A 57,671-nucleotide genomic window follows, 5' to 3' on the forward strand; every position below is an offset into this window, starting at 1 on the left:
TTGATCTTTAAAGGCTCTCAAGAGAGCTTCCCCGTTTAGGATTTTCAGGATTTGATTTAGTTGCTAATCAAGGATTCAAGAATGGCTGGCGATTCTTTTTTTCGCTATAAATGGCAAGCTATAAATCTTATAAATCCGTTCAATCCTGGCTTCTCGGATCATAATCAAAAGGCAGCATATTAGCCACACGCTGCTCGCCCCAGTAGCCTTCGTTTACTACGCTGGTGGGGTTGATAATAACGCCGTTATCATCAAAATAAGATGGTTTGCTAAAGGCGAGCGTGGTGCTGCGGTCGCTGTCTTTATTGTAGCTGATCATCAGCAGGTCTTTACAATTAAACTGATAAACGCCGGGCATGGTGGTATGCTTGTAATATTCGTTAAGAACGAGCGGCATTTTTACCAATTCATCCTTATAAAGCGGCAAATCTCTCTTGTTAATCCAGTAGCGCATGGAATCAGTAAGCGTTACATAAACATTGTTACGTCCGGGAGGAAAGAGCTGCTTCAGTCTAGCCTTGATCAGGCTGTCGGGCGGGCGCTCATCATTAGGGCGGCGAATAATGCGTCGCACAGTAAATTTTTCATCATCAACCTTATTACTGATGCAAGACCGCAGGAAATGCATGTTAGAGCCTGTATAGGCTTTTAGACGAGCTTTTTTCCACCGTTTCTCATCACTTTCGCTGCCGTGCATAGGCTCAAAGTGTAAGCTGCCTTCGTAATATAGCTGTTGGGTTTTATAGTTAAGGGTGAATTTACTGATCTGGTAGTGGAGGGTGTAGCCCAGCGCTTTATTGTCTATATCTAAAAAGTTATCGGTACTGGCGTTCAGAATATTCTTTTTCTTGTCAAAATCAAGGTCAAGTATTTCCGGGTTTTTTATTTTGCATTGCCTGGCGTTATCAGTGCTGCCCAGAAAATCTTTTATAAACATACCTAGGTGCCTATCGCGGTCCGGGTCATATTTAACGCTCACCTCTTTTAGCGCTGTTACTTTTGGCATGAGCTTAATATCACCGGTATTGATAGCCAGATCATTAAACTGAATAGCCTGACGATGGCTCTCAAAACCAACACAGGAAACCGTAATGTTGTACTGCCCGTTCCTAACGTTGTTGAGCACAAAGGTGCCGTCATCGCCAGTGCTGATACCTACGATGGTATTATCCAAAAAAACGGTTGCTCCGGCTACAGGTTTATCGTTTGCCATATTTAATACCCTGCCGCTGATGGCCTGCGATTGTGCCAGGGCTAATGCCGGTAAAAATAAGATGAAGAATGTGATTAGGTTGCGCATACATAAATATAGGCACGCGCGCTGTTTCTTTTCAATAAACAAAACTAAATCCTGCCTCAAAAGTTAGATTTAAAATAATGAGACTGGTTTTCAGTTTAAAGTAAAATAGACGTAACAGATCGGTTAAACTTTTGATCCGAAAAACACTCTATAAGCAAAAGCAAACATAACAACTATGAAAAAAACATTGACCATCCTGATCGCTTTCATCGCCATCATTACAACATCGTGTACCAAAAAATATGAGGTTACACCCAATCAAACCATCCTGACTACAGTGCCACCCAACGCATGGAAAACAACAGACGGCGGCAAGACTTATTCTGCCACTGTTAACATGCCAGAGATTGACGGCTATTTCAATCAGAACGGAGCTGTGCTGGTTTATGGTAACTTTGGTAATAACACCTGGGAGCAGTTTCCTGAGGTTTATCAGGGTGTGGCGTATAGCTTTTCGCACACCATAGGGTCATTAGAGATTGATATCCAAAACTCAAATGGTACCAGCACCATTACGGCGCCAACAGCCGCGTTTGGTTTGAAGGTGGTTTTGGTAGATTCTCAGTAACCGGCAAACACGTTAAAGCAAAGGGGCAGGTAAGATATTACCTGCCCCTTTGCTTTATAGAATTAATCCTCGCGGCGGGAGGTTTCTGGTTGATGGATGTGTTCGAGTACGCCATATTCATTAACGGCATATTCAGAAAGTTCAATATCCGTGTGTTTGATAACAACTACAGCTTTTTTCTTTGGTTTGATGGATGCGAACAGGGGGGCAATCAGTAAGGCAAGTAGCCCTGAAATTTCAATAAATACAAGTTTCATTACGGCAGAATTAAAATGAGTACCAGATTTGGTTTTAATTGAGCTTGCTGTGGTGCACGGCTATACAGGGCCGCATTTAGCAGATAGAAATGAAACGATTGCTGCAAATATAAAGCATTTTTATACACGCATAAAAAAAGAGCGGCAAAGTTTTTAACACTTTGCCGCTCTCTTATCTTTTGAGGTTGATGCCTGCTAAAATGGTATCAGGCGCGCATGTTAATGTATTGCAGTGGTTGGCCAAAATCGTCTTTACGGCACACGGCTATCACGGCCTGCAGATCATCAATCTTTTTGCCTTGTACACGCACCTGGTCGTCCATAATAGATGCCTGTACTTTCAGTCCGCTGTCTTTAATGGCTTTAACTATCTTTTTGGCAACTTCTTTATCAATACCTTCTTTCACTTTGATCTCTTTACGGATCATGTTGCCCGATGCATAGTGCTCTTTGCCAAAGTCAAGCGCGTTGGCATCCAGGCCTTGCTTAACCATACGGCTGATGATAGAATCGGTAATGGCTTTAAGGCGCATATCGTTTTCAGTCACGATGGTCAGCTCGTTGGTTTTTTTATCCAGGTCAACCGTGCTTTTTGAGTCGTTAAAATCAAAACGGTTCAGTATTTCTTTCTTGGCGTTGTTGATGGCATTGTCCAGCGTTTGGCCGTCAATTTTACTTACAATATCAAATGAGGGCATAATTTCAGGTTTTGTGTGTTTGCAAAGGTAGTTGATTAAGTTGGATTATGTGAATAGTTGATTAAGTGAGTAGTTACAGATTCAATTGATCAAAATAATGTCAACTACTCACTTCAATCAACACAATCAACCACTCACAAATGTTAAAGAAACCATTAACTTAATATTATCTTAACAAATAAATTGGCAGTTTTGTCCATGGGCATTGCGCCCGATACTTTTCGTCTATGCCTCATCAACGCTTACCTCTAATTAACAGGGAGATTAGTTGGCTCTATTTTAATGACCGTGTGCTGCAGGAAGCGGCCGACCCCACTGTGCCTTTAATTGACCGTGTGCGTTTCCTGGCCATCTTCTCATCAAACCTGGATGAGTTTTACCGTGTGCGTGTGGCTACGCTGAGCCGTTTAGCCAACTTGAACGAGAAGGCTAAAGAGGTACTGGGCTATAATCCTAAAAAGCTGCTGACGCAGATTAAATCGCTGGTGGTAAAGCAGGAGCAGAAGTTTAATAACCTGTATGAGAATATTATTGTTAAGCAACTGGCCGAAGAGAAGATATTTTTGCTGAATGACAAGCAGTTGAACGTTACCCGTGGTGTGTTTGTTAAAAACTACTTCCGCGAGAAACTGCTGGCCACGCTGGTGCCCATTATGCTTGACCCAGCCATGCCGCTGCCCGAACTGCGCGACCGTGCCATTTACTTTTTTGTTAAGCTGACCAAGAACAGAAAGAGCAAACTGGCGCTGATTGAAATTCCAGACAATCTTTCGCGTTTCCTGGTACTGCCTGAGACAAACAACCTGAAGTTCATCATCCTGTTGGATGACATTATACGTTATAACCTCGAAGATATCTTCTTCATTTTTGATCATGATGCCATTGAGGCCTACTCTGTACAGCTTACCCGCGATGCAGAGCTTGACCTGGATCAGCAGGTGAGCGAGAAGTTTATTGATACCCTGGCCAAGAGCTTGCAAAAGCGCAAAAAAGGTAAGCCCATGCGTTTGCAATATGACGCCGAGATGCCGGAGGATATGGTGCAATATATGGTAGGCAAAATGGGCTTGAATAAAGAAAGCCTGATTGCCAGCAGCCGTTACCAGAACTTTAAAGATTTTATCAAATTCCCCAACGTCGGTCGCCCGGAGTTGGAGTATACCCGTTATCCTGCTTTACCGGTAGACGATTTGTCGTTCGGCAAAAGCTTGATGAATACCATTGCCAAGAAGGACTGCCTGATCAGCACGCCATATCAGTCGTTTGATTATGTGATCCACTTTTTGCGCGAAGCAGCCATCGATCCAAAAGTAAAAGAGATCAGCATTTCAGTTTATCGCCTGGCCGAAAACTCAAGGGTAGTGCACGCGTTGATTAATGCTGCCCGTAACGGTAAAAAGGTGAATTGCCTGGTAGAGCTGCGTGCCCGTTTTGATGAGCAGAATAACATTTTCTGGAGTAACCGCATGGAAGAGGGTGGTGTACGGGTAATTTACGGTATTCCCGGTTACAAGGTACACTCAAAAATATGCCTGGTTACCCGGGTAGAGAAAGGTAAGCATGTGCATTATGCGGCCCTCTCAACCGGTAACTTTAACGAGAAAACGGCCCAGATTTATGCCGATCATACCCTGCTTACCCGTAGCCGCCGTTTAACCGGCGACTTGGTGAACGTGTTTAAATCACTGAACCGTGGGATGTTGCCACGCGGGTTGAAGCACCTGATTGTATCGCCTATTGATTCTCGCCCTGCCTTGTATAAATTGATCGATAACGAGATGAAGAATGCCAAGGAAGGTAAAGAAGCCTACATGGTGTTAAAAATGAATAGTTTGGCTGATGAAGAGATGATTGCTAAACTATACCAGGCCAGTAATGCAGGTGTAAAAATTGAATTGATTGTGCGCGGCATGTGTTGCCTGGTGCCCGGGGTGAAAGATTATAGCGAGAACATCACCGTTATTAGCATTGTAGATAAATACCTGGAGCATGCCCGTGTGCTGATTTTCTGTAACGACGGTGATGAGTTGATCTATCTTACCTCTGCCGATTACATGACCCGTAATATTGATAATAGGGTAGAAGTTGGTTTCCCGATCTATGATCCTGATCTGAAAAAAGAGATTCGCGAGATTATCGACATTCAGTTGATGGATAATACCAAGGCGCGCGAGATTAACGCCAGCAACAACAACAAATACCACAAAACCGATTCGGACACGCCGAACCGGTCGCAGATAGATATTTACAATTACCTCAAATACAAAAACAAATAAATTGAGATACGCAGCGATAGATATTGGCTCGAATGCTGTCAGGCTGTTGATAGCTGATATTAAAGAAACCAACGGAACCGTAACCTTTAAAAAGAATACGCTGGTGCGCGTACCTCTGCGCCTGGGTGATGATGCCTTTTTAAACCAGCATATATCAGAGCGCAAAGCTGCCGATCTGGTAAAAACCATGTCGGCCTTTAAAAACCTGATGGATGTTTATCGGGTGAATGATTATATGGCCTGCGCCACATCGGCCATGCGCGAGGCCCAAAATGGGCAGGATATTGTGCGCACCATTAAAACTGAGGCAGATATTAACCTGGAGATTGTTCGTGGCGAAACCGAGGCTAACATTATTTACTCCAGCCACGTAGAGCAAAATATTGATAAAAGCAAAAGCTATCTTTATGTAGACGTTGGCGGCGGCAGCACCGAGCTTTCGTTATTTTCTGAGGGCGAGCTGGTGGCGTCACAATCATTTAACATCGGTACCATACGTATTCTGGATAACCAGGATAAGGACGAGACCTGGGAGGAGATGAAAGAGTTTTTGCGCATCCACACACGCAGGTTTAAAACCCTTTCTGGCATTGGTACAGGCGGCAATATTAACAAATTGTATCGTTTGGCCGAGGAGAAAGAAGGCGCACCAATGTCATTCACCAAACTGAAAAGTTTATACAGCTACCTTAACTCATTTTCGTTAAAAGAACGCATTAACGTGCTGGGGCTCAATCAGGATCGTGCTGACGTAATTATCCCGGCATGCGAAATTTACCTGAGTGTTTTGAAGTGGGCAGGCATCAAAAGCATTTATGTGCCAAGCGTAGGTATGGTAGACGGAATTATCCAGACGCTGATAGAAAAGAACTTTTCAGCCGGTAATTAAAAATTTCGTAAAATTCTTGTTAAAAAACAAAACACTTTTATTACATTTGTAATGCCCTCTCATAGGGTATGTTTTTCATAGGTAGATGTAGGGTCGAGTACGAAAGTAATCGACCCTTTTTTGTGCTTTGGGGTTTCGCTTTCATCATCGTTATCTGCGCTATGTTTTGGTTAATAACGGCATAATTTAACATCTGGTACATATTCAGGCTTGAAATTTATTCTTTAGCTAAAGTTTTACTGTTTACTTTTAACTTTTTAATTCTCACTATGGGCAGAAAAATTGTTATAGCCATTACCGGCGCCAGCGGTTCTATTTACGCCAAGCTACTATTACAGCAACTGAGTCAAATGCAAAACCAGGTGGCAGAAGTAGCGGTGGTAATGAGTGACAATGCCCGTACCGTTTGGCAATATGAGCTGGGTGATGATACCTACAACCAGCTACCTTTTAAATTTTACGCCAAGAGCGACTTTATGGCGCCCTTTGCCTCTGGCTCGGCACGTTTTGATACCATGGTGGTGGTTCCTTGTTCTATGGGCACCATGGGCCGCATAGCCGCCGGCACCAGCGACGACTTGATTACCCGTGCCGCAGACGTGATTTTGAAAGAGCGCCGCAAACTGATTCTGGTAGCACGCGATACGCCTTTTAATCTCATCCACATCCGCAATATGGCCACGGTAACTGAGGCCGGCGGTATCATTTGTCCGGCCATTCCATCATTCTACAGTCTCCCTAAAACCATCGAAGAACTTGCCATGACGGTTGTGAACCGGGTAATTAGCCTGATGGGGTTGGAGAATGATAGTTATGAGTGGGGGGGTGAGGGATAGCTGATATAATTCCAGTGGGAAATTTTTCCAGTTTAGTTCGATGGATTTTATTTAAAAGTATTTGATTTTCAATTAGTTAAAAACTAATTGAAAATATTTCTTGTACTCCTTAGCATTTTGTCTACTTTTGTACTACTAAATCGGTAGACATTATATAGAATGAAACAAATTTTTACTTTCCCCATGTGCTGCTGTTGCTGAATAATGCCCCACAGATCAGTTAACAGATATAATCACAATTAATACCATACCCTTCTTATTCATGAAAATTTTTAAAAACAATCGTAGTATTGCTTTACTCTTTTTTGTCTTCGCACCACTGTTCAGCTTTGCGCAGTTGAACGGCTCATACATTTTGAGTGGTAAAATTGTGGACGATAAGCAAGAAGCTATTATAGGTGCTACCATTGCCATTAAAGGCACCACCCATGGTACCAGTACAGACACCGCCGGTAAGTTCCATTTAACTACCAGCGCTAAATTGCCTTACACGTTGGTGTTCTCGGCAGTAGGTTACCAAACACAAGAGTTTTTGATTAAAAACACTACAGATCCGCTTAATATCCGCCTTTCTCAGCAATCACTGTTGATCAATGAGGTAGTAGTTACCGCATCGCGCAGGGAAGAAAAGCTGATGAAATCGCCGGTAGCTATTGAGAAGCTGGATATCCGCTCATTGAAGCAATCGCCTGGTCCAAGCTTTTATGATGCTTTGGAGAATGTAAAAGGCGTGCAAATGACCACCACCAGCTTAACGCTTAAAGTGCCAAACACCCGTGGTTTTAACAGCCCGAACAACTTCCGTTTTATGCAGTTGACTGATGGGGTAGATATGCAGTCGGCCACATTAGGTGTGCCACTGGGTAATGCTATTGGTCCGACTGAATTGGACGTTGCCAGTATAGAGATTACTCCGGGAGCTGCGGCCGCCCTTTACGGCACCAACGCACTGAACGGCCTGGCCAACTTAACTACTAAAGATCCATTTAAATATCAGGGATTAAGCTTTTACCACCGCACAGGTGCCAACCACGTAGATGGTATTGGTGTGCGCCCGAGCATTATTACAGAGGATGCCTTCCGTTATGCCAAGGCGTTCAATGATAAATTTGCCTTCAAAGTAAACTTTAGCTACATGCAGGGACAGGATTGGCAGTCTAACACCATTGCCGACCAAAATCCGCAGAACCTGAAAACCGCTAACCCGGCTTATCCTGAACTGACAGGTGCAGCCAACGCAGCTTACGACGGCTGGAACAAATATGGCGATGACGCCCTGGCCGGCAGTAACACTGTAGTAATTAAAGGCATCACTGTTAACGGCGTTGCCCGCCCTAACCTGTTGGTGGCCCGTACTGGCTACAACGAGGTTGACCTGGTTGACCCTAAAGTAGCCAACCTTAAATTTGACGGTACTTTCTCTTACAAACTTAACCCTACAACTACACTTTCTTACGCATACCGCTACGGCCGTATGGATGGCGTTTTTCAACGCGGTAACAAAATATCGTTGAACGGCGCTACCGTGCAGAATCACAAACTGGAGTTGGTGGGCAAAACCTTCCAGGTACGTGCGTATGAGTCTATTGAAAACACCGGTAACTCTTACAACGTAAAGCCACTGGCAGATAACCTGGATTTGAACCACGCCAGCAACTCGGCCTGGGGTACGCTTTACAAAAACGCGCTGGATGCCTACGCTTCATCACACGGTGGTTTAACGTCGGCTAACCTGGCTGCAGCAACTATTGCTGCGCGTACTGCGGCTGATGCGGGTAGGGTAGAACCGGGTACTGCTGCGTTTAACGATTTGAAAAAGACGATCATCGGTATCAATAACTGGGATATCAAATCGGCCCAGATTCCTGATGCTCCGGTAACCGGTGGTGCAGCTTTGATCCAAAGAAGCCACATGTACAATGCCGAGGCGCAGTGGGACCTGACCAGCAAAGTGAAAATATTTGACCTGTTGGTAGGGGCCGATACGCGCATCTATCAGATCATCCCTGACGGTAATAACTTTGTAGACTTTAGCCGCCCGATTGCTGATCGTAATAAGGAGTTGCCTGACGGTACTTTTGGTAAAGATGTTTTGTACAAAAAATACGGCGGTTTTGCCCAGGTAACCAAAACTTTCTTTGACGAAAAACTGAAACTGTTCGGTTCTATCCGCGGCGATTATAACCCATATTTCGATCCGAAGTTTACCCCGCGTTTGGCAGCTGTATACTCGCCGACCGAGCAGCATAACTTCCGTTTCACCTTCCAGAACGGCTACCGTTTCCCGTCGTTGTTCGAAGCCTTGTCTTATGTTAACAACGGTCGCGTAAAACGTGTGGGTAGCTTGCCATTTATTAATGATGGTTTGGGTTATCTGAACAACAGCTACACCCAAACATCAGTAGCTAACTTTAATGCTGCTGTTAACGCAGCACCGGGTGCGGCCAGCGGTACAGATGCTACAGCACTGGCTAACCGTGGCTTACTGAAAGTAGCTAACCTGCCAGAAGCCCGTCCGGAGCAAATCACATCTTTCGAGGTGGGTTACAAAGGCATCCTGTTTGATAACAAAGTATTTGTTGATATTGATGCCTACACCAACCGTTACAACGGTTTCTTAGGCCAGGTGCAGGTATTTGTGCCAAACGGTACTACCGTGGGTACTGACGCCGCTGTATTATCAATGCTGGATGTTAACCGCGACCCTACAACAGGTTCGGCTAATAACGCTGCCAGCCAGGGCCAGAGCCGCTACCGTGTTTACACTAACGCGCAAAATATTTATAACAACTTTGGTTCATCTGCAGGTGTTAGCTATAACTTTTATAAGCGATATACCGTATCAGGTAACGTGAGCTTTAACAAGATGAAAGCACAAACCTCGTCAGATATTTTTGTGACTGGCTTTAACACACCAGAGTGGACCACCAATTTATCTTTCGGAAACCGTGAGTTTATTAAAAACGTAGGTTTCAACATTGTGTACAAATGGCAGGAGGCTTACCTGTGGGAGAGCCCGCTGGTAACCGGCAAAGTGCCTGCTATCAATACGATCGATGCGCAGGTAACACTTAAAGTGCCTGTGTACAACGCCACCTTTAAATTTGGCGGCTCAGATTTGCTGAACAAACGCTACATCCAGTACGCTGGCGGCCCAACTATCGGCGCCATCTACTACGCGTCTGTAACGCTTGACGGTCTGCTGAGTAAATAACAAAGCACCTTCACCAAACAAATAAGGGGATATAACTATTATTGATTCATCTTTATCCCAAAGGCACGGCGTTCAGCCGTGCCTTTTTTTGTTATAAAGAGGTATGACGGCGGCCAGAGGCCGGGGGATAGTCGTCACTCGCGAAGACGCGAGCGACTGCAATGATGTTATGATTTACGGTATAAATTCTATTAAATGATCTACCCTCTACGCAGTCGCTCGGCTCCAGCCGAGTGACGACTATCCCGCGGCCTCTGGCCGCCGTCATAGGATATAGTCAAAATCCCGTCAATCCTTAAAATTCGTTCAATCCTGGTTCTTATTTTACTATTTTGCAGATCAAACTTACGCCCATGCTGGAAAACCTTGATCTGCAAAACCTGATGGTGATTGATATTGAAACCGTGCCGCAATACAGCAGCTATGAGGAATTGCCAGAACAGATGCAGCATTTGTGGGCGCTAAAGACCCAGCATCAGCGTAAAGAAGAAACGCCAGATGCGTTTTATGAGCGTGCCGGTATCTGGGCCGAGTTTGGTAAGATCATCTGCATCTCTGCCGGGGTGTTTACCAAGGGGCAACCGGCAGGCTTCAGGGTAAAATCCTTCGCAGGGCATGATGAGCGCGAATTGTTGGTGCGCTTTGCACAGGTACTGCGTGATCAGCCGCAGAATTTGGTGCTGTGCGCGCATAATGGAAAGGAGTTTGACTTTCCGTACATCTGTCGCCGCATGCTGATTCATGGCATACAGATCCCGCCGCAGTTGCAACTGTCGGGCAAAAAGCCGTGGGAGGTTTACCATATTGATACCATGGAGATCTGGAAGTTTGGCGACTATAAAAACTACACATCACTTAGTTTGCTTGCCGCTATTTTTGATATCCCCACGCCTAAAGATGATATTGATGGCAGTCAGGTTGGCCACGTATATTGGAACCTGAACCAATTGGGCCGTATCTGTACCTATTGCCAGAAAGACGTGATTGCAACAGCACAGTTGCTTCGCCGTTTCCGGTGCCAGGATTTGATCCCTGAAGAAAACATTGTAATTGTAGAGCCCGCATGCTGAAGGTAGAAAATCTGAAAGTTTCCTTCCAATCGCAAGGCGGCATGTTCGATGCGGTGAAAGGCGTGTCGTTCCAATTGCAGCAAGGTGAAACCTTGGGCATAGTAGGAGAGTCAGGCTCTGGCAAGTCTGTAACCTCGCTGGCTTTGATGCGTTTGCTGGATGAAAAATCGGCGCACATCAGCGGCAGCGTAGTGCTGGAGGGGCTTGATCTACTGAACCTGCCCGAAAAAGAAATGCGAGACCTGCGCGGCAATCGTCTGGCTATGATCTTCCAGGAACCTATGACCTCGCTCAATCCAGTGTTTACTTGCGGAGCGCAGGTAGCCGAGGCTATTCGCTTGCATCTCCGTTTGGATAAACAGGCGGCCCGGAAAACCACTATCGATCTTTTTAACGAAGTGCAACTGCCGCGCCCCGAGGCTATTTTTGATAGCTATCCACACCAGCTTTCAGGCGGACAAAAACAGCGCGTGATGATTGCCATGGCGCTCAGCTGCAATCCGGAAATATTGATAGCCGACGAGCCCACCACGGCGCTCGACGTAACGGTTCAGAAAGCCATCATAGAACTGCTGCTTAAACTCAAAGCAGAGCGTAAGATGAGCCTGATTTTCATCTCGCATGATCTGGGCGTAATAAGCGAAATTGCCGATCGGGTTGCTGTGATGTATCATGGCGAAATAGTGGAGCAGGGAGATATTCGCACCATCTTTCATCATCCGCAACAACCATATACGCGTGGCTTACTGGCTTGTCGGCCATCGCCGGAGTTACAATTGAAGATGCTGCCCACGGTTGCTGATTTTTTAAAGGAGGACGAGCATGGCAAGCATGAGAGCATCCGTAATATCCGAGAGCGTTATCATTACCCGGCGACTGAGATCAGTGATCGCAGAAAAGAACTTTACGGTAAAGAGCCGCTATTACGCGTCCGGAATTTAAGTACCTGGTTCCCGGTAAGCACTGGCTTGTTTGGTAAAAGCCACGATGTGGTTAAAGCAGTAGATGATGTGAGCTTTGATGTTTATCCCGGTGAAACATTAGGCCTGGCTGGCGAATCTGGTTGTGGTAAAACTACCCTAGGTCGTAGTATTTTAAGGCTGATAGAGCCCACAAACGGCCAGGTTATATTCAACGGACAAGACTTGCGCCAGCTGGACAAGTCGTCAATGAGGGCGATGCGGCGTGATCTTCAATTAATTTTTCAGGATCCATATTCCTCGCTCAATCCGCGCCTCACTATCGGGCAATCGCTAATGGAGCCCCTACAGGTACATGGTTTGTATGATAGCGATGCAGGCCGCCGTAAAAAGGTAATGGAACTATTGGAGCGTGTGAAGTTGGATAAAGTGCACTTTAACCGGTACCCGCATGAGTTTTCGGGCGGGCAAAGGCAACGTATTGTGATAGCCCGGGCGCTGGCTTTGCAGCCTAAATTTATTATTTGTGATGAATCGGTTTCGGCGCTGGATGTATCGGTGCAGGCACAGGTATTAAACTTGCTGCGCGAGTTACAGCACGATTTTAATCTGACTTATATTTTTATCTCGCATGATCTGTCGGTCATCAAACATATCTCAGACCGGATGATGGTCATGAGTCGCGGCCGTATTGAAGAGTTGGGCGATCCTGAGGACGTGTATCATCACCCGCAATCGGCTTATACCCGCAAGCTAATTGATGCGATACCGAAGGCGCTGGTTTGATTTCGGACTTCGGATGTTCAATTTCGGATTTTGCCTGCCCCGGTGCACAAAATAAAAACGCCTCTTTTTGGGAGGCGTTACTGTTTCTTATTTATTTACCAGTTCTTCAGGTTTTACCCGTACCAGTTCTTCTTCGTGTTCTTCGGCTTCGCTTTGAACAGCGTAGTTTAGTTTTCTAAAACGCCACAGGGCAAAGGCCGGCTCCTGGAAACGGTCTATCAGTTTGAAGTATTTGGGAAAGTTATGAATCTCGTCCAGCAGTAAACCAGGCACAATACCGTTATTATCCAGTATTTCGCGAATGGTATACTCTTTGTCTTTTGTTACCCAGATCTCAAAATCCTTTTTAATCTCTTCAGCTTTGTCGGCATCGATAGAGGCATCAATACAAACTACTTTATCGCCAGGTTTCATAATCCAATAATTTCTACACAAAAATAGGTGTAATATCTGTTATTGAATAGTTAACGTTACATTAATGTGTTTTTTACTACAAAAAACTGACTATGCCGTTTGCCCCACAAAATCTTTCAAGCTGGTACCGAGAATATGATTCCAGCCAGCCTCGAAGTTGCTGCGCGCAAAATCAGGATGAGTAGGGAAGGTGTGTAAGCCAGTATGGGTTAACCTAACGGTGGTTTTATCGCCGTCGTCAAACAGTTCCCACGTTACCAGCGAGTTACCTTCGTAACCATCGTAGCGCCAGCTGTGTGATAGTTTTTTGAAAGGGATAACCTCTTTAACCACACATTTGTGCAGGTAGCTTTTCTCTGGCGGGCCGCCGCTAAACTCAAACTCAAAGCCGGGCTCGGCTTTAAACTCTTTCAGGTCAAAGTACCATTGTTTCATTTGGGCGTTGTTGGTTAGCGCTTCCCAAACGGCTTTTACAGGCGCGTTGTAAGTGCGTTCTACCACCAGCGGGCCGTTGTTTGCTGCTGTTGCCATAGTTTTTATATTGATGATTTGTTATCGGTCAGAAATTTATCCAGGGCATCCAGTTTGCTGTTCCAAAACGTGCGGTATTGCTCAACCCAATCGGCCACCTCACTTAACCGGTTACAATTGGCGCTGCAATATCGGTCGCGTCCCTGTTGCTTGATGGTAATGAGGCCGCATTGAGTAAGTATTTTAATATGCTTAGACACGGCAGGTCTGCTCATCTCAAAATGATCTGCAATGCTGTTCAGGTTTAGCTGCTGGTGCGTCAGCATACCAATAATTTGCCTGCGTGTTGGATCGGCAATTGCCTGGAAAACGTCCCTTCTCATAAAAAATATAAAACCATTCGGTTACAAATATAAATAAGAAACCAAATGGTTACATAAATGTTTTTAGATTTTAAACAAAAAAGCAGATACCCGCTCGCCGCGCATCTGCCTTGAAAAGTAATTGCCCCTGAAAATTTTATGGTTTGGTAATCTTGGTCCGACCGATCAGTTGCTTGGTTTTATCATCGGTTATCTCTACAATGTAAACTCCCGGCATCAGCGAACTGGTGTTTTGCTGGATGTTTTCACCATCCTGTACCGAGCGGATCAGTGTCTGCCCGTTCAGGTTCAGTACTTTGAGTGCCACATAGGCCGGAATATTATTGGCATTGATTTTTACGTTCATCTGCGTAGCAACCGGGTTTGGGTAAATGCTCAGGGCCTGTTGTTCTGCAGTTGTTGGGGCAGTAAAGTTAACGGTAAGATCTGTGCTGCTAATTTTGCCAAACGGATCATTCTGTATCAACCGGTAATGGTTGGCGCCCGCTGTAGGGGTTTTATCAATATAACTGTATTTGCCATTCCCGTCACTTTGTAAATTATAAACAGGCATGTAGGTAGATGTACCGTCGGCCTTTTGGATGGTAAAGCTGGTAAGATTTTGCTCGCGCTCTGTTTGCCAGTTGAGTTGTATGGTGCTGTTGGCCGGCTTGCCGGTAAAGCTAAGCAGGCGGTAATTGTAGTCGCCTTTGGGGTGAAATACCAACTCAAAGCGATCTGCTCCATAGCTGGCCGCACTATCTGGCCGGATATTGAACATATACTTGTTGTACAGACTAATCTGCAACGAGTCTTTTTTATAATGATCAATCAAAAACACGTCAAAACGCTTGTCGAGGCTGGAAAAGCCGGTGATGTTGAGCGTGTCCAGGCTTGCGGTTCCTGTCATACCCACATATAATTTTACCCGGCTTGTGGCATCAATACTGTGCAAATGGTTAATGGCCAGCATTTGCGTTTTTCCCGAGTCATAAGTGGCCAGGGTGGCAACGTTGCCCATTCCATCCAGTCGGGGGGCGTCTTTTCCGTTTTCATAATCATTGCTGGCATCACTTTCAAAGGTGATGATAGACTCGTCATAATTGACACTATCCTTAGCTAAACGTACGCGCAAATACTGTGGGCTGGCAGCGGCTTGTACTGGTAGCCCCATCAGTAAATATGATGATCCTAACGATGCCGGTTGGTTACCTGTTTTGGCCGACTCTGTGAATGTGAGCGAAGCCGTATTAGATGTGGTTTGTACAAAAAAGCCCTGCCCCGTGGCAATATACCGGGTAGCATTATTGGTGCCTATGCCGCCGGCCGTTCCGGTTTGATAAATACCATAGTTTTTGTTAGTATAGTTATAAACATAGATGCTGCTGCTTACGCCGGGCCCGTAAATAGCGGCCGAACTGGATGAGTTAGAGAAAGTATCCCAGTCAATAGCCGATGGGTAGGGGTTGCCTGCAAGGTTGTAAAAGCTTTTGGTGTATGAAAGCGTGGTACTGTTGTTCCACCACAATTTTGCGGTTACGGGTCCTTGGTTAAGCGTGCCCGAACCGGTTGTGGTTGCGCTATCCGGATCTGCATATACGCCGTTTACCCGGGTTTGCTTGTTGGTAAGGTTGCTAACGTTGTTGCCGGCATAATAAAGCATAAAGCCATTGGCGGGATAAAGCGTTACGGTAGTATCTGCAGTGCCTGCGTTGTTATATACGTTGATTGTGCTGCTGGTAATTTTTGTAACACCTTTAAAATTGCCCGAGTTGAATGACGCATTGCTTGATGACAGATTTTCTTTGTATAGATAAATAGTGGAATTAGCGCTGGTTACCGTAAAACCATTGGTAGAGCCACTGGGCCCGCCAGTAAAAACCCCCGGAGTGTTATTAAGGTAATTAAGCAACATTGCCCCGCTGGTATTTACTGCTGATGACAGCAAGCGGTAGTTGCGTGTATTTGCGGCAACGGTGCCATTTTTAAAAAAGCGTTGCACATTCACCGTGCCCGTGATAGCGGATGTGGATGGAATGGTTGCTACCGTTGCATCGCCCGTACCATCTGATACCAATATGAGTTTGCCGGTGCTGCCTACGGTTAGTGTAGTATTTGAGCCCATGGTAAGCGTGCCCTTGGCAGATACCGAAAAAATGCTGGTACCACCCATGCTGTTTGAGATGGTTTTGGTGCCACCACCAGAGAACCCCACGGTTTTAAATAACATGCCGGTGCCGCTATTGCTTGCCGAATCTGCCAGTGTTTGAGCGCTGCTGCCCTGAAAAGAAATAGACGGGCTGTTGGTTGTGGCATTTACCTTTCCGTTTTTAGATGTCCAGTTGCCGTTTATGGTGACGGCGCCTGAGTTAAACTGTTTGGTAACGGTACCCGAGAAAGTAATGTCCTGGTAAAGCGCTGGCGATGTATCCAGCCCGCTCGTTGCAGCAGTATAAACTATTTGTTGCGAGCCACTTGTTGCAGCATACTCAACTTTAATGCTACCAGTGTTGCTTCCTGTAACTTTATAAAGATCAATAGTGCCGTACGGCGTGGTTGGTATGCTAATAGGCGATGGGTCTGTTAGCTTTAGATTAATACCATTTGCTGTGCTACTGGCAGAATTATTTAACAAAGCAATGTTTGATGTAGCGTTTGAGCTAGGTGTTACCAAAGCCAGGCTGCCCGTTGTTAGGTTTGCAGATGTTGTGCTGGTATTATCGTTGGTAACATAAAATACACCACTATAAGCACCGTTTGAGTTGCCGTAAGAGTTAACCGTAGTGGCGCCCGTAACAGTTAGCTTTGATACATTGGTGTCAAATATGGTAGAACTGGTAACCGTCGGACTTGGAGTAGTGCTATTATCACCCACACTGAGCGATGCGCAGGTAACGGTTCCCTGGCCGGTAAGTGTTATAGTTGTTGACCCTGTGCCGGTTTTATAAGTCTGTTTTATAGCGCCGCCAACTGCCAATGTACCATCTACCGTTAGTATGGTTGATACGCTGTTGCTCAAATAAGTTACGTTATTGCTCTCAAAAGTGAGACTTTTACAAGCAGCGTTGTTACCGGATGAGATAGTGGCATTGGTTAATACCAGGCCGCCGGTAAGACCGCCCAGTGCTACAGGAGGAATAATTACGTCGTCATCTTTGGTGGGGAGGCCAAAAAGAGGACCTCCACTCCAATTAAGATAATTATTCCAACTGGTGCTCAGCAAACCGCCAAGTCCAGTCCACGTATAGGTATAGGCTTTTGCATTTGGCGTAGCTAAAAAGAAAAATATCAATAGGTAAATGAGCTTTTTCACGGCCCTCCTTTTCAAAATGTTTTGTTTAGGTTGATTGCATCCCATCCAGTTCGTCTTCCTTTTTCTCTTTTTAAGTCTACGAATAAGAATTGGCGATGTTTTTACTTTAAGTTAAATGAATGAAATGAACAAGAAAGTTGGAATGAACAAGCGGAGTGCCGTCGGATTTTCTTAGCGGATAAACGCTGCGTGAAATTTGTGTTGTAAATATGTTAAGGTTCAAGTTAACAACTTTAAGCTATAGTTATTATTAAACCTTATTTAATACGTCAGGTTATCTTTTAAATAGTAAAAAGAGCTGCAAATAATAAGTCTTGCAACAGTTAGGTTGATTTCAGGACGTTGGCGTTTGCGGCAGTGTTGTCAACCTGGAGTATGGTGTACAAATTTGATAAAATACCCGTATTACGTTACGGCCTTATCGTTGCGCTGATATTTATATTATTCTCAGGGGCGTTGTCATTGTATTTGCATTATCACCGTACCCAGAATCTTCAGCAAAATATTTCCAAGATTATTGCCGCTGGCGAGAATTCGTCATTAATAGACAGCTGTCTGTTCAATATGTACAGCGCCGATAATGATAGCAGGCTATACGCACTTACCGGCGATAAAACCTATCTGAAAAAGTTTTACCGGGAAATAGGCGCCGTGTCATCTATCCTTGAGCGATTAAAAATCAGACGCCTGGAAGATGCTGGCATCAGTGCAGACGATCTGAAAAACCTGGTACAAATAAAAGCCAGTAAAACAGATGATTACGTAGAGCTGCGTCAGCTGACCGATAGTCTTATTAATACCACTGCTAAGATTGACAGCACACTTGCCTATACCAAAACAAAAATCCCGGTACCGGTGGTGCAAACCGTTAAGCAAACCGTAAGCTATGATACCGTTAAGACTATACAGGCTGCCGCAAATCCAACTGTACAGCAGCCACGTAAAGGTTTTTTAGGGCGTGTGTTTTCTGTGTTTTCGAGCAAAAAGAATCCACAACAATCAGCTATCGCCGCTGATACACCTATAACTGCTGTGGTGATAAAGAAAGACACGGTTACCCAAACTACGGTTAAGGCCAAAGCTATTTTTACGCACATCCCTAAAGTGGCTCGTGGTTATTACCGCAGGCTTTACAACGCTAATAATCGTTTGAAGCGTAATGAGCGTGAAATTATCATCATTAATAATGATTTGGTAACCAAAATGATTGCGGGCTTAAAGCAATATAAAACCACCGAATTAGCCTATGCCCGCGATAGTAAAGTGGCGCTGGCCGGCAACGTTACCGACGTTTTTAAAGAATATAGCACGCTCTCGCGATTTACACTGGGCTCGCTGGTCGGTCTCATTGTCATTGTTTTTTATAACATCTGGAAGATTTTTGATAATGAGCGTCAACTGCTTAGTTATACCGAAAAAACAGAGCAGTACGCTACTTCCAAAAGTAAGTTTATGGCCAGTATGAGTCATGAAATTCGTACGCCGCTAAACTCGGTCATCGGTTTTTCTGAACAGTTGAGCATGAGCGAATTAAATCCTGCGCAGCAGGAGCAGGTAACCGCTATTCGCAGTTCATCGCGTATGTTGCTTGATGTGGTGAACGAAATTTTGGACTTTTCTAAATATGAAACCGGCAAAATGAATTTTGATAATCAGTCATTTATGCCGTATCAGGCTTTGGAAGAGGTATTTAACAGCATGGTGCCATCGGCAGCAAAAAAAGGCATCCTGCTGAAACGTAACCTGATGATTGATGATGATCTCTGTCTGGTTGGCGATATGCTGAGGTTTAAGCAGGTAGTTATGAACCTGATGGTTAATGCGTTAAAGTTTACTACCATAGGCGAGGTGTTTTTACAGGCAGTTGTTAAGGCCGACGGGCCTAACAGGGTGATGGTGATGATACGCGTAAAAGATACCGGTATTGGCATTGCCAAGCATGATCTGCCATTAATCTTCGAAGAATTCTCGCAGGTAACTGATGCCCAAAAGGTAACGCACCATAAAGGTACCGGTTTAGGACTGGCTATCTGTAAAAAGATCGTACAGTTGCAGGGCGGTAAGATTAAAGCGATTAGTGAAGTTGGTAGGGGCTCGGTATTTAGTTTTGAACTACCGTTCCACATCAGTATGGAGGGGCTGGTTAAGCCAGTTCAGCCGATGACGGATGCAGAGCTGGCAGAGCAGGTAAATGGCAGACACTTATTAGTGGTTGACGATAATCAGCTGAACATATTGCTGGCACGTACTATTCTCAAAAAATGGAATATCACTTGTGACGTGGCTTACAACGGACACGAGGCTTATGAGCTGTTTGTGAAAAATGATTACGATCTGATTGCTACTGATATACAGATGCCGGTAATGGATGGGCTGGAGTTTATGGCCCTCATCAGGGATTATCATAACATGATGAAAGCCGACACGCCTATCATTGCTTTAACAGCCAATGTACTAAAAGATGACCGCGATCTTTATCTGCGTACCGGCGCTAATGATATTGTATTGAAACCGTTTATAGAGCGCGATTTGATCGAGAAGATTGCCGGCATGCTTATGCAAAAGCAATCGCATGCCGGTTCAGAACTATTCAGATACGGGTGAAGATGAGGCTGCTTGGGTTCCTGCATCTGGTTGGGCGCCATCGTTATTTTTAGGATTGCGGCGCGGCCAGCGTTTCTTCTTGTTATTTTTCTTTTTGGCGGGTTGCTGCTCGCCATTTGCGTTTTGAGGCTGTCCTTCTGTTTGTGGTTGTGCTTCGCCTTCAGGTTTAGCCTGACCATCTTTTGGCCGGGCGTCGCCACCTTCTCTGCGCTGGCCAGATGGCTTACGTTTTTTATTATTGTTGTTGTTGCGGTTGTTTTTCCGGCGGTCGTCGTGTTCGCCGGTTTTTGGTTTTGGCGCTTCGCCCAGTTCCTCGGGTAGCGGATTTTCCTGGATGGTTTTGCCAATCAGCGTTTCAATGCGTTTCAGCTTGTGCGCATCTTTATGATTGATGAGGGTAATAGCGGTGCCTGTAGTAGCCGCGCGAGCGGTTCGACCGATACGGTGTACGTAATCTTCCGGGTCTGGCGGTGCATCGTAGTTAATTACCAGGTCAATACCTTCCACGTCAATACCACGCGATAGGGCATCGGTCCCCACAATAACCGGCAGCTTTTTGTTTTTAAACTGCAATAGCACTTCTTCGCGCTCGCTCTGTTTAAAATCAGAGTGGAAAGCGGCCACCTTGATATGGGCCGATTTTAGTTCTTTATACAGCATCTTCACCTTCTCTTTTGTAGAGCAGAAGATGATGGTGCTCAGGTAATTACCGTCTTCAAGGATTTTTAAGATCAGCGGGGTTTTTTGCCCGTCAAATACGCGGTACAATTGCTGACTGATGCCTTCTGCCGGTTTTGATATGGCGATGTTGATCTGCTGTGGCTCGTGCAAAATGGTAGCGGCCAGTTGCCTTATGCGCGGTGGCATTGTTGCAGAAAACAGCAGCGTCTGGCGCTTAGCTGGCAGGTGGCGGATGATACGGATAATATCATCATAAAAACCCATATCCAGCATACGGTCAGCCTCATCCAGTACCAGGTGACGCACTTTGTCCAGCTTCAATAAACCCGAAGTAAGGTGGGCTATCAAACGGCCGGGAGTGGCTATCAGTATGTTTACGCCGGCTTTAATGGCGCTGCGTTGCTGCTCATATACAATACCATCGCCACCACCAAAAACGGCAATGGAGCTAATACCCGTAAAATAAGCCAAACCTTCAACCTGTTGGTCTATTTGCTGGGCCAGCTCGCGGGTTGGGGCGAGTATCAGTGTATCGGTATGGTGCTTGTTTGTACCGGCAATACTATGCAGTACGGGCAGCAGATATGATGCCGTTTTGCCGGTGCCTGTTTGTGCGCAGGCTATCAGATCATGCCCCTGCATCACCACCGGGATCGCCTCGGCCTGGATGGGGGTGGGGGTAACATAACCCATAGCCTGTAGCCCTTCGGCCAAGCTTGAGTCAAAATTAAAATCCTCGAATGTCACGCTTGTTCTTTCTGAAACTTAAGTATAAAGGTGCAAGATAGTAATTTTTAAATGGTTATATAACTAAGCGGATAATCAGCTGGTATCTATTTTTTTAAAAAGTTAAAAGATAGATGGGTAAATATAAGCGCAAGGAATCTGCGGTAAGATTACTAAATTTGTTAAAATACTTATAATATAGACATGGGTAACAGTACAGATCTATATTTCAGGTCAAAAAAGAGTTCGTTAATAATATTGGCGGTAACTGCCCTTATCTGTTCCAGAATACTGTTTTTTCTTTTCAATGATGCCGAAGGACCAAACCTTTTGATAGTTGCAGGCCTTGCATTGGTTATATATATTTTTTCGTCTGTTGTGTATATATTCAGTCCGTTTAAAATGAACGGTTTGAAGAGACTTTCCGCTACAGTTTGTATCCAAATATTATCAGTTGTTGGTCTTTATTTTTGTATGAAGTAGTTTTTAGTGAATAATAAAGGTTGCCCGGCTCCCAGCCGTTGTTAATGCTCCACAATCTCCCTTTTCAGGTTAGTCAGTCAGTATTCTATCATCTAAAAAGCTTCCTCTTGTAACCTTTTAGCTGTGGCTGAAGCGTATCACTCAAAAAAAGTTAAAATTTTTTTCAGGTTGAAGAACTTGCCTCATCTTATCATAATCCTTGTGCGTGAAGCGTATTGGGCTGTATGTATGTTGCTTTTAATCAGTGTTTTACAATAATTTTGTTTTAACCAAGAAGTAATCTGTAAACCAACAGGCAATCAATAAGGCCGTTTTTTTATCAGCGTAATTAATGGCTTTAAGCCCACCCTGAACGGCATGTAGCATGATTGGCGAACCAGAGCAACACACACATAAACCAAATTGAACTTATGAAGAGAAACCCAAGAACAACCTGTGGCGCCCTGCTGGGCCTAACACTGTTTACAACCCTGTTTTTTGCTTACTGTACCAAAAAGCAAGCAACGGCATCTGCAGACACTACTATTACGAAAACGGCAGACCAGCCGACGGTAAAAGCTGATGCAGTGCCCTTTGTGCATCCCGGTATTTTAAACACTAAACAAACGCTGGATTACGTAGCCCAACAGGCTAACTCAAATGATGCCGACCGTTTGGCGGCCTATCAGTATGTGCTTAACTATTGTAATAACCACAGCCCCAGTAATGCCTATAAGGCTAGTGTGCAAGTGGCAGGCGGGGTTACCACGCCTGATGAAATTGCTTTTAAAGGGGACGCTTTGCTAAGCTACGCGCTGGCTCTGCGCTGGGCAAAAACCGGTACAGCATCTTATGCTACCACGGTGATGCAGATACTGGATGGTTGGGCTAGCCATTTTCAGAATTTTACGGTAACCGGCTCTCAGCCTAATCAGGCATCGTTAGAGGCTTCATGGGCGGCGCCAACGTTTTGCGCAGCGGCCGAGATTATTAAGTATTACGTACCGGTAGGTGGATCTGCCGCCGGCTGGACATCGGCAGAGAATACGCAGTTTGCCAACTTTCTGAACAACATGAAAGATAACTACATTAACAACGTACCTGCCTTTAACAACAACTGGAATGTGTCTGCCGGGTACGCCAAAATGGCCATCGGTATATTTGAAGACAGCCAGACGGTTTACCAGAACGGCGTCACTATGGTAACTAATGTGCTGCCATTGGTTATCGCTTCGGATGGATCAATGAATGGCGAGATCTGCGGCTCGCACAATGATTATGTGCATTATCAATATTCGCTTACCGGTTTAAGCTATGCAGCCAACATTGCCGGTATCCAGGGCGATCTGTCTATCTACTCGGCCAGTGGCAGCCGATTGCTTACCGGTTTTAACTATCAGTACAAGTTGATGCACGGCACGGTTACGCCACCATGTTCGCCAAGCGGCAATGTAAACAATCCTATCTGGCCGGGCATTTTGGTGGCTAACCGGCATTACGGTACCACCGAGACCAATTATATTGCCAGTCACTACGTGTGCGATACCAACGGTTTGCCTAACGGCGACGTGGGCTTTCTGTGCTGGACAAACTACACGCACAATAACGTGCCGACAACGTTTTAAATTTTAGACTGTCATCCCGACCGTAGGGAGGGATCTTTTTGGAGCGATCAATAGCGATGCATAGTCGAAAAGATCTCTTCCTACGGTCGGGATGACATCTTTATAAATGGGTCAGTTAGCAATATACTTCCCAATCACTGGCACTTTGCTCAGCAACCAAACCAATGGTAATGTAATGGCCAATGCCACCAGCGCGGTAAAAGGAATACTTAGCCAGGGATTGAACAATTGATAATCGATCCCCTTCAAGTTATCATAATCATAAGTGAGGCCGCCCCAGTCCTGCATAAAAAGCAGTACCAGTGCGTGGGCCAGATAAACGCCGTAGGAGTATTTGCCAACAAAGTCTCGAGCCATGGCCAGCTTGGCGGGCAGACGAACAGGCCAGTTCATCGCCCATAAAAACATCGTGGCAGAGAGGATCAGCACCGATGGGCTCAGTGGCTCATACAACAGGGTGCTGATGCCATTATAATGCTGATATAAAAGATTGGTTCCGATGGCAATGCCCGCTACCAAGGCGAAGAATAGCGCGCCGCACAGTAGCGGCGATATTTTTATCGTTACTACCCGGTGCAGGTAATAACCTAATACCAGGTAACCGATGTATCCGGTAAAATAGCGGATATCAATCTGCGGATTAAAGCGCTGTAAATAAGGTTGGGTAACCAGCATGGCCGACAACCACATCACCAGAAAATACTGGATCTCTTTCTTTGTTGCATGCCGGATGAACTTGTTTAATACTGGAATGATCAAGTAAAGCCCAATAAGCATATACACATACCAAAGGTGATATGATGCGCCGTATTTGAGTTGATGCAGTATCAGTTTGGTGTTGGTCCACCAGTTATGAGTATTAACGAGTTCTTCGTTATAAAAGCCGTAGGCTACATAAATAAGGCTCCAGAATAGGAAGGGGGTAATAACCCGTAATAATCGCCTGCGCAAAAAGTTGAACAGCTCATCGTCTCGTCCCAGTAATAATGCACCGGTAATCATCACAAAAGCAGGAACGGCAAAGCGGGTGAGGGCATTATAAAAATTGGCAGCCTGCCATTGCTCATGCGATATTTTGCCCCAATTGCCCAGCGGCACGGCAGCTGTGTGCAAAGTAATGACTGCCAGCAAGGCAATAAAACGCAGGCTATTAAACCAGTTTAACTGGTTAATACCGGTTTGCTTTACAGATGGTTCATTGGTTGTTTGCTGAGCTGTCATTAGTCATTGGGTGGGACTAAGTAAAAAAACAAATGTCATCTCGACCATCGGGAGAGATCTTTTCGGAGCGATCAATTGAGAGCCCCATCGAAAAGATCCCTCGCTATCGTTCGGGATGACATCTTTATTTAAATAGTTAACCCTTGTTTGGTTAACTAATATAGTACTTTCTAAAAATACTCACCATTCACAACTTGCAAGGAAACTTATTTTGAGCCGTTTACGCGTTTCAGGCTATCTTCTTGTGCTTTTGCTTTCTTTTTAAAGTAACCGCGGATCAGGAAGTTGCCTTGTGCTGCTTTCAGGTCTTCGTTCAGGTTGTAAACGCTTTGGTGCAGGTTATCAAGGGTACTTTGCATTTGTTTGGCTTTGGCCTGGTCATTCAGCAATACACCGATGATGCTGTTGGTGCCATTCATTTTCTGGCTGGTTTGGTTCAGATTCTCAATAAATTGTGATGCAGAAACGCTGGTTTTTTGCAGGTTAGCAACCGATGCCTGTAATTTGCTGTAAGTGCTGGTGTCGCTTAACAGCTTATCAGTAAGCGTACCTTTTCTGTTCAGCTTGTTACCAAACTGGCTCAACTGACCGGCCATCTGGCTGGCAGAACGCGTAGTGTTATCCAGGTTTTGTACAATAGATGCAAATTTGTTGGCCAATGTACTGTCGCCCATTAATTTGCCTACCAGGCCTTTGCCGTCGGCAATTTCTTTAGTAGCCTTTTTCAGGTCGTTGGTAATAGCCAGTATGTTGACGTTATTTTGTTGCAGCGTTTTCATAATGTCGTCTGTAGACATTGCTTTTACTGCTTGCAGTACATCACCATTTTTCACCACAGGTGCGTCTGGGCTACCGCCCTCAATCTGAATAATTTTATTACCAATCAATCCGTCGGCACCAAGCTTTAAACCAGCATTGTTGTGTACGTACGGCTGCGATTCTTTATCGATGGTCATTTTTACGTTCACCTGAGAGATGCCTACAAATTTAAGCTCATCTACAGTGCCCACTCTAACGCCCGAAAACCATACGCCATTGCCTTTTTTCAGGCCATTTACATCATCAAATGTGGCGCTAATCTGTATGCCGCCGCCAAACGTTTTTTGGCTGCTGCCCAGCGTAAATACCCCTAAAACAAATATAACGATGCCAAGCGAGATGAAAATCCCCACAATTAAAGCCCGTTTGCTATCTCCTGATTCCATTATTGTATTCTTCTATTGTATAAAGTTGTAGTCGTAAAAAGGTTTAACGCGGGCGTCATCGGTATCAAAAACTTCCTCAAAACTGCCCTGACGTTGAAACTGGCCCTCCAGCAGGATTACGATACGATCGCCGGTGCTTTTGGCACAAGTCAAATCGTGCGTGATGATGATAGACGAGGTTTTGAAACGCTCCTGTACTTCGTTGATCAATTCATTGATCTCGATACAGGTGATAGGATCCAAACCGGCAGTCGGCTCGTCATACAGCATAATCTGCGGTTGCAAGATCAGCGTGCGGGCAATACCAATACGTTTACGCTGACCGCCCGAAAGCTCGGCCGGCATCTGGTTGATGGCTTGCAATAAACCCACTGCATCCAGTTTTTCTTCTACCTCGCGGTTAATCTCTGCACGGGTAAGGTTAGGCTGATTGCGCACCAGTGGAAACTCCAGGTTTTTGCGTACGGTCATACTATCGTACAAGGCGCTGTTCTGGAAAGAGAAACCCACGTTAATGCGTATATAATCGAGTTCTTTGTCTTTCATGCCGATTACTTCCTTACCCAGCACTTTCACACTGCCCTGATCAGCAGTTAGCAACCCGCAAATAATTTTTATCAGTACTGATTTACCCGTACCCGAGCGGCCCAGCACCACCAGGTTTTCGCCCTGATACAGATCCAGATCAACCCCGCGCAACACATGCTGACTGCCAAATGATTTGCGCAGTCCGCGGATGGTAATCACGGTATCGTTATAGTCGATATGGCTTTTCGCTTTTTCCATTAATATCTTATCTGAACCAACCGGCTATCTGTACAATAATCACTTCTTCAATAAACACCAAAAACATAGCCGTTACAACCGATGAGTTGGCTGCTTTGCCCACGCCCTCGGTACCTTTGGTTGAGTTATAGCCCTGGTAGCAAGCAACAGCACCGATGGTAAAGCCAAACACAACCGCTTTTGCCAGTGATGCATAAAAATCTACAAGACTCAGTGGCTCAAACACCTCCTGAATGTAGGTGGTGTAACTGGTGCCCTCAAACATAGATATGTTTAAAAAGCCGCCCAGTATGGCAATAATAGCCACATAGGTAGCCAGTAGCGGAATAGCCAGGGTTGTAGCAATTATGCGGGTACAAACCAGGTACTTAAAAGGTTTGGTGCCCGATACTTCCATGGCATCTATCTGCTCGGTAACACGCATAGAGCCTAGTTCGGCACCAATGCTTGAGCCTACCTTGCCGGCCGCAATCAATGCGGTAACCAGCGGCGCCAGCGCACGCATAATAGCGATGGATACCAACGATGGTAACCAGGATGTAGCCCCAAATGCCGCCAGCGATGGGCGCGATTGCTTGGTGAAAATCACCCCCACAATAAAACCGGTAACGGTAATGAGTGTAAAGGAACGTACGCCCACCTGGTAACACTGTCGAATTACCTCGTTCCACTCGTAAGGCGGTAAAAAAACCTCCTTAAAAAAGCGAGCAAGAAACAGGTAGATCTTGTAAATGGAGATGAAAAAATTGCGCATACCGTTGCCAAAATGGGATGGTTTGCGTTGGGGTAAGGTAGTGCTGTTGTCGGTATCCATTAATCAAATCAAGAGAGCAGCAAGGCCCGTTTTTGTTAGTACAAGCAGTTGCGGCTATTGTTTGCGGTGCAAATGTAATAGTTTATGCCGATTGCTTAAGGGTTTAATGTTATGTTAAAGTAAAAGATTTGACAATGTGAATAAAAAAGTCAGGATTTGGTAATAGAGGGCGTCTTGTCGAGCAACGTTTAAGCACAAAGAGGGAGAACTATTGTGCGTGACCATATTGGTTCCCGAGTGCCCTTCGACGGTGCTTAGAATGACATCCAGCGCTGTTATGCAGGGGAAAACACCTGCCATTATTTTGAAATCGATCTGAAAAGGAGGTGGGGGTGTCATGTTGAGCTTTGTCGAAGCGCACGCGGTAGGATTTTTGCGATTGAGCCGGATTGATTCAGAAAAAAATCTTCCCAACAACGAACAACCGATTGTAATTACTGTTAGATTTACACTTATAAACCACCCCTTATAAACACTACTAAAATATGAACATTAGCGTAAAGAACTTTTCTGCCGCCGTTATGCTGGCAGCTGCAGGACTAACTGCCTGCAACCAGCCGGCTAAAACTTCAAGCACTTCAACTGACGATTCTACTAAAACTGCTGTTACCTATGCCATCCCGGCTGAGGCAAATTTTCAGGATAAGATAGACGGTAAAACCACTGATCTGTATACCCTGAAAAATAAAAACGGTGTTACTGCCGCTATCACCAGCTTTGGTGGTCGTTTGGTGAGCCTGTTGGTGCCGGATAAAGCCGGTAAAATGACCGACGTGGTGATTGGCTTCGACAGCGTAAAACCATACACCGTAGCAGGCGATTTTTACGGCGCTACTATCGGTCGCTACGGCAACCGTATTGGCGGTGCAAAGTTTACACTGGAAGGTAAAGTTTACAACCTGTCTGCCAACGATCATGGCAACACCCTGCACGGTGGCACCAATGGTTTTGATATGAAAGTTTGGGATGCCAAAAAACTAGGCGATAATCAGCTGGAAATTGATTACGTATCAAAAGATGGCGAGAACGGTTTCCCTGGCAACCTGTCTGTGAAAGTGACCTACGCACTGACTGATGACAACGCTCTGAAAATCTCATACGAGGCAACTACCGACAAACCAACCGTTTGTAACTTAACCAACCACGCTTATTGGAACCTGAACGGCGTTAGCAGCGGTACCATCTTAAACCATACCCTGCAAATTGATGCCGATAACATCACCCCGGTTGATTCAACCCTGATCCCAACCGGTAAAATGCTGCCGGTAGCCGGCACGCCGTTCGACTTTAAAGCTGAGCATGTTATTGGCGAGCGCATTGGCCAGGATAATGATCAGCTGAAAAAAGGCAAAGGTTATGACCACAACTGGGTACTGAACAAACACGATCTGAATACCCCGATCACCACCCTGACCGGCGATAAAACTGGCATCGTAATGCAAGTTTATACCGAGGAGCCTGGCATCCAGTTCTACAGTGGCAACTTTATGGCTGGCAAATACACCATTAAAGGCGGCGGCAAAAATGATTACCGTAACGGCCTGTGTCTGGAAACTCAACACTTCCCGGATTCGCCAAACAAACCAGCGTTCCCGACAACAGAGCTGAAACCTGGTCAAACTTATAAAACTGTTTCTATCTATAAGTTCTCTGTAAAGAAATAAGTAGGAGAGGCTTTAAAACAAGAAAGGCGCGAGTAAACCTCGCGCCTTTCTTGTTTTTCGTTATGTTATCTCGAACTTGTTTCGGGAACCCAAAGGACTGTTTGCCCCGGATTTAGCAGGAGGGTTTGCTTGTCATTCTGAGCGATAGCGAAGAATCTCTGAGGACAATCTATGCGGGGGGACAACCTCACAGAGATGCTTCGTTCCTCAGCATGACATGAGGGTAACTTCCCCCAGCAAAAAAGGGGAAGCAACTCGCTTGCTAACCCCTCCACTCAAACTTAGGATATAACTATTATTGATCTTTTAATCCGCTGCTGCTCTGAACATCAGAGCGCCAACTGTAACGTTTGTTCTCGTGTCGATGATGATCGCACGTCCGTTGGCTTTATTTTTTTGGTAAACATCAAACGCCAGTGGCTCGGCAGTTTTAATCACAATACGGCCTATGTCGTTCAGTTTAAAATCTTCGCTAAATTCTTTTTCAAGGGTGTTGATCTGCATCTTGTAAAGCACCTCGCTAATACGGCAACGGGTTACTTTGCTGTTATGCTGCACCAGGTAAGTATGGCTTGGATCAAGCGGTTTGGTATCCATCCAACACAGGTCAGCCTCAATCATTTGGCCAACGTGTGGCAGTTCGCTGCTTTTTACCAGTACATCACCACGGCTAATATCAATCTCGTCTTTCAAGTGCAGGGTAACAGACATACCGGCCGCTGCCGCTTCAGGCGTTTTATCAAATACCTCAATGCGCTCCAATACAGAAGTAAAGCCCGATGGCAATACGGTGATTGAATCGTTCACTTTGAAAGTGCCACTCAATACCTTACCGGCATAGCCACGGTAATCATGCAGTTCTTCTGTTTGAGGGCGTACTACCCATTGCACCGGCATGCGGGCAACGTTATTGTCCTCATTCACATCGGTATGTACGGTTTCAAGGTAATCCAGCAGGCTTGGGCCTTTATACCAGGCCGTACGGTCTGATGTTGAACCAATGTTATCACCTCTCAGTGCACTTACCGGAATGTAGCGTACATCGTGCAGGTGCAGTTTGGTGGTTAATGCTTTGTAGTCGTCAACAATTTTATTGAAAACAGCCTCGTCATAATCCACCATATCCATCTTGTTGATGGCCACCATTACGTGCGGAATTTCCAGCATCGATACCAGGAATGAGTGACGGATGGTCTGCTCAATTACACCTTTACGGGCATCAATCAAAATGATAGCTAAACCAGCATTTGATGCACCGGTAACCATGTTACGGGTGTACTGGATGTGGCCCGGGGTATCGGCTATAATAAATTTACGTTTCTCGGTTTGGAAGTATTTGTAAGCAACGTCAATAGTAATGCCTTGCTCGCGCTCGGCTTTCAGACCGTCGGTCAAAATAGCTAAGTCGATGGTACCATCGTCATTCTTACGATTGCTGCGCTGCAAAGCTTCCAGCTGATCTTCCAGGATAGAATCGGTATCGTACAATAGGCGACCAATCAGGGTGCTTTTGCCGTCATCAACACTGCCGCAGGTTAAAAATTTTAATAAGTTCATTAGAAATAGCCTCCCTTTTTGCGGTCTTCCATGGCAGCTTCGCTCACCTTGTCGTCCAAACGTGCGCCACGCTCGCTGATGCGTGAGGCGCTGATCTCGTTAATAATATTGTCAATTTCAAAAGCCTCAGACTCTACGGCTGCAGTACAGCTCATATCGCCCACGGTGCGGAAACGTACGGTTTTGCGTTCTACCACATCCTCCTCGTCCATGTTCAGGAACGGTGATGCAGCCATCAACTGGCCGTTGCGGGTAATCACATCACGCTGATGTGCAAAGTAGATTGATGGCAATGCAATGCCTTCGCGACGGATGTAGTTCCATACGTCCAACTCAGTCCAGTTGCTGATCGGGAATACGCGTACGTTCTCTCCTTTGTGGATTTTGCCGTTGTACAGGTCCCACAGTTCAGGGCGCTGTAACTTAGGGTTCCACTGGCCAAACTCGTCGCGTACAGAAAACACGCGTTCTTTGGCACGGGCTTTCTCTTCATCACGGCGGGCACCGCCAATACAAGCATCAAACTCATATTTAGCAATGGTGTTAAGCAGGGTAACGGTTTGCAGCTGGTTACGGCTGGCATTTTTACCTGTTTGCTCTACCACGCGGCCTGCGTCAATATCGTCCTGCACGTAGCCTACAATGAGTTTCTCACCCAAACGGGCAATCATATCATCGCGGTATTGGATGGTTTCCTGAAAGTTATGGCCGGTATCAATGTGTACCAGTGGAAACGGAAATTTACCCGGACGGAAAGCCTTCTCGGCCAGGCGCACCAGGGTAATGGAGTCTTTGCCTCCAGAAAACAGCAAAGCCGGGCGCTCAAATTGCCCCGCCACTTCGCGCATAATGTGGATGGCTTCTGCCTCCAGTTCGTCTAAGTAATCAAGTTTCGCTCTGCTCATTCGCTCTTTTATTCTTTGCGCTGCAAAATTAGTTAAAATTACAGCGGCTTTAGTTCTTTTGTTGCTTCGTCTATCTCGTCTGCCCCGGCTTCGGTGCTGTGCAGTCCGCATTCTTTTTTAGACTGATCTTCCCACCACCAACGGCCCGCTCTAAAATCTTCGCCAGGTTGTACAGCACGGGTACAAGGTGCACAGCCAATGCTCGGGAAACCACGGTCATGCAACGTATTATAAGGCACGTTGTACTGGCGGATGTATTCTTTCACCTCATCCAGCGTCCAGTCAAAAATCGGGTGGAATTTCACCAGCTGATTGCCTTCGTCCCACTCCACGTTCACCATGTCGGTACGGTTGGCGCTTTGCTCAGCACGGATGCCGGTAATCCAAAGTTTATTGCCTTTCAACGCACGTTTCAATGGCTCAATTTTACGGATGTGGCAGCACTCCTTACGGTTCTCTACAGACTCATAAAAGCTGCTCGGGCCTTTGGCGCTTACCATTTGTTCCAGCAGTTCGGCGTTAGGGTAGTAGGCCTGGATCTGTACGTTCAGCATTTCCAGCGTGCGGTTCCACACGTAATAAGTTTCGGGGAACAGACGGCCGGTTTCGAGCGTAAAGATTTTGATTGGCAGTTTTTCTGCGGCAATCATGTGGGTAATTACCTGGTCTTCCCAACCGAAACTGGTAGAAAAGATAATCTCGCCGTCAAACTGCTCAGCCAGCACTTTTAGCGCCTGCTGTGGCGTAAGCCCTGCAGTTAGTTGTTTAATATGTTGAGTTAGCTCGTTCATCTTAAAGTATTTTAAGCAAAAATAAGATAATACTGCGGATGCTAGTGGCTATAACAATAATGCCTACTGCTACCATAATGCTTTTGGCCGATATTTTATTAGCTACCCTTACCGCGATAGGCGATGCCAGCGCACTACCGATGATCAGGCCGGCAATAGCATCCCAGCGGGCGTCACGGCTTAGCATGAAAATAAAAGTCATAGAGCTCACCATCGCAATAAAGAAGCGTGACAGCTTTACCGTACCCAGCGAGAAGCGTGGGTGACGGCCGCCGGCAATCAGTGATGATAATACGATAGAGCCCCAGCCACCGCCGCCAACGGCATCAATAAAGCCGCCGCCAAAGCCCAGTAACCGGATTCTTTTTATTTTATCGGCTGATTTTTTAGCCCCGGTTTTAAAAGCCTTTTTCAGGATCACAATACCAAGAATGAGCGTGTATAATGATACAAACGGCTTAGTGTAGGTACTGTAATGCTCTAATGACGATAGTAAGTAAGCGCCAATCATGGCACCTGCAGCACCCGGTATAACCAATAACCAAAACAGTTTTCTGTTAATGTTGCCCAGGCGATAGTGCATCCAACCGGCAATACCGTTACTCATAATCTCTGATAAATGCACACCCATACTGGCAGATGCAGGAGGGATGCCCATTGATAAAGAGAAACTGGTAGAAGTAACGCCGTATGACATGCCGATAGCGCCATCAATCATAGCAAAAACGAAGCCTGCCCCTAAGAAATAATAGAAGATAGGATCAATGCCGCGAATAAAGGCGTTGGCTTCAGGGTTGCGGTACCACAACGCGCCAACCGTAATAACAACAGAGGTAATAATAGCTCCCCAAATAATCCATTGGAAATTTGGTTTGGGCTGCTCAACCTTAGGCTCAACTAAAACGGCGGTCAGCTTATTCAGTTGATGCACTTTCTCGCTAAAATCGCCATTCAGCGTTTCGCGGATCTGGTTCACCTGTTGCAGGGTGGTATCTATTTCGTCTGGGATAGTCTCGTTCAACACTTCTTTCAATCTTTTAGCCACCGTAGGCGATTTGCCGTTGGTGGAAATAGCAATCTTCAAATCACCTTTTTGTACGATAGATGCCAGGTAAAAATCGCACAGGGCGGGTTTGTCGGCAATGTTTACCAGCAACTTGCGTTCGCGGGCTGATTGACGGATATAGTCATTCAGCTCAGGGCTGCCGGTAGCGGCAATAACCAGATCTGCATGGTCCAGATCTGTATCTATAAATGTTTTTTGCTGGGCGGTTACGTTAGGGTACTTGGCTATCAGCTCATGTACCTGTGGCAAAAATGCCTGCGCAATTACTGTTACCTTTGCCTGCGGACTGTTATTCAGCACCGCATTCAGTTTCTCTAAACCCACATTGCCTGCACCAATAACTACCGTATGCAGATCATGCAGTTTAAGAAACACGGGGAACAGCGTGTTGTTGCCCTGTGCAGCAGCCTCGCCGGCTGATTGTGCTTGATTATCTTTAGGCAACAGTGTCATATGATGCTTTAATAGGGCTTAATATAGCGTGGAGCAAAACATTGCCGACGGTTTGATGCGTTTGCAATCTTTTATCGTGATGTTGTTTTGCTCCGTCGCTCATTATGCCTGTAATAATGCTTCGCGTTTTTCTTTCACCTGGTTTAAGAAAGCAGTTGCTTGCTCCATAAACTGAGTAGCAAAAGCTTCAGATGGTTCGTTCTGATTGATTTGCAGCACCAGGTCATTAAAGGTACCAGCCAGCGGAAACTCGCCAGCGGCTACAAATTTCTCGTCAAACTCTTTGATCAGTGTTGCATGGGTACTGGCGTTAATGCCTTTATCCAACAACAAAGCTTTAGCAGCGCTCAGGAAAACGGTGTAAGTATGGTAAATGCTATCGGCCCAACGGCTTTCGTTGAAAGCTGCTTGTGCCCAGCCAAATTTCTCTTCAGATTCAAAGATCAGAGTAGCAACCAGGTCAATGATAACGCTGGCACACTCGCCCACACCAATAGCTGTTTTAAAGGTTTCTTCATGACCCCAGTCAACAAACTCCTCGTCGGTCAGGTTGGTCAGATCGGCCAATGGTTTCAGCAACTGGTAGAAGTAATCCTTGCCTTTAGCATCATAGTACTGGTGGAAAGTTTCGCCACCGATTGAATTAGCTTTATAGTCATTCAGAACCCAACGCAATACGTTAGCCGCACGTTTAGCCGGAACCTTGATTACTTTATCAGCCGCGCGGCCGATGCCATCGCCAACAGTACCGCCACCCAGCAATACCTGCATTGAAGGCAGTACGCGGGCGCCAGCTTTTAATGAGCTGCCGTGGAAACCAATATGCGCCAAACCGTGCTGACCGCAGCTGTTCATACAGCCGCTGATTTTGATCTTGATATCGCGGTTATCTACAAACTCTGCATATTCATCAAATACGATGTTTTCCAGTACGCGGGCAAAGGTCATACTGTTGCTGATACCCAGGTTACAGGTATCGGTACCAGGGCAGGTGGTAACGTCGGCCAGGCTGTCAAATCCAGGCTCGGCCAGGTTAACCTCGTTCAATGCTTTGAACAGGGCAGGCAGTGCCTCTGGGCGAACATGTTTTAATAACAAGCCCTGATTTGCGGTGATGCGCATCTCATCGGCTACCAGATCTTTAATGCCATCTACCAGCTTGCGGGCAACATCAGTTTTAATATCACCTACGGGTACTTTAACCCATACGCCATAAAAACCTTTTTGCTTTTGTTCAAAAACGTTGGTTGCACGCCATACCTCGTAAGCCAGGCTGTCTTCTGCTTCGATTGAAGCTACAGCGGCCGGGATTTGTGGCTCGGCAATGCTATCGCGATTGATTTTGTAAGTTTTGAATTTATTGGCAGTTCTTTCCAACGCTATTAAACGCACCATTTCTTCCAGACCGAGTTTGCCGATCAGGAATTTCATACGCGCTTTGTTACGGTTGTTACGCTCGCCATAACGGTCAAACACACGGATCACCGACTCGATGTACGGGATGATCTCGTCTTCATGTAAAAACTCGTGCACTACGCTGGCAATTGCAGGCTGTGCGCCAAGGCCACCACCTAACAATACTTTAAAGCCACGCTCGCCATCCTTAATTTTAGGTACGAAACCTACATCGTGGATGTAAGCAAAGGCAGTATCTTTTTCGCTTGATGAAAACGCAATTTTAAATTTGCGACCCATCTCCTGGCAAATAGGGTTACGCAGGAAATACTCGAACGTAGCGTGAGCGTACGGCGATACATCAAAAGGTTCTTCTGGGTTGATACCTGCATCCGGAGAAGCGGTTACGTTACGAACGGTGTTACCGCAGGCTTCGCGCAGGGTGATATCGTCTTGCTCCAGTTTAGACCATAGTTCTGGGGTACGGTCAAGACTTACGTAGTGGATCTGGATATCCTGACGGGTAGTCAGGTGCAGGTTGCCGCTTCCGTACTCGTCAGAAATATCGGCAATGCGCAGCAATTGTTTAAAAGTTACTTTACCAAATGGCAGCTTAATACGCACCATCTGTACGCCAGGCTGACGCTGTCCGTAAACGCCACGAGCCAGGCGCAGGCTTCTAAACTTTTCTTCATGAATCTTACCTTCGCGAAACAGTTCAATTTTGCGGGCCAGATCAATAATGTCCTTCTCAACTACCGGGTTTTCCAGTTCAGTTCTGAAGCTTTGCATGTTTTGTTCCTTGTTGTTTGAGTTATAAAAAAGCCTCTGCGGCATGATGGGCTGTAGAGGCTGGCGTATAAATAAATGGTGTCTACAACCTTGACGTTGGGTGTTGCATACGGCAACACAGTAGTGTATAATAGCTACATTGCACCATTTTCATGCCTCAAATATATATAATCTCTACGGAAATAGTAGAAATTATATAAAAATTATTACAGAGCGATGAGGATGGGAGGGGAAGAAAGAAGGATAAGTAAACAATTTGTCATGCTGAGGAACGAAGCATCTCTGAGGAAAAGCTTACAGGACGGCTCGGCGAGATGCTTCGTTCCTCAGCATGACATGGCGGTAGTTTTGTTGTCCGGAAAATCACAACAATCACAATCATCATACCCCAATCAGCGGTTATTCATTTCATTCACTAATCCATCTATCTCGAAACCATTTAATCCTTTTCGATATTCTTCTCCTAAAGAACAAAATGAACGCGTATCAACAAAAATGGATAGAGATTTTGCACAACGCATCGCTGAACGGGTGGAAGATTGAGCCGGCATAGTAATGATATCATCATTACTATGCCTCACGTTACAGACCTGAAAGTGGTGCGGGATAACCTGCCCGAGATCATCGCTCAACTATCGCTAGACATCGATATCCCGCATGAGCCGCTGCGACTGATTATTAAAAATGGGTACGAAGAGTTTGACTACGTGATTAGTCATTAAGTGAATAGCTGATGATGAGCAAGCTTGGTGATTGAAAGACAGCGTTAAGGGGTTTTGATTATAGGGTTTTTAAAAATGCCGTTTAATAGGTTTATGAAATTGTTTTCAGACTTAATGAGGTTGTTGTCCTGATAACTTGAGAAAACGTATGTCCCTGGATACCTTAAATTTCTGTATCGTCCACCTACCTTCAACTGGATAGTGGTAACCCACTCGCCTAATGGATAATTATTGTCATTTGTGGTAGCTATCACTTTATTAATAAATTCTTGTCCGCTTACCATATCGAACAAGTGATTATCAATTAAGCTTTTGAATAAGGTATTCCAGTCGTATTGTTTGTAGTTGGCTGTCAGGTCGGTCGTCTTTACAAAATGAGTGAGTTTAGCCGACGGGGCATCCGGGCCTATTTCTTTAAAGCCTTTGTATTTGGTAGGGTTAGGGTTGTTTATGCTTGTTACTCCTGTTTCATATTTACAGATCTGCATTTTGTCCTTATAAAACTTTATAGTGCACATGGAAAATCCCATAGTCTCTGATGGATACGTGGCCATGCGGATTTCGACCATGGCGTCAGACTGGTTTATAGGCGTCAGAATTTTCTTCTTTATCAGAATGTTCTGGTTATCCATCGTCAGGTCAAAATTAGTATCGGCTTTAAAAGCAGGGATGGTTTGGTTAATGCCATAGCATTTTACTTTTACCTGTTGCCCATGTGCGTTTAAGCTGGCAAAAAAAATCGATACTAGAAATAAAAACCTAGCATAGGCAAAGAAGCGAGTGGGCATGTTTAGGTTAAAATTTAGATTTGAAATAAGGGAATATACTAAATTTTAAATCTAAAGTAAATTTAAAGCTTCGCTTTGCTCGATATAGCCACCACACTCAGGCCCATCACGGCGATGAAGGTGAACGAAGCACGCAGGCTAAGCGCGCCTGCAATAAAGCCAATAATAGGAGGGCCCACCAGAAAGCCAATAAACCCGATAGTAGATACCGCCGCCAGCGCCATGCCCGGCGACATGGTTTTTGATTTACCCGCCACGCTATAAACCATTGGCACTACGCTTGATACACCAAAACCTACCAGTAGGAAACCGCCGATAGCCGTTGGAAGGTAGGGGAAGAGTACGGCAATGCTCAGCCCGACAGCGGTGAGCAGGCCGCTGATCTGCAAGATGCGTTTCAGCCCGTAACGGTGCGAGAACCAGTCGGCTATGAAACGACCGGTGGCCATGGTGAGCATAAATGCCGTGTAACCGGCGCCCATCCAGGCTTGCTGAGCCAGCACCACTTTTTTAAAGTAGATCACGCTCCAGTCAAACATGGCGCCTTCGCAAATCATAGAGCAGAAGGCAATGATACCCAGCTTAATGAGCGACCGATCAGGCATTACAAACGCCGGACCTTCCTGCGCACCGCCATGATCATTATTCAGGTAGCGCGAGCTCCAGATCACTCCGGCGGCAATCACACAAAAGATCATAATGAAATGATATTGCGGTATGATGCTTTTGCCAATCATAAACGTGCCGATGCCCGCACCCGCAAAACCCGCCAGGCTCCATAAGCCATGAAACGAGGCCATAATGGGCTTAGGGTATAGTCTTTCGGCAGCCACGGCCTGGGTATTTACAGAAATGTTAACGGTATTACTGGCAAAACCGAAGCACAGCAAGGCGGCAATTAGCTGCCAGGTATGTTGAGCAGAACCAAGGCCGATTAGTGCCAGTCCGTAGGCGATTAACGCGATGATCAAAACCTGGCGACTGCCAGTTTTGCTAATGATCCAGCCGGCGAAGGGCAGCGAGGCCATCAATCCCACCGGCATGGCAAAAAGTACGGCGCCCAGTCCGGCATCACTCAAACCCATTGTTTGCTGTATACTGGCAATGCGCGATGCCCAGCTGGCAAAGTTCAAACCAGCCATAAAAAACATGCAGCCAACGGCAATACGTAACAAATGTTTGGGGAAAGTAAGGGTGGCTGCTGGCGTACTCATATCGGCTGCAAAGTTATGTTGATAAATGTGGAGTAAGTGTAAAAAATACAATTACAGGGAAGTTTGCCAGATCGTCATCCCGAACTTGTTTCGGGATCTCATCAATACAGGTCGCATACGTTCGTTTTAGCAAATGGGGTGCCGAAACAAGTTCGGCATGACTTATGGAGGGGCTCCAAAAATAGCTTATTGTAACTTGTTGTTTATTAGCAATTTAAGTATTTTTTAAAAACCAAATACTGTAGCGGTAGTTATTTAACTACTATGAAAAAGATAATCATCGCGTTAAATCTGTCATTGATCTTTTGCTTAGGCGCAATGGCACAGCAGCTTAAAACGGTTGCTTTAGATAGCACCGTGAGCGTGCAGTTGCCGTCGGATTTTAAGAAGATGGATACCTTGGGGCAGCAAACATATACAGCTGGTACAGCTTTCGGCTACGTAATTGTAAACCGCGCCCCAAATCCTCAAAATAAGACGCTGACGAATGAAAAAGACCTGCAAAATGTATTCAAAGAATACATTAGAAAAGTACAAACCAGCCTGTCTGACGGCACCATCAGCAAAGAGCACGATACCATTGTAAACAAACTGATGGTGCATGATTTTATGCTGCAAACAGATACCGGCGCTGGTGTACAGCTGCGACAGTTCAGGATCTTGTACACCAAACCCGCCACCTACACTTTTCAGTACTTGTATGATGAGATGCGCAAGGATGTATCGGCCAAAGAGATGAACGATTTTTTCAAAAGCATCAAAGTGGCCGATGATGTGCGCGGTACAGATCAGTACACCACTTTCGGGCAGGCGCAGGGGATGAGCACACCGCTGAAAATGGGCATTATTGGCGGTATATTACTGATAGTGGTGTTGGTGCTCGTCTTAACACGCAGGCGAAAGACACTGACGTACTAAACGGGTTTTTAACAGGCAATGCCGTTTAGATGAGTAAAAGCATATCGCCCTCATCTAAATGGCATTGTTGCTTTTGGGGCCGCTGTAGCTATCCGAAAAAATGATTATGTTTGGTATCTAAGCAAACTGATCTTCACTAATGCCAAACAATATATTCCGGAAAAAATCAATCGACCGCATTATGGCCGATGTAGAAAGCGGATTTAGCGATAGCGAACACTCGGGCGGTGTACATTTAACCAAAGCCCTCAAGGTAAAAGATCTAACCCTGATGGGTATAGCGGCCGTAGTGGGAGCGGGCATATTTTCAACCATTGGCGAGGCCGCCTTTAATGGTGGGCCGGGGGTTACCATTCTTTTTGTTATTACAGCTATTACCTGTGGATTTTCAGCTTTGTGTTACGCTGAGTTTGCCTCGCGCATCCCGGTTGCCGGTAGTGCTTATACCTACGCTTACGCGTCTTTTGGCGAACTGATTGCCTGGATCATCGGCTGGGATTTGCTGATGGAATATGCCATTGGCAACATAGCGGTAGCCATTTCCTGGAGTACCTATTTTGTTAACTTTCTGGAGGGGTTTCATATTCATGTTCCCACTTATCTAACGCTCGATTACTTCAGCGCTTTTAAAGCGCATGAGCAATTGCAGCAACTCACAGCCGCAGGCAAGCTGGGCGAAATTACCGACGGCATAAAAGCCGGCGCATTAGCCTGGAGTACAGCCCCTGGCTTTGGTAATTTTAAGCTGATTGCCAATATACCGGCATTGCTGATTGTGGTGATTATCACTTGGTTGGTTTACATTGGTATCCGCGAAACCAAGCGGGCTACCAACGCGATGGTATTTTTAAAAATTGCCATAGTGATAGTGGTAATTATCATTGGGTTCTTCTATATCACGCCAGCTAACTGGCATCCGTTTTTGCCTAATGGCTTTGGTGGAGTGATGAAGGGCGTGTCGGGTGTTTTCTTTGCCTACATTGGTTTTGATGCTATCTCTACCACGGCCGAGGAATGTGAGAATCCACAACGCGATTTGCCGCGCGGGATGATCTACTCGCTTATCATCTGTACGGTTTTATATGTGCTGATTGCCTTAGTGCTGACCGGCATGGTGAGCTATAAACAATTGCAGGTTGGCGATCCGCTGGCGTTTGTTTTCCTGAAGGTGGGCTTGAATAAGATTAGTTATGTGATTTCTATCAGTGCGGTTATTGCTACAGCCAGTGTGCTACTCATTTTTCAACTAGGGCAGCCCCGTATATGGATGAGTATGAGCAGGGACGGATTACTACCAAAGATATTTTCAAAAATTCACCCTAAATACCATACGCCGTCGTTCTCTACCATTATCACCGGTATTGTAGTGGCCGTGCCAGCTCTGTTTGTCAATCTAACCATCGTTACAGATTTGACCAGTATCGGCACCCTGTTTGCGTTTGTGCTGGTATGCGGTGGTGTACTGTTATTACCTAAGCAGGATGCCGTGCCAGGTCGTTTCAAATTGCCTTATATCAACTCGCGCTTTATTGCTCCTGTGCTGTTTATTGTCGGCGTGATTGTCTTCCGTAGCCAATTTAGTAGTCTGTTTGAGGGTGAGAACCTGCATCAGAAGTTCCCTTATTTTCTTTTCATTCTGCTATCAGCTGTATTAACGGTATTTGCCGTAATCAGGCAGCTATCGCTTATTCCGGTTCTGGGATTGATCAGTTGTTTTTACCTGATGGCAGAGTTGAACTATGATAGCTGGATCCGGTTCCTGGTATGGCTGGTTGTTGGTTTGGTGCTGTATTTTACCTACGGGCTTAAGAATAGTGCACTGGCGGCGAAGGAGTAAAACAATAGAGATTAGATGATTGAAGATTAGTGTTGACCGCTCGACCGATACGTCACCAAAAAAAAATAGCGTCGGGTGTCATCCTGAGTAATAGAATCGCGGCGGCGGGACTATGAAAGTGACATGACAAACGAGAGGCTGTCAGTCTGAGCTTGTCGAAGACTCGCGGAGAGGCCTCGGCGCTAAAGATGATGGACAAGCCCCACCGCACGTGTTTCGACAGCGCTACCCATGGTGGGTAAAGTAAGTGCAGATGTTGAGCGTCAGTCCGGCTCAGTCGCCGCCGGAGGGCTGTTAGTTTTTCGTAATATAATTTGCTTCTTAAAGGCACTCAAGAAGGCTTCGCCGTTTGAAGCGCCAAAGTAACCAAAGCGCTTAACAGCGTAATGGCTTCTTGGCCGCACAAGGCCTTTGCCCTGCAAATCAGCCAGCACCACAGGGCCGCAATTACCGCCCCCTGCTGTCGCATCACACAAATCCTGTGCTTCTGGCGGCAATTGAATGCCCTCTGCCACCACACAAACCCTCCTTGTGCTGCCCGCTTTCACCCGAAGCCCGACGCTGTTGGTTGACGGCTAATAATGTTATTTCACCTTCATAGTCCCATCGCACGTGTTTTGACGGAGCTACAACATGACATCTCATTTGTTTTAGTTAAGTCAGAACTCAGCGCTCTTAGAAAATTAACCTATCCAACAAAAATAACACAGCAAAAACCACGCTGGCAATACCGTTGGTAGTCATAAAAGCAAAGTTTACGCGGCTTAGATCGTTAGGTTTAACCAACAGGTGTTGGTAGATCAACATCGCGCAGAAGAACACGATCCCTACGTAATACAACGCTCCCGGGTGCATAATAAAGGCAGGTGCAGTAATGAATATTGCCGAAAGTACGTGCAGAAAGGTAGACAAGCGCAATGCATTTACCTTACCCAACCAGGCCGGGATAGAGTGCAGTTTCTGGCCGCGGTCAAAGTCTTCATCCTGCAATGCGTAAATAATATCAAAGCCACTTACCCAGCAAAGTACCGAGAGCGAGAAGAAGATTGGTAGCAATTGAAATTGGCCGGTAACCACCAGATAAGCACCAATAGGAGCCAGTGACAGGCCTAAGCCCAAAACCAGGTGGCATAAGGCCGTAAAGCGCTTGGTTGCGCTGTAGCCTAAAACCACCAACAACGCAATGGGCGAGAGATAAAAGCACAACCGGTTAATAAACCAGGTGGCGCCAATAAATAGCAAACAGTTAATAATAGTAAACGTTAATGCTGCGGTGGGCGAAATACGGCCGGCCGGGATATCGCGTTTCTGCGTGCGTGGATTTATGGCATCAATATCGCGGTCAAGATAGCGGTTAAACGCCATGGCCGAGTTACGGGCAAAAATCATACATAGCACCATCAGCAACAGTAAATGCCATTGAAAATGTGCGTGCGTAGTAGTAATAGCCAGAAAAAAGCCGATAAATGCAAACGGCATGGCAAATATGGTATGCGAGAAAGTGACTAACGAGAAATATTTTTTCATATATCCTGAGTGCTGCCCCGGGGCAGGGTTTCAACAATAGTTTACAAATGTACTAAACTGTTTGATATGCGCCACCGGGCAGTAAAGATGCTTTTAAAAGCGGGGCTTACGCAAAAATTGTTATTTTTGATATCCCGCATCTGTCAACTGAACTAAATTTTGATGAAAATATCGCGACTGTCTATTATCATTCCTGCTTATAACGAAGCCGCTACCATCCATCTTATTCTGAATAAAATAAAAGCCATTGAGTTGATTGATGGTATTGAAAAAGAGGTGATTATAGTGAACGATTGCTCTAAAGATAATACCACACAAGCCATTGCCAGTTATCGCGAAGCCAACCCTGATCTTCATATTGCTTACTACGAGCACGAGGTAAACAAGGGTAAAGGCGCAGCCCTGCACACAGGGATTGCCAAAGCAACTGGCGAGTATCTCATCATTCAGGATGCTGATTTGGAGTATGACCCGTCTGAATATAATGATCTGCTGAAACCTATTTGCAGCGGTTTTGCCGATGTGGTTTACGGTTCACGCTTTATGGGTAGCAATCCGCATCGTATCCTGTTTTTCTGGCATACTATCGGCAATCGCTGGTTGACGTTTTTTACCAATATGTTTGCCAACCTTAACCTGACGGATATGGAAACCTGCTATAAGCTGTTCAATACTAAAATGGTGCAGGGACTGCAATTGCGCGAGCAGCGTTTTGGTTTTGAGCCAGAGGTGACCATCAAAATGGCACGTGTGCCAAAAATCAGGATCTATGAGGTGGGCATATCCTACTATGGCCGTACCTATGACGAAGGTAAGAAGATAGGCTGGAAAGACGGTTTCAGGGCTATTTATTGTATTCTGAAGTACGGAATGTTGGGAAGGAGCTAGTCCGCTAATCAGTGGTCTGTATTTCTGCGATCACTCGCGTTCTCACCGCAGCGAAGGGAAAAAAGGGTGTCATCCTGAGCCTTGTCGAAGGGTGGGCGGTGGCCAAATAGCCAACTAAGCTACTTGTTAATCTTTACCGCATGCCCTATCATCACCCCCGGTTTATTTATTAACGGCAGGCGAATGAAGTTTGATTCGATAATGCTCTCTGGCAGGAAGATGAATTTTTTATCGTAAATGGTATTGCCAATGTAATAACTGAGCCAGTACTCATTATTCAGACCAAAAGTTTGCTCGTCTATCGGTTCAATTATCTTGAATGCTTCGGCATCCACCTGCGGAAACATGTGGCGCAAGGTTGACGTTTTAACCTGCTCGCCGTCTTTTTCGCCATAACCGCGTGAGGTAATCAGCACGTTTTCTATCGGCTCCTTTTTTAAGTTGATCAGATAAACATACCAGGTTTTGTGCTCTGCGTTTTCAGCTTCAAGCGCCACGGCAACGGCTATGTCTTCAACTCTATTTTCGGGCAGGTCTTTTTTCATTCTGTTACTATCTCAGGGCACGAAGATAACTAATCATTAAACTTAAAAATCAGGATTTTGGTTTTCTTTTTAGCTCTGGTGTTCGGTATCAGCCTAAAACCGTGGGCAATCCAGTTTGCCGCTGTGTGCTCCTTTTCTGTAAATTAACGATATTTCTACCGTGTTAGGGCGATAGTTGATGGTGTTGTTATAAGGTACGGCATAGTTCATCCCCAGGGTAAAATCCTGAAAGTCCATACCTACGTAAGGGACGTATGAGTCGCCAAAACGCAACCAACTGCCAAAGCTAATGTTAAATGCGTTCTCGTTATTATTGGCTTTTACGCTATAAATCGCACCAATCATCTGGTCGTGCGCGCCATTCTGGGTCATATACATGCCGCTCAAAATAATAGAAGAGCGATTGCCCATATTGATTTCGCCACCGGCATGGAAGGTTTCGCGGAAAGGAACTTTGATACCTTCTGAAGTGAACAGCGATTCTGTTGGCCTTGCAAGGTGGTAAACAGATGCACCGGCATACCAGGATGCGTTTTCGTTTTTAAACGAATACAGTACGCCGGCATGGGCGTCGTAATAACTGGCAGACGATTTATAACTATCTACACTAACCGGAATAGAGGTGTCAAACTTATTGCCGTCATATTGAGAGGCAAAGGTGAGGTTGTTAAAGTCTATAAACGTATTTGCATAGGTAAACTGCAGGCCCACGCTTAAACGCTGGCGACCGCCCTCATCCAAACTTTTATGATAAGCAGCAGATGCCGAGATGTAGTTACTTTTTAACGCACCGTTTAACGAGGCATCAAACACGCCGGAAAGCCCGACAGCCAGAATATCATCTTCAGGGATACGATTAGGCAACAACTTGGCATCAACAGAGATGCTGGTGGTGTTGTACTTATAACCCACATTGGCCCATTGCTGGCGTTGATTGAGGGCCACGCGCATGTCGCCATCAAAAAAGCCGGTATAGGCTGGATTAAGACTTAGCGGTGAAGCAAAATATTGGGTAAAGTGCGGATCTTGCGCAAACAGCTGGCTGCTGATAGTCAGACTTAAACAGATAAGTAGAATCCTTTTCATCTCTTTATTATTTTAATAAAACGGTATTACCGCTTCGGTGAACAATGTTTCCCAGGTAGTCAACTCCCTCAGATACCCAGGTGAAGGTATCCAGGAAGGCAATAGCGCCTTTAAACTGGCCGTCCCACCCTTTATCGGCACTGGCGTCGTTGGTTTCATACACCATATTGCCCCAACGGTTATATAGTTTGAAGAATTTAAAGACCTTAACGCCCTTAAGAAAAGGGTATAGCTTGTTATTAGTTACTTGCATTGGTGTAAAGGCAGTTGGCACCAGGATGTCTGGCACCGGCGCCAGGAAAACCTCTACCGGGGCTACCACATAACAGCCGTAAGCATTGGCTGCCTTGATGTAATAAGTGCCGGTTTCGCCAACAGCTTTCGGGTTTTTTACGGGCACGGTGAGCGATGAATTGGCCCAATAAGTGTAAGTGGCATTGCTGGTGCTCCTGCTCATGTCTACGGCTTGGGTCAGATCAACAGTGCGGGGTTGATAGAGTGCTTTTAGTGGCTGGGTATAAACAACCGGCAGCCTGTGAACGTTAACCAACACCGCACCTACGGTATAGCAGCCTGATGTATTGGTGGCTTTGATATAGTACCGGCCACTATCGGCAACGGCTCTGTAGTTGGTAAGCGGCGTGGTAGCGGCTGCATCACGCCAGTAAGTAAAAGTTAATTTACTGCTTGAGCCAGCGGTGATGTATGATGCGCTCAGATCTACCCTGCCTGGCATGCAAATATCAGCAGGCTGGTTAATCACCAGTTCGGGCAGTGCGTTTACTACTACATTAACGGCCTTCATGGTAAAGCAGCCGGCTGCGTTGGTAGCTTTAACATAATAGGTGCCACCTATAGTTACTTCTGTATTGGTTAGCGATATGGTGCCCAGGGCATCCTTCCAGTAAGATATACTAACGTTATCGCCCATGCTGCTGTGTACGGCAGAAGCTATATTCACTTTGGCAGGATAGCAAACCGGCGCCGGATCAACCACTGCAAAGTCTGGTGATTCATAAAAAGTTGCCTTTACCGGCTTAATTACTGTGCACCCCATGGCGTTGATACCCTGGATATAATAGGTGTTGGTAACGCTTACCGCCGTTGGATTATTAAGGGGATGGGTGGCCGCGGCATCTGTCCAGTAACTTAATGTTAAACCTTGTGCACTACCAGCGGTTATTGCCGCGGCCTTAAGGTTAATAGTGTTGCCAACGCAAACCGGTTTTGGGTCGGTTATGCGTAAATCTGGTAACGGCTTGATTACCACATTCACCATTTTGATGGTAAAGCAGCCAGAAGCGTTGGTAGCCTTAATATAGTAGCTACCGCTATCAGCAACTGCTGCATAGTTGATAAGAGGTAGCGTAGCTGCTGCATCACGCCAGTAAGTAAATGTTGGATTGCCTGTGGTGCCTGCTGTTACAGCTGCAGCAGTCAGGTCTACTTTACCTGCATAACAAACGTCAGCCGGTTGGTTTATGACCAGCACGGGGAGGGCATTTACAACAACGTTAACAGCTTTGATGGTAACACAGCCGGTTACGTTGGTTGCTTTGATATAGTAAGTGCCGGTAATACCAACCTCTGCGCTACTTAACGGATTTGTAGCCTGGGCATCCTGCCAATAGGTAAGGGTAATGTTGTCGGCGGTATTATTATGTACTGCCGATGCTAAGCTAACTTTGGCTGGATAGCACACCGGGGCAGGGTCTGTTATGGTGAGATCTGGCAGGGCATAAAATGCTGCTTTAACCGGTTTAACTACGGGGCAGCCCATTGCATTGATGCCCTTGATATAATAGGTGCCGGCCACCGTTACGGCTGATGGGTTGTTGAGCTGTTGGGTAGCTGCAGCATCGGTCCAGTAGCTTAAGGTTAAGCCTTGCACGCTACCCGCGGTTACCGCTGTGGCAGTCAGGTCGAGGGTGCCGCCAATGCAAACTGGTTTTGGGTCGGTTATGCGCAAATCTGGCAGCGGTTTGATTACCACATTCACCATTTTGATGGTAAAGCAGCCAGAAGCGTTGGTAGCCTTAATATAGTAGCTACCGCTATCAGCAACTGCTGCATAGTTGATAAGAGGTAGCGTAGCTGCTGCATCACGCCAGTAAGTAAATGTTGGATTGCCTGTGGTGCCTGCTGTTACAGCTGCAGCAGTCAGGTCTACTTTGCCTGCATAACAAACGTCGGCAGGTTGGTTTATGACCAGTACAGGGAGGGCATTTACAACAACGTTAACAGCTTTGATGGTAACACAGCCGGTTACATTAGTTGCTTTGATATAGTAAGTGCCGGTAGTACCAACCTCTGCGCTACTTAATGGATTTGTAGCCTGGGCATCCTGCCAATAGGTAAGGGTAATGTTATCGCCGGTATTATTATATACTGCCGATGTCAAGTTAACTTTGGCTGGATAGCACACCGGGGCAGGGTCTGTTATGGTGAGATCTGGCAGGGCATAAAATGCTGCTTTAACCGGTTTAACTACGGGGCAGCCCATTGCATTGATGCCCTTGATATAATAGGTGCCTGCTGTTGTTACCGCTGATGGATTATTGAGCGGCTGGGTAGCGGCGGCATCGGTCCAATAACTTAACGTGAGGCCTTGCACGCTACCTGCGGTTACTGCTGGGGCAGTCAGGTCGAGGGCGCCGCCAATGCAAACTGGTTTTGGGTCGGTTATGCGCAAATCTGGCAATGGATTAATGGTAACGGTAACCGGTTTAATTACAGCGCAGCCCAGGTCATTAGTTGCTTTAACATAATAGGTGCCGCTGGTGCCTACCGCCGTAGGGTTATCAGTAAGAGGTACTGTGGCTTGCGCGTCTTTCCAGTAGCTCAATACGATACCTGTGCCGGTGGCGGCCACAACCTGTTTTGAGGTAATATCCACTTTACCCAGATAGCAAGCAGGTGCAGGATTAGTTATTGTTAACCATGGGCCGTGATTATGCAGCGTGGTTGCAGTAGTAGCAGCGCAGCCCATCCCCGGGTTAGGGGTGAGATCTACGTTAACTACAGTGCCGTCTGCTGGTGCGGTTGGGAAAACCAATGTGCTGGCTGTGCCTAATACTTTAGAGCGATCTGCATTGTACCATTTATAACCGGCGTATCCGGTTGGGCCAGTCAGGGTAATGTTAGTAGCGGTATTGCAAAAATCAATGCCAACTATTGGGTTAGAACAGATTTTGTTTACATCAATGTAAGCGTAGCCAAAGTGGCCGCCCAGCGTACAACCGGCAGCCGTAAATTCTAAGCGTAGTTTTTTGCCTTTATAGGCCGAAAAGTTAAGCGTTGTGTTAAACCAGGGTTTATAAACAACATCTGGAGCTACGGTTGATTGTTGAAAACCCTGAAGTGCAGGTGTACTTATATAGTCAGATTCAGCACAGTCGATGTAAGATTTGTCGTCAATGTTATAAACTTTTACTAAAAAACGAGGTTGTTGGATGTCCCAGTGTTCGCCTGTTCTAAATGCGATGGCGCATGCGTAGGTGACTGAGAAATCGTCGCCGCTGGTTGGTACGGTAAAGGTGTAAGTAACTTCTGAAGCCTGCCCGCCCGAAAGGTCGTTACCCAGTTTGATGGTATAATTGCTGCCGTTTGGCGAGGCAATAGGAAAACCTCCCCATTTATCCAGGGCTTTGCTTTTGGCTATGATGGCTTGTGCATTGGCTGTAGGCGGGGTAGGGTTCACTGCTATAACGTTAACCAAAACGTTATTGATAGTTTGAACCTGGGCATTGCCGGTAAGGCATTGCCAGTTAGTAAAATCGCCCATCTCAAAATCCATGTTGAGTGGGCAGCTGCCTCCCGTTTGCGCATAAAGCAACGGCGCAGCAAAAAGCATAACAATAGTTAAAATTAGAGGACGCATAACGTTCTTCCTATACCAATTAGGAAGTATAGTATATGCAGTTATCCAAAAACTATTCCATGGGGCTGATAATCACCGCCGATTATCAATATGTGAAGACACTATGTAAAACCGTTATGCAATCGTTAAGTATTAGTAAACATTAAGTGTAAACTTGCTAACCACAATGAAAAAAGGGGATAAGTTTGGCACTTATCCCCTTTGGGTGCTTTTGTGGAAATATGAACAGGGTATGTGTAGTATTTACCCCAATTGTAACACGCCTGTTACTTTTTCTTAGCGGTTTTTGTAGCTGCTTTGGCGGTTGTTTTTTTGCCGCCTTTTTTAGGTGCAGCAGGTGCCGCTTCAGACAGGGCTACACAGTCGGCATAGGTTAACGTTTCCGGTGTTTTGTCTTTCGGAATTTTTAGGTTTTGCTTGCCAAATTCAATGTATGGTCCCCAGCGGCCGTTCAATATTTTTACGTCCGGATTTTCATCAAAAGTGCGGATCAATCGCTCTGCATCTTTTTTGCGTTTTGCCTCGATGATCTCGATTGCCTGCTCTTCGGTAACATCCAGCGGATCAATCTCTTTTGGCAACGAGTAAAAGGCGCTGTTGTGTCTGATATAAGGGCCGAATTTGCCGATTGCCACCGTCATCTCCTTGTCTTCAAAAAAGCCTACTTTCTTAGGCAGTTTGAATAGCTCCAGGGCTTCTTCCAGGGTGATGGTTTCAATCATTTGGCCGGCGCGCAGGCTGGCGTATAGTGGTTTCTCGCCGCCTTCGGTTTCGGTTTCGCCAACCTGTACAAACGGGCCGTAGCGACCAATACGTACCGACATTTTTTTGCCGCTCTCAGGGTGTACGCCCAATTCGCGTTCGCCGGTGGCTTTGTCGGCAGTTTTGATGGTGTTCTCTACCTCCTGGTGAAAAGGCTGATAAAATTTGCGGATCATGTCGGTCCAATCCTTCATGCCCTGTGCAATTTCGTCAAACTCTTTTTCTACACCTGCGGTGAAATGAAAATCAACAATACCGTTAAAGTATTGCACCAGGAAATCATTTACCACGGCGCCAATATCAGTAGGGAACATTTTATTACGTTCGGCACCGGTATTTTCTGTCAGTTCTTCTTTCTTGATCTCTCCGGCTTTCAAGGTCAATACCTTGTAATTGCGCTGGCGGCCGTCGCGCTCCTCTTTCACTACATAGCCACGGTTCTGGATAGTAGAGATGGTAGGAGCATAGGTAGACGGGCGACCGATACCCAGCTCTTCCAGTTTTTTTACCAGACTGGCCTCTGTATAGCGTGCCGGTGGGCGTGAGTAACGCTCGGTGGCGGTCATCTCGGTAAGGCTCAAAGTTTGGCCCTGAGCTAATGGCGGCAACATAGCGTTATCGCCGTCTTGCTGATTATCGTCCTCTTCATCGTGCGATTCGAGGTACACTTTTAAAAATCCGTCAAATTTTAATACCTCGCCGTTGGCAACCAGTTCTTCGCCACGGGTAGAGATGCCAATTTTAGCGGTAGTTTTTTCAAACAGCGCTTCGCTCATTTGCGAGGCAATGGCGCGTTTCCAGATCAGTTCATACAGGCGTTTCTCTGATGAATCACCATCATCAATGGTATGAACGTCAAAATATGTAGGGCGGATGGCCTCGTGCGCTTCTTGTGCACTGGCCGATTTGGTTTTGTATTTTCTAAGCTGATGGTATTTCTCGCCATAAGCACGGTTAATCTGATCACGGGCGGCATTCAGGGCCAGGTCAGACAGGTTTACCGAGTCGGTACGCATGTAGGTAATCTTACCACTCTCATACAGCTTTTGTGCAACAGACATGGTGCGCGATACCGAGAAGCCCAGCTTACGGCTAGCCTCTTGCTGCAAGGTAGAGGTAGTGAACGGCGCAGCAGGCGAGCGTTTGGCTGGCTTGGTTTCCAGCGAGTTTACTTTGAATGCTGCGCTGATGCAATCGTTCAGGAATTTCTCCGCGTCCTCTTGCTTGCTGTAGCGTTCAGGCAACTCAGCTTTAAAAGCATCTCTGCCTTTGCCAAATATGGCTATAATGCGGAAAGCCGCTTCTGCTTTAAATTTATTGATCTCGCGTTCGCGCTCTACAATGAGGCGCACGGCAACAGACTGCACGCGGCCGGCAGAGAGCGATGGTTTAACCTTTTTCCACAGTACCGGCGAAAGCTCGAAACCCACCAAACGGTCCAGTACACGACGGGCCTGTTGGGCGTTCACCAGGTTAAAATCTATTTTGCGGGGACTTTCTATAGCCTTTAATATGGCAGGCTTGGTAATTTCGTGGAAAACGATGCGTTTGGTTGATGCATCTTTTAGGCCAAGGGTTTCATAAAGGTGCCAGGAGATCGCTTCACCCTCCCGGTCCTCATCGGATGCTAGCCAAACCGTTTCGGCTTCCTTAGCAAGTTTCTTTAGTTCGGTTACCAGCTGTTTCTTATCGGCCGGTATCTCGTACTTCTGCTCAAAGTTGTTGGCTACGTTGATGGCATCGTCGCTCTTTACCAGGTCGCGGATGTGGCCGTAGCTTGATTTTACGGTAAAATCCTTCCCGAGGTATCCCTCTATGGTTTTAGCCTTGGCAGGCGACTCGACAATTAGTAGATTTTTGGCCATTAACGTTCTATTTTTTTGCAAACTAATAAATAAAGAAAGCCAAACGCAAATTTTTTGTTTGGCTATAGAGCTTATCGGGCATAAAACAGGCTGTGGTTTTACGCCCGGTATAAAAATGTATTAACTATTATAAAATGCTAATGCCGGTAATTTCTTTTACCTTATAATAGCCTTTTGCCTGCGGCAGATAAACCTCCATTTCTTGCCAAGTTATCTTGATTTTTTTGCCGGATGCTTTATAAGGTGGCTGCATAAAATTTGCAGATCCCGGAAACTCGCGCAGCCATAAAAAAGATTTTTCGCTGCCCGCCGCATCTGTTATAACAACATAGTTAAAGCCTTTAACATCAATACGTTTAAAGGTGCCAAAAGTTGAGTTTGCTAATGCCGCTGCCTTGTCTTTAGCCATTAGCAAACTTAGTTTTACAAAAGCATCGCATTTTTGCTTCATCAGGGTTTGTGCCAATTCAATGCCAATGGTGCGCATGGCATCTTGGTCTTCCATTTGCACTTTTTTCTCTGCCGCCAGATCCGGCAGTAAATCGGCATGCTGCATTACGCAGTTGGTATAGGCCTGTACGGCTTCGTCTTTGGTGTTTATTTTAGAGAGATCGAGTTTGGTTACACAGGCACACAAACTATCTGATAATCTTTTTTCTACAGGGCCAGGGCCAGCTGTTTGTGCTTTTACACTAACGGCAGCCAGAGCCAGGACGGCGATAAGTATAGGTCTCTTCATATAAACTGTTTCGGGCAAATATATATTTATTGTGCATAGTTAATGTTAAGAGTTGATTGATTGGGAATAATCGCCACGCAATGACGTGCTGGAGGGGAGCGTAGTTTCGCGTTAGGGATAGGAGCGGATACCGGCCCGTGGCTAAGGCCTGTGCAGTATGAGCGGATAGCCCGGCCCGAAGGGAACGCCCTCTGTTAGAGTCATGATTTTTAGGATTTTTCGTTAGCTATTATTCTTTAAGGTACTCAAGAGGGCTTCGCCGTTTTATAGATTAACAGGATGCTCGTATCTAATGGGTTGACTTACAGTTTGAAGATTTATTTGGTTGTTGGGGCAACAAGTATCCTGGTTAGTCCATAAAATCCTAAAAATCATGGTTCAAGACTGTTTGCATTATTAAATATTATGCCTACATTTGCAGCCCCGTTTAGTGCGGGATAATTTAAAAACAATAGCAATAATGCAACAGTACGAAACAGTAGTAATCTTGACCCCGTTGTTATCAGAAGAGGCTGCGAAAGAGGTTAACGCCAAATTCAGCAAGATCCTTACAGATAACGGAGCCGAAATTATCCAGGAGGATAATTGGGGTCTGAGAAAATTAGCGTATCCAATTCAGAAAAAAAGCACTGGATACTATCACCTAACTGAATACAAGGCTCCGGGTGAATTGATCAGCAAACTGGAAGTCGAGTTAAAGCGTGATGAGCGCGTTGTACGTTTCCTGACCATTGCTTTGGACAAACATGCCGTTGCTTACAACGAGAAAAAACGTAGCGGTGCATTTAACAAAAAACCTGCTAAAACTACAGAGGAGGCTTAAGAAATGGCAAACGATCAAATTCAATACGTTACTGCCCCAAAGGTGGACGATAACCGTAAAAAATACTGCCGTTTCAAAAAGAACGGTATCAAGTATATCGATTATAAAGACGCAAACTTCCTTTTGAAATTTGTTAACGATCAGGGTAAAGTATTACCTCGTCGTTTAACCGGTACTTCATTGAAGTTTCAGCGTAAAGTGGCTCAGGCTGTTAAACGTGCCCGTCACATTGGTTTATTACCTTATGTTACAGATTCATTAAAATAAGCAGGAGGTTAAACAATGGAAGTTATTTTAAAACAAGATATTAAAAACCTCGGCGAGAAGGATGATATCGTAAAAGTAAAAGCTGGTTACGGTCGTAATTTCCTGATTCCTCAGGGTTTTGCTCAGCTGGCTACTGAAAGCGCACGCAAAGTATTAGCTGAAAACCTGAAACAAGCTGCGTTTAAACAAGAGAAAATCCGCAAAGATGCTGATGCTGTTGCTGCTAAACTGGAAGGTGTAAAACTGACCATCGGCGCTAAAGCTGGCGAAACTGGCAAAATCTTCGGTGCTATCAACACTATCCAGGTTGCTGATGCTCTGAAAAAACAGGGTTTTGAAGTTGACCGTCGTCGTATCACTTTCGATCAGGAGCCTAAATTCCTGGGCGAGTACACTGCTAACCTTAACCTGCACAAAGAGGTTAAAGTACAGGTACCTTTTGAAGTGGTTGCCGAGTAATTGACCCCACCCAACCCTCCCCGAAGGAGAGGGCTTGAAAAGATAGAAAGGTGATTGGAATTTTCCAGTCACCTTTTTTTGTTTAAAGACGTTTGCAATAACGCTTGATGGGTGGATAGAAAAACTGCAACTTAGCATAGTACCTAAACGGTTGCAAAATGTATAAGCGGTTAAAACCATATATAAAAATGAAAAAACTACTACCTGCCCTTTTTGTCCTGTTTGCTTTAACAGCCGGCGCCCAGCAACATGAACTAAAAAAACTCTGGCAAACCGATACCGTGGTGCGCACGCCAGAGTCTGTTTTGCCCGATTTAAAAAAGAAGATTCTTTATGTTTCTGAAATTGAAGGCGACGGCAATACCAAAGACGGTAAAGGTGGCGTGGCAAAACTTGGTTTAGATGGCAAGATTATTAACCTGGATTTTACCACCGGGTTAAACGCCCCTAAAGGTTTGGGCCGTTTTGGCAATACACTTTATGTAGCCGATTTGACCGAAATTGTGGAAGTAAACATGAACACTGGCAAGGTGATCAAAAAGATCCCGGTAGCGGGTTCTAAATTCTTGAACGATGTGACGGTGGATGACAAGGGGACGGTATACGTGTCAGACACCCGCGTAAATGTGATTTATAAACTGGAAAATGGCCAGGTGTCTGTATTTTTAAATGACGCGAAGGGTGCCAACGGCCTTAAAGCTATCGGTACCGATTTGTATGCGTTAGTTAACCCCGATTTAATTAAGATAGATGCCAGCGGGAAACGCACAACTATTGCCACCCTGCCTTGCGGCGGCGATGGATTGGAGCCCATTGGTAATGGCGACTGGCTGGCCACCTGCTGGAACGGTTATATTTTCTACGTAACGGCCGCAGGTAAGGTAGAAACGCTGCTTGATATCCATGGCGGTAAACTTAATACAGCCGATATTGGTTACGACCCGCAAAAGCATATTGTTTATGTGCCCACATTTAATGGCAACATGGTGCAAGCGTTTGAGTTGGTTTCGAAGTAATTTCGAATTTCGGAGTTTCAATTTCGGATTTTAAAATATACAAAGAGCGTGATCGGTTTACCAATCACGTTCTTTGTATATAAGCAGGTCATGCTGAAACAAGTTCGGGACGGTGCATAATGAATAAATCCGAAATCGAAATTCCGAACTCCGAAATAAGGAGTTATTTTCGCACTATGAAAAAGAACTTCCGCCGCGGCGGGACTGGCATCGGTCGCCTCATCTGGCGCATTATTCGTTTGGCTTTTGTGTTGTTTTTTGGCATTACCATCCTTTGGGTGCTGCTGTACCGCTTTGTTAATCCACCGGTAACGTGGCTGATGATTAGTCGCGGATTTGAGCAAAAGGCAGAGGGTAAGCCATGGAAGATAGATAAGCAGTGGGTGGATATTGACTCGATTTCTGAAAACATGAAGCGCGCTGCCGTAGCTGCTGAAGATGCCCGGTTCCTGGATCATTATGGCTTTGATTTTAAGGCCATGGAACGTGCTTTTGAAAAGAATGCCAAAGGCAAAAAGCTCTCTGGCGGCAGCACCATATCGCAACAAACGGCCAAGAACGTTTTCTTATGGGAGGGGCGTTCTTATATCCGTAAAGGTTTCGAGGCTTATTTTACCATGCTGATTGAAGTTTGCTGGAGCAAGAAACGCATTATGGAGGTGTACCTGAATGTGATTGAAATGGGTGACGGGATCTATGGAGTAGAGGCCGCTTCGCAATACTATTATCATAAACACGCTTCAGAGCTTACCCGCAGCCAGTCGGCGGCCATTGCTTCCATATTCCCAGATCCACGAAAATGGTCACCTCTTAACCCTAATGCCCGGGTAATCCACAAGCAATATTTTATTAAGAAGAACATGCGCAGGCTGGGTCCGCTGGATTTTTAAATCTTACCGTTATGCTATTGAGTGGTATTGATTTTGAGGGATCTGTTAAAACCGGCCGTATAAAGTGGGAGGGTGAAGGATTCCTCAACCATTACGTGTTATTCTTGATGCCCGTTTTTGCATTGATAATCGCGATTATCAATGTTGTCAATTATCAATATTATGTTTGGCAAATTTGGTCTGCCGTTTCTGTTTTTCTATCTTTTCTGATTCTCGTAACAATAAGGAAAAATGATAAATTGATTAAAGTACCGTTTAACAGCTCTTTTATCGATTTACGTCGAACTATTAAAGAAGAGTTTGAACCACTGGGATGGAAAGTTCTACGAAGCAACCCTCAGTATCTTACGGCAGAAAAGAAGAATAGAGGGATAGGTAGTAGAATGGCTGTTCTTAATTATGAAGGCGAGATCTACATCAATATTATTAATAATACGAGTGTCAACGGAAACTATATTCCTTTTTCATTGGGGCGAAATAAAAAATTTAAAAAAAAATTGGTTGAACTAATAATCAATCAACCAATCTCCAAACGTTGAAACAAATTTCTCTCAGTGTAAACTAATTACCCTGGTTAACTGCCATTGTTCACCTTTTTTCTGCCAAATGGCTACAAATTTGCTGGGCTGGCTCTCGCCTGGTTCTGCAATATTGCGGAAGCTGTGATAGCCAAATTCTACGGCACCATAACCAGGAATTTCGTAAACTTCCAGGCTGCCCAGCGTCAGGGTGCGTGTAACTTTACCATAAATGTTTTTTCTGAGCGAGGCTAGGTTATCTGCCTTTGAGGTTGATAGTCCGGCACGATCGTGGTAAAACTCCAGGTCTTCGGAGGTGAGCGAGTCGATGATTTTCTCATTACCGGTGTTGTAGGCTCCGAAGTAAATACTATCTATCCGGGCAATGGTTTTATACAGTTGGATATTGCCTGGGGTATACGGCTTGGGGGTATAACGTTTGTCTGTTGATGGTTTTGTTTGGGCCGAGGCCATGCTTGCATACATTAGTAAAGCCAGACTAAGGGATAGGATGGAGGCTATTTTGTTTCTCATGCTTGTTGGACGCATTAGCAAACCGTTAGGTTACACCAATCTGATGATTTACTTTTGACCTGAAAATTACGCATCGGCCCAAACTCTTTCCCTAACTTTGCCACATGGACGCACCAAAGCAAATTCTGACATTAGACGATATCAAACTGCTGGTAAATACTTTTTACGGCAAGGTGCGTGCGGATGAATTGCTTGGTCCCATCTTTGATGCCCGCATTGAAGACCGCTGGCCTATGCACCTGGAAAAGATGTATCAGTTTTGGCAAACCACC

At 45.6% G+C, this 57,671-nt stretch carries 48 protein-coding genes (1 of these 48 cut by a window edge); 21 read left to right on the plus strand and 27 right to left on the minus strand.

All coding sequences use genetic code 11. The features are described from left to right. Nucleotides 1–139: 139 nt before the first annotated feature. Entirely contained in the window at nucleotides 140–1,300 is a 1,161-nt protein-coding gene (locus ABZR88_RS04825; RefSeq protein ID WP_107831190.1) for a carboxypeptidase-like regulatory domain-containing protein, read from the minus strand. 175 nt (nucleotides 1,301–1,475) lie between these two features. On the opposite strand from ABZR88_RS04825, the gene ABZR88_RS04830 reads away from it, so the two are divergent. Beyond that, a complete protein-coding gene (locus tag ABZR88_RS04830) occupies nucleotides 1,476–1,868 on the plus strand; it encodes a hypothetical protein (protein WP_107831192.1) in 393 nt (130 codons plus the stop codon). Nucleotides 1,869–1,930: 62 nt separating this feature from the next. Here ABZR88_RS04830 and ABZR88_RS04835 read toward each other — a convergent pair whose 3' ends face one another. After that, complete coding sequence (locus ABZR88_RS04835) at nucleotides 1,931–2,125, minus strand: hypothetical protein (RefSeq protein WP_107831194.1); 195 nt, start codon at nucleotides 2,123–2,125, stop codon at nucleotides 1,931–1,933. A 206-nt stretch (nucleotides 2,126–2,331) separates the two neighbouring features. Beyond that, nucleotides 2,332–2,823, minus strand: a complete 492-nt coding sequence (locus ABZR88_RS04840; protein WP_107831196.1) for a YajQ family cyclic di-GMP-binding protein — start codon at nucleotides 2,821–2,823, stop codon at nucleotides 2,332–2,334. Nucleotides 2,824–3,050: 227 nt separating this feature from the next. Between ABZR88_RS04840 and ppk1 the strand changes: the two genes are divergently transcribed. The 6 genes from ppk1 (at nucleotide 3,051) to ABZR88_RS04870 (ending at nucleotide 12,814) form a co-directional block, all read left to right on the plus strand. Then, on the plus strand, nucleotides 3,051–5,099 hold the full coding sequence (gene ppk1, locus ABZR88_RS04845; protein ID WP_107831198.1) for a polyphosphate kinase 1: 2,049 nt from the start codon (nucleotides 3,051–3,053) through the stop codon (nucleotides 5,097–5,099). Between the two features lies 1 nt (nucleotide 5,100). After that, a complete protein-coding gene (locus tag ABZR88_RS04850) occupies nucleotides 5,101–5,988 on the plus strand; it encodes an exopolyphosphatase (RefSeq protein WP_107831200.1) in 888 nt (295 codons plus the stop codon). Nucleotides 5,989–6,257: 269 nt separating this feature from the next. Beyond that, nucleotides 6,258–6,824, plus strand: coding sequence for a UbiX family flavin prenyltransferase (locus tag ABZR88_RS04855; protein WP_107831202.1), 567 nt, complete (start codon nucleotides 6,258–6,260; stop codon nucleotides 6,822–6,824). A 262-nt stretch (nucleotides 6,825–7,086) separates the two neighbouring features. Then, nucleotides 7,087–10,038 (plus strand): TonB-dependent receptor, encoded by a 2,952-nt coding sequence (locus ABZR88_RS04860; RefSeq protein ID WP_107831204.1) that lies wholly within the window; start codon nucleotides 7,087–7,089, stop codon nucleotides 10,036–10,038. Between the two features lie 332 nt (nucleotides 10,039–10,370). Then, nucleotides 10,371–11,108 carry a 3'-5' exonuclease gene (locus tag ABZR88_RS04865; protein WP_245917114.1) on the plus strand — a complete coding sequence of 246 codons (738 nt, stop codon included), beginning with the start codon at nucleotides 10,371–10,373 and terminating at the stop codon, nucleotides 11,106–11,108. Next, the gene (locus ABZR88_RS04870) at nucleotides 11,102–12,814 is read left to right on the plus strand and encodes an ABC transporter ATP-binding protein (protein ID WP_107831208.1); all 1,713 of its coding nucleotides are present in this window, start codon (nucleotides 11,102–11,104) and stop codon (nucleotides 12,812–12,814) included. The genes ABZR88_RS04865 and ABZR88_RS04870 overlap by 7 nt, the downstream gene beginning before the upstream one ends. 87 nt (nucleotides 12,815–12,901) lie before the next feature. Here ABZR88_RS04870 and ABZR88_RS04875 read toward each other — a convergent pair whose 3' ends face one another. The 4 genes from ABZR88_RS04875 to ABZR88_RS04890 form a co-directional block, all read right to left on the minus strand. Further along, nucleotides 12,902–13,228, minus strand: coding sequence for a hypothetical protein (locus tag ABZR88_RS04875; RefSeq protein WP_107831210.1), 327 nt, complete (start codon nucleotides 13,226–13,228; stop codon nucleotides 12,902–12,904). Nucleotides 13,229–13,318: 90 nt separating this feature from the next. After that, the gene (locus tag ABZR88_RS04880) at nucleotides 13,319–13,759 is read right to left on the minus strand and encodes an SRPBCC domain-containing protein (protein ID WP_107831212.1); all 441 of its coding nucleotides are present in this window, start codon (nucleotides 13,757–13,759) and stop codon (nucleotides 13,319–13,321) included. Between the two features lie 5 nt (nucleotides 13,760–13,764). Beyond that, nucleotides 13,765–14,082, minus strand: coding sequence for a helix-turn-helix transcriptional regulator (locus ABZR88_RS04885; RefSeq protein ID WP_107831214.1), 318 nt, complete (start codon nucleotides 14,080–14,082; stop codon nucleotides 13,765–13,767). A 136-nt stretch (nucleotides 14,083–14,218) separates the two neighbouring features. After that, nucleotides 14,219–17,389 carry a T9SS type A sorting domain-containing protein gene (locus ABZR88_RS04890; protein WP_170113684.1) on the minus strand — a complete coding sequence of 1,057 codons (3,171 nt, stop codon included), beginning with the start codon at nucleotides 17,387–17,389 and terminating at the stop codon, nucleotides 14,219–14,221. A gap of 360 nt (nucleotides 17,390–17,749) precedes the next feature. Between ABZR88_RS04890 and ABZR88_RS04895 the strand changes: the two genes are divergently transcribed. Next, the gene (locus tag ABZR88_RS04895) at nucleotides 17,750–19,978 is read left to right on the plus strand and encodes an ATP-binding protein (protein ID WP_107831217.1); all 2,229 of its coding nucleotides are present in this window, start codon (nucleotides 17,750–17,752) and stop codon (nucleotides 19,976–19,978) included. On the opposite strand, the gene ABZR88_RS04900 is transcribed toward ABZR88_RS04895, so the two are convergent. Next, nucleotides 19,961–21,406 carry a DEAD/DEAH box helicase gene (locus ABZR88_RS04900; protein ID WP_211309873.1) on the minus strand — a complete coding sequence of 482 codons (1,446 nt, stop codon included), beginning with the start codon at nucleotides 21,404–21,406 and terminating at the stop codon, nucleotides 19,961–19,963. The genes ABZR88_RS04895 and ABZR88_RS04900 overlap by 18 nt on opposite strands. 872 nt (nucleotides 21,407–22,278) lie before the next feature. Between ABZR88_RS04900 and ABZR88_RS04905 the strand changes: the two genes are divergently transcribed. Then, complete coding sequence (locus ABZR88_RS04905; protein ID WP_146166608.1) at nucleotides 22,279–23,472, plus strand: alginate lyase family protein; 1,194 nt, start codon at nucleotides 22,279–22,281, stop codon at nucleotides 23,470–23,472. 111 nt (nucleotides 23,473–23,583) lie between these two features. On the opposite strand, the gene ABZR88_RS04910 is transcribed toward ABZR88_RS04905, so the two are convergent. The 4 genes from ABZR88_RS04910 to ABZR88_RS04925 all read right to left on the minus strand — a co-directional run bounded on the left by ABZR88_RS04910 (nucleotide 23,584) and on the right by ABZR88_RS04925 (nucleotide 27,438). Beyond that, nucleotides 23,584–24,693 carry an acyltransferase gene (locus ABZR88_RS04910; protein ID WP_107831225.1) on the minus strand — a complete coding sequence of 370 codons (1,110 nt, stop codon included), beginning with the start codon at nucleotides 24,691–24,693 and terminating at the stop codon, nucleotides 23,584–23,586. Between the two features lie 206 nt (nucleotides 24,694–24,899). Beyond that, the gene (locus ABZR88_RS04915; RefSeq protein WP_107831227.1) at nucleotides 24,900–25,898 is read right to left on the minus strand and encodes an MlaD family protein; all 999 of its coding nucleotides are present in this window, start codon (nucleotides 25,896–25,898) and stop codon (nucleotides 24,900–24,902) included. A 12-nt stretch (nucleotides 25,899–25,910) separates the two neighbouring features. Then, on the minus strand, nucleotides 25,911–26,684 hold the full coding sequence (locus ABZR88_RS04920; RefSeq protein WP_107831229.1) for an ABC transporter ATP-binding protein: 774 nt from the start codon (nucleotides 26,682–26,684) through the stop codon (nucleotides 25,911–25,913). Nucleotides 26,685–26,691: 7 nt separating this feature from the next. Then, on the minus strand, nucleotides 26,692–27,438 hold the full coding sequence (locus ABZR88_RS04925; RefSeq protein ID WP_107831345.1) for an ABC transporter permease: 747 nt from the start codon (nucleotides 27,436–27,438) through the stop codon (nucleotides 26,692–26,694). 545 nt (nucleotides 27,439–27,983) lie between these two features. On the opposite strand from ABZR88_RS04925, the gene ABZR88_RS04930 reads away from it, so the two are divergent. Then, nucleotides 27,984–29,162, plus strand: coding sequence for an aldose epimerase family protein (locus ABZR88_RS04930; RefSeq protein ID WP_107831231.1), 1,179 nt, complete (start codon nucleotides 27,984–27,986; stop codon nucleotides 29,160–29,162). Between the two features lie 306 nt (nucleotides 29,163–29,468). Here ABZR88_RS04930 and ABZR88_RS04935 read toward each other — a convergent pair whose 3' ends face one another. The 5 genes from ABZR88_RS04935 to ABZR88_RS04955 all read right to left on the minus strand — a co-directional run bounded on the left by ABZR88_RS04935 (nucleotide 29,469) and on the right by ABZR88_RS04955 (nucleotide 36,121). Continuing rightward, complete coding sequence (locus ABZR88_RS04935) at nucleotides 29,469–30,719, minus strand: sulfate adenylyltransferase subunit 1 (protein ID WP_107831233.1); 1,251 nt, start codon at nucleotides 30,717–30,719, stop codon at nucleotides 29,469–29,471. Next, nucleotides 30,719–31,624 (minus strand): sulfate adenylyltransferase subunit CysD, encoded by a 906-nt coding sequence (gene cysD / locus ABZR88_RS04940; protein WP_107831235.1) that lies wholly within the window; start codon nucleotides 31,622–31,624, stop codon nucleotides 30,719–30,721. Before cysD ends, ABZR88_RS04935 begins: the two co-directional genes overlap by 1 nt. 38 nt (nucleotides 31,625–31,662) lie before the next feature. Beyond that, nucleotides 31,663–32,415, minus strand: coding sequence for a phosphoadenylyl-sulfate reductase (locus ABZR88_RS04945; protein ID WP_107831237.1), 753 nt, complete (start codon nucleotides 32,413–32,415; stop codon nucleotides 31,663–31,665). A 1-nt stretch (nucleotide 32,416) separates the two neighbouring features. Further along, nucleotides 32,417–33,934 carry a TSUP family transporter gene (locus ABZR88_RS04950; protein WP_107831239.1) on the minus strand — a complete coding sequence of 506 codons (1,518 nt, stop codon included), beginning with the start codon at nucleotides 33,932–33,934 and terminating at the stop codon, nucleotides 32,417–32,419. A gap of 102 nt (nucleotides 33,935–34,036) precedes the next feature. Next, nucleotides 34,037–36,121: a HEPN domain-containing protein gene (locus ABZR88_RS04955; protein ID WP_107831347.1), complete on the minus strand. Its 2,085-nt coding sequence runs from the start codon at nucleotides 36,119–36,121 to the stop codon at nucleotides 34,037–34,039. Between the two features lie 572 nt (nucleotides 36,122–36,693). On the opposite strand from ABZR88_RS04955, the gene ABZR88_RS04960 reads away from it, so the two are divergent. Further along, nucleotides 36,694–36,843: a hypothetical protein gene (locus ABZR88_RS04960; RefSeq protein ID WP_170113685.1), complete on the plus strand. Its 150-nt coding sequence runs from the start codon at nucleotides 36,694–36,696 to the stop codon at nucleotides 36,841–36,843. A gap of 44 nt (nucleotides 36,844–36,887) precedes the next feature. On the opposite strand, the gene ABZR88_RS04965 is transcribed toward ABZR88_RS04960, so the two are convergent. Both ABZR88_RS04965 and ABZR88_RS04970 read right to left on the minus strand, forming a co-directional pair. Beyond that, a complete protein-coding gene (locus ABZR88_RS04965; protein WP_107831245.1) occupies nucleotides 36,888–37,631 on the minus strand; it encodes a hypothetical protein in 744 nt (247 codons plus the stop codon). A gap of 62 nt (nucleotides 37,632–37,693) precedes the next feature. Then, entirely contained in the window at nucleotides 37,694–38,845 is a 1,152-nt protein-coding gene (locus ABZR88_RS04970) for an MFS transporter (protein WP_107831247.1), read from the minus strand. Between the two features lie 264 nt (nucleotides 38,846–39,109). On the opposite strand from ABZR88_RS04970, the gene ABZR88_RS04975 reads away from it, so the two are divergent. Together ABZR88_RS04975 and ABZR88_RS04980 are read left to right on the plus strand one after the other, a co-directional pair. Beyond that, complete coding sequence (locus ABZR88_RS04975; RefSeq protein ID WP_146166609.1) at nucleotides 39,110–39,763, plus strand: hypothetical protein; 654 nt, start codon at nucleotides 39,110–39,112, stop codon at nucleotides 39,761–39,763. Nucleotides 39,764–39,902: 139 nt separating this feature from the next. Then, nucleotides 39,903–41,600, plus strand: a complete 1,698-nt coding sequence (locus tag ABZR88_RS04980; RefSeq protein WP_107831251.1) for an amino acid permease — start codon at nucleotides 39,903–39,905, stop codon at nucleotides 41,598–41,600. 263 nt (nucleotides 41,601–41,863) lie between these two features. Here ABZR88_RS04980 and ABZR88_RS04985 read toward each other — a convergent pair whose 3' ends face one another. Both ABZR88_RS04985 and ABZR88_RS04990 read right to left on the minus strand, forming a co-directional pair. Beyond that, nucleotides 41,864–42,115, minus strand: a complete 252-nt coding sequence (locus ABZR88_RS04985) for a hypothetical protein (RefSeq protein ID WP_107831253.1) — start codon at nucleotides 42,113–42,115, stop codon at nucleotides 41,864–41,866. Between the two features lie 160 nt (nucleotides 42,116–42,275). Further along, nucleotides 42,276–43,127, minus strand: coding sequence for a UbiA-like polyprenyltransferase (locus ABZR88_RS04990; protein WP_107831255.1), 852 nt, complete (start codon nucleotides 43,125–43,127; stop codon nucleotides 42,276–42,278). A 162-nt stretch (nucleotides 43,128–43,289) separates the two neighbouring features. Here ABZR88_RS04990 and ABZR88_RS04995 point away from each other — a divergent pair, with 162 nt between their 5' ends. Then, the gene (locus tag ABZR88_RS04995; RefSeq protein ID WP_107831257.1) at nucleotides 43,290–44,015 is read left to right on the plus strand and encodes a glycosyltransferase family 2 protein; all 726 of its coding nucleotides are present in this window, start codon (nucleotides 43,290–43,292) and stop codon (nucleotides 44,013–44,015) included. A gap of 119 nt (nucleotides 44,016–44,134) precedes the next feature. On the opposite strand, the gene ABZR88_RS05000 is transcribed toward ABZR88_RS04995, so the two are convergent. The 5 genes from ABZR88_RS05000 to ABZR88_RS05020 all read right to left on the minus strand — a co-directional run bounded on the left by ABZR88_RS05000 (nucleotide 44,135) and on the right by ABZR88_RS05020 (nucleotide 52,892). Next, nucleotides 44,135–44,560, minus strand: a complete 426-nt coding sequence (locus tag ABZR88_RS05000; RefSeq protein WP_107831259.1) for a hypothetical protein — start codon at nucleotides 44,558–44,560, stop codon at nucleotides 44,135–44,137. 93 nt (nucleotides 44,561–44,653) lie between these two features. Further along, nucleotides 44,654–45,646 carry a PorP/SprF family type IX secretion system membrane protein gene (locus ABZR88_RS05005; RefSeq protein ID WP_107831261.1) on the minus strand — a complete coding sequence of 331 codons (993 nt, stop codon included), beginning with the start codon at nucleotides 45,644–45,646 and terminating at the stop codon, nucleotides 44,654–44,656. A 7-nt stretch (nucleotides 45,647–45,653) separates the two neighbouring features. Further along, entirely contained in the window at nucleotides 45,654–49,499 is a 3,846-nt protein-coding gene (locus ABZR88_RS05010; protein WP_107831263.1) for a hypothetical protein, read from the minus strand. 293 nt (nucleotides 49,500–49,792) lie between these two features. Beyond that, the gene (gene topA, locus ABZR88_RS05015; protein ID WP_107831265.1) at nucleotides 49,793–52,153 is read right to left on the minus strand and encodes a type I DNA topoisomerase; all 2,361 of its coding nucleotides are present in this window, start codon (nucleotides 52,151–52,153) and stop codon (nucleotides 49,793–49,795) included. 127 nt (nucleotides 52,154–52,280) lie between these two features. Then, nucleotides 52,281–52,892, minus strand: a complete 612-nt coding sequence (locus tag ABZR88_RS05020; RefSeq protein WP_107831267.1) for a hypothetical protein — start codon at nucleotides 52,890–52,892, stop codon at nucleotides 52,281–52,283. 460 nt (nucleotides 52,893–53,352) lie between these two features. Between ABZR88_RS05020 and rpsF the strand changes: the two genes are divergently transcribed. The 6 genes from rpsF to ABZR88_RS05050 all read left to right on the plus strand — a co-directional run bounded on the left by rpsF (nucleotide 53,353) and on the right by ABZR88_RS05050 (nucleotide 56,886). Further along, nucleotides 53,353–53,715: a 30S ribosomal protein S6 gene (gene rpsF / locus ABZR88_RS05025; RefSeq protein WP_107831269.1), complete on the plus strand. Its 363-nt coding sequence runs from the start codon at nucleotides 53,353–53,355 to the stop codon at nucleotides 53,713–53,715. A 3-nt stretch (nucleotides 53,716–53,718) separates the two neighbouring features. Then, nucleotides 53,719–53,982, plus strand: coding sequence for a 30S ribosomal protein S18 (gene rpsR / locus ABZR88_RS05030; protein WP_107831271.1), 264 nt, complete (start codon nucleotides 53,719–53,721; stop codon nucleotides 53,980–53,982). 15 nt (nucleotides 53,983–53,997) lie between these two features. Next, nucleotides 53,998–54,441: a 50S ribosomal protein L9 gene (rplI, locus tag ABZR88_RS05035; protein WP_107831274.1), complete on the plus strand. Its 444-nt coding sequence runs from the start codon at nucleotides 53,998–54,000 to the stop codon at nucleotides 54,439–54,441. 188 nt (nucleotides 54,442–54,629) lie between these two features. Beyond that, nucleotides 54,630–55,457 carry an ATP-binding protein gene (locus ABZR88_RS05040; RefSeq protein WP_107831349.1) on the plus strand — a complete coding sequence of 276 codons (828 nt, stop codon included), beginning with the start codon at nucleotides 54,630–54,632 and terminating at the stop codon, nucleotides 55,455–55,457. 176 nt (nucleotides 55,458–55,633) lie between these two features. Next, a complete protein-coding gene (gene mtgA / locus ABZR88_RS05045) occupies nucleotides 55,634–56,347 on the plus strand; it encodes a monofunctional biosynthetic peptidoglycan transglycosylase (RefSeq protein WP_107831276.1) in 714 nt (237 codons plus the stop codon). Nucleotides 56,348–56,358: 11 nt separating this feature from the next. Next, nucleotides 56,359–56,886, plus strand: coding sequence for a hypothetical protein (locus ABZR88_RS05050; RefSeq protein WP_107831278.1), 528 nt, complete (start codon nucleotides 56,359–56,361; stop codon nucleotides 56,884–56,886). Between the two features lie 12 nt (nucleotides 56,887–56,898). Here the strand turns inward: ABZR88_RS05050 and ABZR88_RS05055 are convergent, their stop codons facing one another. Continuing rightward, the gene (locus tag ABZR88_RS05055) at nucleotides 56,899–57,399 is read right to left on the minus strand and encodes a nuclear transport factor 2 family protein (protein WP_170113686.1); all 501 of its coding nucleotides are present in this window, start codon (nucleotides 57,397–57,399) and stop codon (nucleotides 56,899–56,901) included. 104 nt (nucleotides 57,400–57,503) lie between these two features. Here ABZR88_RS05055 and ABZR88_RS05060 point away from each other — a divergent pair, with 104 nt between their 5' ends. Next, nucleotides 57,504–57,671, plus strand: the 5' portion of a protein-coding gene (locus ABZR88_RS05060; protein WP_107831282.1) for a group III truncated hemoglobin. Its footprint extends 225 nt past the window's final position; the window shows 168 of its 393 coding nt (coding positions 1–168); it begins with the start codon at nucleotides 57,504–57,506; the stop codon falls past the right edge of the window.

The organism is Mucilaginibacter yixingensis, assembly GCF_041080815.1.
Lineage (GTDB): Bacteria > Bacteroidota > Bacteroidia > Sphingobacteriales > Sphingobacteriaceae > Mucilaginibacter > Mucilaginibacter yixingensis.

Bases quoted from the DNA above. Each gene is read 5' to 3' on its own strand.
- ABZR88_RS04970 (WP_107831247.1), bottom strand. From the start codon at position 38,845: ATGAGTACGCCAGCAGCCACCCTTACTTTCCCCAAACATTTGTTACGT.
- ABZR88_RS04870 (WP_107831208.1), top strand. From the start codon at position 11,102: ATGCTGAAGGTAGAAAATCTGAAAGTTTCCTTCCAATCGCAAGGCGGC.
- ABZR88_RS04995 (WP_107831257.1), top strand. From the start codon at position 43,290: ATGAAAATATCGCGACTGTCTATTATCATTCCTGCTTATAACGAAGCC.
- ABZR88_RS05000 (WP_107831259.1), bottom strand. From the start codon at position 44,560: ATGAAAAAAGACCTGCCCGAAAATAGAGTTGAAGACATAGCCGTTGCC.
- ABZR88_RS04945 (WP_107831237.1), bottom strand. From the start codon at position 32,415: ATGAACGAGCTAACTCAACATATTAAACAACTAACTGCAGGGCTTACG.
- ABZR88_RS04920 (WP_107831229.1), bottom strand. From the start codon at position 26,684: ATGGAAAAAGCGAAAAGCCATATCGACTATAACGATACCGTGATTACC.
- ABZR88_RS04840 (WP_107831196.1), bottom strand. From the start codon at position 2,823: ATGCCCTCATTTGATATTGTAAGTAAAATTGACGGCCAAACGCTGGAC.
- topA (WP_107831265.1), bottom strand. From the start codon at position 52,153: ATGGCCAAAAATCTACTAATTGTCGAGTCGCCTGCCAAGGCTAAAACC.
- ABZR88_RS04835 (WP_107831194.1), bottom strand. From the start codon at position 2,125: ATGAAACTTGTATTTATTGAAATTTCAGGGCTACTTGCCTTACTGATT.
- ABZR88_RS04960 (WP_170113685.1), top strand. From the start codon at position 36,694: ATGCCTCACGTTACAGACCTGAAAGTGGTGCGGGATAACCTGCCCGAG.
- rpsF (WP_107831269.1), top strand. From the start codon at position 53,353: ATGCAACAGTACGAAACAGTAGTAATCTTGACCCCGTTGTTATCAGAA.
- rplI (WP_107831274.1), top strand. From the start codon at position 53,998: ATGGAAGTTATTTTAAAACAAGATATTAAAAACCTCGGCGAGAAGGAT.
- rpsR (WP_107831271.1), top strand. From the start codon at position 53,719: ATGGCAAACGATCAAATTCAATACGTTACTGCCCCAAAGGTGGACGAT.
- ABZR88_RS05020 (WP_107831267.1), bottom strand. From the start codon at position 52,892: ATGAAGAGACCTATACTTATCGCCGTCCTGGCTCTGGCTGCCGTTAGT.
- cysD (WP_107831235.1), bottom strand. From the start codon at position 31,624: ATGAGCAGAGCGAAACTTGATTACTTAGACGAACTGGAGGCAGAAGCC.
- ABZR88_RS05055 (WP_170113686.1), bottom strand. From the start codon at position 57,399: ATGAGAAACAAAATAGCCTCCATCCTATCCCTTAGTCTGGCTTTACTA.
- ABZR88_RS04950 (WP_107831239.1), bottom strand. From the start codon at position 33,934: ATGACACTGTTGCCTAAAGATAATCAAGCACAATCAGCCGGCGAGGCT.
- ABZR88_RS04925 (WP_107831345.1), bottom strand. From the start codon at position 27,438: ATGCGCAATTTTTTCATCTCCATTTACAAGATCTACCTGTTTCTTGCT.
- ABZR88_RS04975 (WP_146166609.1), top strand. From the start codon at position 39,110: ATGAAAAAGATAATCATCGCGTTAAATCTGTCATTGATCTTTTGCTTA.
- ABZR88_RS05040 (WP_107831349.1), top strand. From the start codon at position 54,630: ATGAAAAAACTACTACCTGCCCTTTTTGTCCTGTTTGCTTTAACAGCC.
- ABZR88_RS05050 (WP_107831278.1), top strand. From the start codon at position 56,359: ATGCTATTGAGTGGTATTGATTTTGAGGGATCTGTTAAAACCGGCCGT.
- ABZR88_RS04880 (WP_107831212.1), bottom strand. From the start codon at position 13,759: ATGGCAACAGCAGCAAACAACGGCCCGCTGGTGGTAGAACGCACTTAC.
- ABZR88_RS04910 (WP_107831225.1), bottom strand. From the start codon at position 24,693: ATGACAGCTCAGCAAACAACCAATGAACCATCTGTAAAGCAAACCGGT.
- mtgA (WP_107831276.1), top strand. From the start codon at position 55,634: ATGAAAAAGAACTTCCGCCGCGGCGGGACTGGCATCGGTCGCCTCATC.
- ABZR88_RS04875 (WP_107831210.1), bottom strand. From the start codon at position 13,228: ATGAAACCTGGCGATAAAGTAGTTTGTATTGATGCCTCTATCGATGCC.
- ABZR88_RS04855 (WP_107831202.1), top strand. From the start codon at position 6,258: ATGGGCAGAAAAATTGTTATAGCCATTACCGGCGCCAGCGGTTCTATT.
- ABZR88_RS04860 (WP_107831204.1), top strand. From the start codon at position 7,087: ATGAAAATTTTTAAAAACAATCGTAGTATTGCTTTACTCTTTTTTGTC.
- ABZR88_RS04980 (WP_107831251.1), top strand. From the start codon at position 39,903: ATGCCAAACAATATATTCCGGAAAAAATCAATCGACCGCATTATGGCC.
- ABZR88_RS04825 (WP_107831190.1), bottom strand. From the start codon at position 1,300: ATGCGCAACCTAATCACATTCTTCATCTTATTTTTACCGGCATTAGCC.
- ABZR88_RS04990 (WP_107831255.1), bottom strand. From the start codon at position 43,127: ATGAAAAAATATTTCTCGTTAGTCACTTTCTCGCATACCATATTTGCC.
- ABZR88_RS04935 (WP_107831233.1), bottom strand. From the start codon at position 30,719: ATGAACTTATTAAAATTTTTAACCTGCGGCAGTGTTGATGACGGCAAA.
- ABZR88_RS05005 (WP_107831261.1), bottom strand. From the start codon at position 45,646: ATGAAAAGGATTCTACTTATCTGTTTAAGTCTGACTATCAGCAGCCAG.
- ppk1 (WP_107831198.1), top strand. From the start codon at position 3,051: ATGCCTCATCAACGCTTACCTCTAATTAACAGGGAGATTAGTTGGCTC.
- ABZR88_RS04885 (WP_107831214.1), bottom strand. From the start codon at position 14,082: ATGAGAAGGGACGTTTTCCAGGCAATTGCCGATCCAACACGCAGGCAA.
- ABZR88_RS04965 (WP_107831245.1), bottom strand. From the start codon at position 37,631: ATGCCCACTCGCTTCTTTGCCTATGCTAGGTTTTTATTTCTAGTATCG.
- ABZR88_RS04955 (WP_107831347.1), bottom strand. From the start codon at position 36,121: ATGCAAAGCTTCAGAACTGAACTGGAAAACCCGGTAGTTGAGAAGGAC.
- ABZR88_RS04930 (WP_107831231.1), top strand. From the start codon at position 27,984: ATGAACATTAGCGTAAAGAACTTTTCTGCCGCCGTTATGCTGGCAGCT.
- ABZR88_RS04905 (WP_146166608.1), top strand. From the start codon at position 22,279: ATGAAGAGAAACCCAAGAACAACCTGTGGCGCCCTGCTGGGCCTAACA.
- ABZR88_RS04915 (WP_107831227.1), bottom strand. From the start codon at position 25,898: ATGGAATCAGGAGATAGCAAACGGGCTTTAATTGTGGGGATTTTCATC.
- ABZR88_RS05010 (WP_107831263.1), bottom strand. From the start codon at position 49,499: ATGCTTTTTGCTGCGCCGTTGCTTTATGCGCAAACGGGAGGCAGCTGC.
- ABZR88_RS04830 (WP_107831192.1), top strand. From the start codon at position 1,476: ATGAAAAAAACATTGACCATCCTGATCGCTTTCATCGCCATCATTACA.
- ABZR88_RS04895 (WP_107831217.1), top strand. From the start codon at position 17,750: ATGGTGTACAAATTTGATAAAATACCCGTATTACGTTACGGCCTTATC.